We start from the raw sequence: 50,827 nt of genomic DNA on the forward strand, positions 1-50,827 counted from the left end.
TAACAGTAACAACAATAATAACAACAATAATAACAATAACAGTAATAGCAACGCAGGAGCTGGCTTGTCGAAAACAGAGAACGGTGACAACACAGGTGATGAGGAGGGCTGGGAAAAACCTCAAGCTGCGGGTTCTGAGAGAAGACCAAAAGAAAACAAGAAAGAAATAAAGAAAGAAAACAGTGTCACGGCAGCCTTACCGGCAAACAAAAACTCAGAGAATAAGAAAACGAATATAAATGCAGACAACAGTGCCAATGGAACTGAGTCTAAAAGCAATACTACAAAAAACACTCCCCGTGTAAAGAAGGATAGCTCAAAAAGCAAAGAAGAAAAGTCAGAAGATACCGCAGCAGATGAAAATATAAGTGAAAGCAGGATTACTGCCAGAGAAACAAAGAATACTTATCGGAAAAAAGAGAATAGGGTCAAAGCAAAAATTACGGAAAGTTCCAAAAAAGAAAATACCAGTGAGTACTTGAAGCTCACGGGGGCCGGCACGGTTTTTACAGCAGTAGGAATGGCAAAGACATCTCATGGACTTGGATTCTATAACAGAAATGATGAAAATAGAGAAAAAAATGAAAACATAAATAAAAACAATAACATAAATGATAATGAAAATGGCACAATACGTTTTGTACACGAAGAAACAGTCCCTGTAAATGAATATCCTGAAATACAAGTTATAAGAACTACCGGTGAGCAGGATGTTACAATTCTGTCTTTGAACTTAAATGGTGATGAGATTTTCTGGCACCAGAAGGGGGATACCCTTATATTTGACCAGCCGATTACAGCGAAGGAAAATACTGTGAAGGTGATTGCGGTAATAGATGGGAGAAGAATTGTGCATATGCCTATATGGGAGTTTTGAAAGTGTGCATCAATTGTTACTGGTCATGGAGTGAATGGTAACCATCAACTAAGATTTTGCCATCTGGACGTTATAAAGAAATGATGTTATAATTAACACTCATATAGCGAAAGACCTGAAAAATCAACGACAAAAATTACATGACGGTACAGGAGGCAAAACACAGATGTACAAAGCTATTTTATTTGATCTGGACGGAACTCTCACCGATTCCGGGGAGGGAATCACCAAATCCGTACAATATGCTCTGGAGAAGGTGGGAAAACCAGAATCAGATCTTCAGAAGCTGCGCATTTTTGTGGGACCGCCCCTTTTGGAGCAGTTTCAGGAATATGCGGGAATTGACGAAGAAACGGCAAGAAAGGCAGTTGGGATTTACAGAGAACGATATGCACCAGTGGGGATTTATGAGAATGAACTGTATCCTGGCATTCCGGAAATGTTATCCGGACTGAAACAAAGAGGATACAAACTTGCCATTGCATCTTCCAAACCAGAGAATTTTGTGAAGATTGTTGCGGAATATTTCCATATTGATTCTTATTTTGACGAGATGGTTGGAAGTGAGCCTGAGGGTAGACGAACCAATAAGACAGAGGTGATCGAGGAAACTCTGAAGCTGCTGGGATTTTCTGAACACCGTGACCAGGTGATCATGGTGGGGGATAAAGAGCATGATGTATTTGGGGCAAGACGCGCCGGATTGGAATGCATTGCAGTTTCCTATGGTTACGGAACCGAAGAAGAACTGAAAAATGCCCATCCCTTTAAAATTGTGAATTCGGCAGAGGAAATACTGGATTTTTTCGCCTGAGCCCCAGAAGAAAACAGAAAATGCCGGTTTTGGCATGGAAGTGTCTGTATCCGGTGGGAATCCATTTTGTGCTTTCCCAGCTTGTCTCCTATCTGGGACTGTATTTTCTGGTGCAGCGGACTGGCGCAGATATGAGTGCATATTACCAGCATGTGCTTATGCTGACTGGTCTGACAGGGATTCTGGCTGCAGTTCCCTGCATATTGTTGTATCGGGGCGATTTTTCAAGAAGAAAAGAAACCGGGATATTATATCCTGCAGCTGATCGTCACCTTCCTGTTCCTGAAATCCTGGGGTTTCTTGTAATTGGCGCATTTCTTGGTCAATATGGAAACATTCTGGTAGGGCTTTTTCAGCAATATTTGAATCCGGAAGCTTATCAGGAAACTCAGTCCTTGATTTCCGAGGGGAAAAGTATCTGGAGTCTGATTTTCTGGATGGGGATTGCAGCACCTTTTGCAGAAGAGGTTATTTTCCGCTGGCTGGTATTTCTTCGTATGAGAGATAATATGCGCGTGATCACAGCTGCACTGTTTTCAGGACTGACATTTGGAATTTACCATATGAATCTGCTCCAGGGAGTGTATGCAACTATTATGGGATTGCTTTTCGCATTGATCCTGGAATGGAGAGGAAATCTGTTTGCCAGTGTATTTCTTCATATGGGGGCAAATATCTGGAGCCTGCTGGTCAGTGATGTGATGCTGTACATGCTGGATCATACAGGAGCCACATCCGTAATTGCACTGAATCTGTTTCTTGTTTTTGCAGGAACTTATGGTATCTGGAGATGCTATAAGAATTATCAGAAACGAGGATGTACGAGGCTGATATAAAGCATAATCAGAAATATATTAAGAAAAATAGAAGACCTTCTTACAAAATCCTGGAAAAACAGGGGAGATTGTGAGAAGGTTTTTTGTTGGCGCATTCCACTTTATAAACATTTAAGAATTTCCCGTCTTGAATTTAAAGTACACATATGCTATCTTAAGTGTATTAAATGTATTAATACACTTAGAAAGGAGGAAGCATGTCTATGATCGTTTTGGATTATCAGGACAGAAGGCCACTGTACGAGCAGGTGGAGGAGAAATTTCGGAATCTGATCCTGATGGGAGTACTGGAGCCAGGCTCCAGAATGCCCTCTGTGCGGCAGCTGGCCATGGAATTATCGATCAACCCCAACACCATCCAGCGTGCTTACATGCAGCTGGAACAGGAGGGACTGATCTACCCGGTTAAAGGAACAGGAAACTTTATCGCAGACAGTGAAGAAGTGCGTAAACTTAGCAAAGCTTCCTATATAAAAGAACTGAAAACCCTGATCCGGAAGGGAAAGGCTATGGGAATGGAAGCGGAAGAGCTGATCTACATTATTAGGGAGTGTTACAAGGAGGAGAAGCCATGATAGAAGTCAAAGAATGCAGTAAGGCGTTTGACACTGTCAAAGCGGTCAATAAAGCAACTCTGGATGTTGGAGTGCGGGAAGTGTTTGGTCTTGTGGGCAGTAACGGCGCCGGGAAAAGCACCCTGCTTCGGATGATGGCTGGAATTATAAAGCCAGATGAAGGGGAAATCCAGATTGACGGTATGTCAGTGTACGAAAATGAAGAAGCAAAAAAACTGTTTTTCTATATCTCAGATGACAGTTATTTTCCGGCAAATTATACAGCAATGGATCTGGTGCGCTTTTACCGGAACTTTTACCCTCAGTTTCGAACCAGGTTTTTTCATGAACTGATGGAACAATTCCATCTGGAAGAAAATCGCAGAATTGCAACTTTTTCCAAAGGTATGAAAAAACAGGTTCTGGTAATCATCGGTGTGTGCGCGGCAACGAAATATCTGTTTTGCGATGAGACCTTTGATGGACTTGATCCAGTAATGCGTCAGGCAGTAAAGAGTCTGTTTGCGGCGGAGATTATGAACCGGGAATTTACTCCTGTGATCGCGTCTCACAATCTGCGCGAACTGGAGGATATCTGCGACCATGTCGGGCTTTTGCATAAAGGGGGGATTCTTCTTTCCAAAGATCTGGAAGACATGAAATTTCACATTCACAAGATACAGTGTGTGCTCAGTGGAAGACAGCAGGAAAAAGAACTGGAAAAGGAACTTCAGGTTTTGAAGGTGCAGCATCAGGGTTCTCTTCTTATGATAACAGCCCGGGGAACCAGAAGTGAGATCATAGAGAAGATCCAGGCCAAAAATCCTCTCTTTATGGAGGTGCTTCCTCTGACCCTGGAGGAAATTTTTATCAGTGAAACGGAGGTGGCAGGCTATGAAATCAAAAATTTATTCTAGCCGATACATGAAGGTGTCATCAAAAGGCATGATGTGGATCCCGGCTTTTGTGACCATTGGATTTCTTCTGGCATTTCCAGTGGCAGAGCTGATCATGCTGGGAAACTGGTTTGGAATGGGATATACCACCAGGGAGATCAATGCACTTTATGCAAATCTGTGGCAGGATGGATTTATGATCACCGGACTTGCAGTTGCAGCAGTTGCAGCATTGTTTAACGGAATCAGCCAGTTCTGGTATCTCTATTCACCGCGGAAAATTGATTTCTATCACAGTCTTCCGGTGAAACGAAGCAGAATGTTCTGGCATAAGACTTTGCAGTCCCTTTTGTATTATTTGCTTCCATATCTGGCAATGGAATTTTTCTCCGTCTGCATCGGGGCAATGAGGGGATTTTTCAGCCTTCATCTTATGAAACTGGCATTTTTGATGATGGTATTTCATTTGCTTTTATATCTGCTTTTGTATTTTTCGGTTGTGTTGGTAATCTGCATTACCGGTCATCTGCTTATGGGAGCTCTTCTGCTTATTGCAGTGGCTGCTTATGGACCGGTGCTTTCTGTTACTCTGCAGTTTTACGAATATGCCTTTTATTATACCAGCAGTGCAGGTGTCTATGGCTATATAAAAGGCTTGAGAGAAATGGCGTCACCAGTCATCCTTGCCTACACCTTTGTGGGAAAATATGCAGAAGGAAATTATGGTGGCATTCTGGGAATTGTGCTTCTGGTGACAATCGCTTTTGGCGTTCTTGGATATTATGCATTTGTAAACAGAAAATCCGAAAGAACCGGTATGGCCTTTGTTTTTCCATGGGTTGGCACAATCATAAGATTTATGATTGTGGTTCCCGGAGGACTTGGAATCGGACTTATTTTCTATATGCTTCCAAGTGACAATTCCAGAATTGTATGGTGGATTTTCGGATTGATTTTTGGAACCCTTCTTTCAGGAGGGATAATGGGAATTATTTATTACAGGGATTTCCGAAAATTTTTCTCCAATAAAATACAGTTTGTGGTAAGCGGGGCCTGTGTAGCATTTGTGGCCTGTATGTTCTTATTTGACCTGACTGGATACGACAACTATATCCCTTCTTATGATAAAATCGAAAATATTGCAGCTGAATTTACGGATGGCGGTGGATGGGAGAATACTTATAGCGTTGAAATAAATGAAGATGGCAAGATTTCCACACAGGATTCCGGATATTATAGGAATGGAGATCTTCTGGGCAATAATCTGGGCATTAGTCCTGATATTTATGCATGTGTGGAGCAGATTGTGAAGGAAAACAAGGTTATATGCCGATCCCTTTCAGAAGATAGTGACAACAGAGCGCTGTGGAACGGCGATATATGGGATCCTTCTAACGATACATCAAGACTTCAGATGCGTTATGACCTGAAATCCGGAAAAACTGTTTATCGCTCTTATATGGTCAGCACAGAGAATCAGAAGAACTTGTATAAAGAGGGATATGCGGAGGGAACCTTAAAGTCTGAGCGCTATTCCATTTTAAAGCTGGATGATAAATATGTGGATGAGGTGCGCTGTGATTTTATTACAGGAGAATCTATTTCCCTTTTCCAGGACAATAAGGCAAAGAGACAGCTGTTGGTGGATGCATTTCGTCAGGATGTAGAGGAGGCGGATCCGGAAGTGCTGACCGGAGAGCCATGTGCAAGCCTGAACATTGAGTATTCCGGAGTACCATCTGCAGAATCAGTTGATGCCATGGTGCCTGGCAGAACCGGAGACTATTATTTTTTCGCATGCTTTTATGTATTCCCGCAGTTCAAAAGGACAGTTGAAATTTTGAAGGAAACAGGGTATCCTGTCTCTATGGAGGATGTGAAGCTGAGCGCTGTGGAAGTGGAATATTATATGAATGAGGAGCACAATGAATATTCTTCTCCTGTAGTTTACGATCAACCGGAACAGCTGGAAGAACTGAAAAAGGTTCTGAGATGTTACCAGATGGTGCCATTCTGGGAAAAAAGGGAAGCTGATAAATGGGCCAGCCTGAAGGTTGTGATTGACGGAGTGGAATCAGAGGCAGCGTGGTCCATAATGGCGAAGGATGTTCCGGAATTTATGAAAGAGGATTCACAGCGGGCATTATCCTTTGAGGTTTTTGAAAAGGAATAAAGAAGGAGAGCTACTATAAAGAATGGGAAAAGCAGTGAGACTGGACAGATTTCTGGCGGATTCAGGAGCAGGTACGAGAACGGAAGTGAAGAAGCTGATCCAGAAAGGAATGGTTCAGGTAAATGATGAGAAAGCGAAAAAGCCGGAACTGAAAATAGATCCGGAGACGGACGTGGTAGAATTTGGCGGAGAGCATGTTGGAGCAAGGGCAGAGTTTGTGTACTATCTTTTGCACAAGCCTGCCGGATATGTAAGTGCCACAGAAGATACCAGGGAAAAGACAGTTCTGGATCTGGTGCCAAAGGATGGCAGACGGAATCTTTTTCCGGTAGGACGCCTTGATAAGGATACGGAAGGCTTGCTTTTTATTACAGATGATGGGCAGCTTGCCCACAGACTGCTTTCCCCGAAGAAACATGTGGATAAGACGTATTTCGCGGTGACGGAAGGAAAAGTGGTGCCGGAGGATATAGAGAAGATCCGGTTAGGTGTGGATATTGGAGATGAGAAGCCAACCTTGCCGGGGAAGCTGGAGATTCTCAGAACATGGGAAGAGAATGTTGAACGTAAAAATGTCGAAGGTGAATCAGGAGCAGTGATAGCCAATTCAAATGCTGCAGGACATAAGGCAGATCCGGAGGGCAGCATCTGGTGTTCTGAAATTCTTCTGACAATCCACGAGGGCCGTTTTCATCAGGTGAAGCGAATGATGGAAGCTGTTGGAAAGAAAGTAATTTATCTGAAACGGATTTCTATGGGGGCGCTGACTTTGCCAGATGACCTGCCGAAAGGAAAGGCCAGGGAACTGACGCCTGATGAACTGGCGGCGCTGAAATGCGAAAACTCCTAAAAGGGTATGTCTGCTTACGCAAATATTGTTGAATATGAAAGTCAGCTGCTTTGCAGCTGTTGACTGTATTTGTAATTCGGGCTATCGCCCTACTTACTCATACGGTATAGCCCGCCCGATATCCATGAATTCGCTCATGCAAGCCTGGCTCATTCATGGCTGCCGTCTGGGACTTTCATTGTAAAATAGCGGAAAAATTAGCGGAAAAATTTGCAAAAACCCTCTTTACACGGAGGGTTTTGTCATGTTATAATACAAAAGTTGCAAACTATCAAACACGCATGGAGATTCCCAGGATGGTGCCCTGCGGTGTGAGGCTGGGTCCGAGAGGAAAAGGATTCATGCGGAAGAATTTAACCAAAAGGAGAAAAAGACATGAGCGTTATTTCAATGAAACAGCTTTTAGAGGCAGGTGTTCATTTCGGACATCAGACAAGAAGATGGAACCCTAAAATGGCTCCATACATCTACACAGAGAGAAATGGTATCTATATCATCGACTTACAGCAGTCTGTAGGAATGGTTGACGATGCTTATAATGCAATCGCTGATATCGTAGCTAACGGCGGAAATATCCTTTTCGTTGGTACTAAGAAACAGGCTCAGGACGCTATCAAGACAGAGGCTGAGCGTTGCGGACAGTTCTATGTAAATGAGAGATGGTTAGGCGGTATGCTTACCAACTTCAAGACTATCCAGAGCCGTATTGCGAAACTGAAAGAAATTGAGACCATGGAGTCTGATGGAACATTCGATGTTCTGCCTAAGAAAGAAGTTATCGCTTTAAGAAAAGAATTAGATAAACTTCAGAAGAACCTTGGCGGTATCAAAGAAATGAAGAGACTTCCAGATGCTATCTTCGTAGTAGATCCTAAGAAGGAAAAGATCTGTATTCAGGAAGCTCATACACTGGGAATTCCGCTTATCGGAATCTGCGATACTAACTGTGACCCAGAAGAACTGGATTACGTAATCCCGGGTAACGATGACGCTATCCGTGCTGTAAAACTGATCGTTTCCAAGATGGCTGACGCAGTTATCGAAGCAAACCAGGGACAGACAGACGCTGAGGGAGAAATCCAGGCTGAGTCTGAAGAGTTCGCTACAGAGGAATAATTTGTGAAAATTCTGGACATCAGCTGTGAATGAGCTATGCCTGCATAGGCATATCCACAGCTGACGGACAGGTCCTTACAACACACTATCATCAGGAGGAAATGAAAATGGCTATTACAGCAGCACAGGTAAAAGAGTTAAGAGAGATGACCGGCGCTGGTATGATGGACTGTAAGAAAGCTCTTACAGCTACAGAAGGCGATATGGATAAAGCAGTAGAGTTCCTTCGCGAGAAAGGTCTTGCTACCGCTCAGAAGAAAGCAAACCGTGTTGCAGCAGAGGGTCTTTGCAAGACGCTTGTTGCTGACGACGCTAAGAACGCAGTTGTTGTTGAGGTTAACTCCGAGACAGACTTCGTTGCTAAGAACGAGAAATTCCAGCAGTATGTTGCAGATGTTGCAGCTCAGGCTCTGACAACTACAGCAGCTGATATCGATGCTTTCCTTGCAGAGGCATGGGCACTTGATACCACTAAGACTGTAAAAGAAGCTCTTGCAGCTCAGATCGCAGTTATCGGCGAGAACATGAACATCCGTAGATTCGCACAGATGAAAGAGGAGAACGGTTTCGTTGCTTCCTACACACATATGGGTGGAAAGATCGGCGTTCTTGTTGACGTTGAGACAGATGTTGTAAACGACGCTGTTAAAGAGATGGCTAAGAACGTTGCAATGCAGGTTGCAGCTCTGAAACCTCTTTACACAAGCGACAGCGAAGTAAGCGCTGAGTATATCGAGCATGAGAAAGAAATCCTTATGGCTCAGATTCAGAACGATCCTAAGGAATCCCAGAAACCGGAGAAGGTTATCCAGGGAATGATCGCAGGACGTATCAAGAAAGAGCTTAAAGAGATCTGCCTTCTTGATCAGGTTTATGTTAAAGCTGAAGATGGAAAACAGTCTGTTGGAAACTATGTAGCACAGGTTGCTAAAGAGAACGGCGCTAAGATCACAATCAAAGGCTTCGTTCGTTACGAGACCGGAGACGGAATCGAGAAGAAAGAAGAGAACTTTGCTGAGGAAGTTGCAAAGCAGATGGGTAAATAATCCATTAACTTAAGTTTTCTTTCTATTATTTTAATAAGTCTGAATTTAAGTATTTAAAGGCCCTGAAAGCCTTATAAACACTACGTTTCACAGTGATTATAAGGTTTTCGGGGCTTTTTTTAAAAGGTCTAAAGTCTAAAGTATCGCCAGGGGATTGGATGAATTATATGGATACAGCATCAAGACTATACCGTTATTCTTTTTCTGATCAGCTTCTGATCCATGCACAGCGTCTAAATGCAACAGCTTGTGCATCATTGGAACTGTGGAATGAGAAGATGCTACGCTGGGTAAATCGTGGCGCAAAGGGAATTGTCTTACTTGATGAAAATGGACAAAATACCAGATTACGTTATGTGTTTGATATTTCCGATACTCATATGGTAGCTGGAGGTAGATTTTCGTATCTTTGGCAGATGCAGGAACATCAGAGAGAAGAGATTCTTTTTCACTTGACAAAAGTCTATGGTCTGGAAGAAAAAGAGATGGAGAACTTGCAGGATGCGTTAATGGCGGTTGCAAGAGAAATGGTTGATTCAGAATGCCGATGAATGGATATAAGCTGGATTTAGTTGTAAAATTTCTGGAAGTTCACATAAATAAGAATTTACACCGACTCATAATTATGATACAATTATAGCACAAGAAAGAGAGGTGTTCATTATGCCAACAATTATGCCGATTAGAGATTTAAGAAAAACCAGTGAAATATCGGAACTGGCACATAAAAAGCAGGAACCAATATTTATTACGAAAAATGGATATAGTGACTTAGTTGTAATGAGTTCAGAGCTGTATGAACGTTTTGCCCAGACAAACAAGATCGATCAGGCAATTTATGAAGCAGAACAGGAAGTCACAGAAGGAGCAGAGCCGATTTCATTAGAAAGTGCAATGGAACAGCTCAACAAGAAATATTATGGATAAATATGAGATAATGCTGTATCCAAGAGCGTACCGGGATATTCATGATATTTATGCTTATATTGCACTTGAAAAATTGTCACCTGAAACTGCAAAAGAACAGACGGATCGGATTTGGCAGGCAATAAAAAAGCTGGAACTGTTTCCAAAATCGCACCAGGACCGTCTGGTAGGCCGCTATGCCGGAAAAGAATATAAACAGCTGATCATTGACAATTATATTGCTATTTTTAAAGTTGATGAAAACAAGAAAAAAGTATTTGTATTGACAGTGCAATATCAGGGAAGGCAGATGTAAACGAAAGGGTTGAACTGCTGTACAAAATAACATTTAAGAATGATAGTCAGATATAAAAAGGACACAGACAGTCAAGTTTCGATTGCCTGTGTCTTGTTTTGTAAAAATAAAAAATTTTTGAAAGCAAATTCCCATATTTTAAGTCTAATAGTTATAAAAACAAAAAGGGGGAATAAAATGGAGGCTTTGGTAACAGCTGCTAAAAATGGAGATAAAGAAGCGTTCGTTCAGCTGATCCGGATAAATAAGCAGAGCATGTATAAAGCTGCCTGGGTTTATCTTCGGAACGAACAGGACATTGCAGATGCACTGCAAAATACGATCCTGTCCTGTTATGAAAAGATACAGGGATTAAGGGAAGTGAAATATTTTAAAACCTGGCTGATGCGGATTCTGATAAATGAATGCAAAGACATTCTCCGTCAAAAGAACCATGACACGGAACTGGATAATTTCTCAGAAGGTGTACATTGTGAAGATCTGGACCTTTGCGAATGGAAACAATTGCTTTTATGTCTGGATGAAGAAAGCCGGAAAATCGTGGAACTCTATTATTTTGATGAATTTTCTGTAAAGGAAATTGGTAATCTTCTTGAAATGAACAGCAACACCGTATCAACCAAACTTTCCCGGGCAAGAGCAAAATTAAAAAAGGTGATCAGGAGGTGAAGACTATGGATGAAAAAGAAATCAGAAAAATTTTAAAAGAAGAAACTGTGATACCGGACAATATTGATAAAGCTATGGAAGATGTTCTGAAGGGAATTTTGGATTCTCCAGATGAGAGAATGAGCAGCACGAAGAATCTAATTGTAAAATCAGATAAAGGAAGATCAAAAAATTCAGGGAATAAGAAAAAAATAATCCGGATTCTTCTTCCTGTGGCTGCTGTATTAGGCGTCAGCACCGGCGTACTTGCAACAAAACTTGGATGGCTTCACAAAGAACTGGAGCAGCAGGGGGGTTACAGAACAGGAAGCTGTTCAAATGGTTGTCACAGAACCTGATTCAACTGCAGAAAATGTGGAAGATGTGACTTCTTATCATATAACGCCAAAGGAGAGGGATTGGAACCAGTCTATGCTGTCTGTTACAGAAGCGTATTTTGATGGCAGCGGTTTCAGCTTTCTTGGAGATCCTTCCGGGGCGGTGGAGAATTATACGCTCAGCTGCCGTGACCATGCGACAGTGAATGGAGAAGATGCACTTGCAACTTTGAATAAGATAGACGGGGAAGCTCTCTATTATGGACATATTACCCTGTATGATGATGCTTTGACAGAGAAAATATTAAATGAAGATTCCCAGGTAGAGGTTTCCATGACCATTCAGGCATATCCGGATTATAACGGCAGGATCTATTACACCTGGAAAGATGATGAAGCTTTCAGAAAGATTTTTAAAACTGGTTCTTTTACAGATTCAGAAGGAATGCTGGCTTATGCACTGCCTGCGGAGGATGCTTACAGAGGATATACGCCGCAGCCCCTTACAGTAACCCTTCCGTTAAATGATGAAGTACGGGATATTATAGAAAAATACAGAAAAGAAGGAAAGATGCAGGCGGAAGATACTGGTGTAGAACCCATTTCGGATTCTACGGAAGAGAGTACACAGGAAACAACAGACTCAGAAAATCCTTCAGATGCTACGGGAGCGAATGAGAAATATGATCCGGAAACAGCAGTATGTAAGAAAATCAATCAGCAACATGACGGAGGGATATGATTATTACGATACAGAGATTCTGTTGAATGGGATCCCGGTGGGCGGGCTTTCTCAGCATGGTTATCTGGGAAATGCAGGCTTTGGCCCTGCGCCTGAAGACTGTTATTTCAACATACCGATTCCGCTTCAGTTGAAAGTGGAAGAAACAGTTACTATGCTTCCAATGGAAGAAATTATGAAGTCAGTGGAACAATATGTAAAAGAAGGCAAAATTGGTCTCTTCACGGAACAGGACACTGCGGAGGAAACAGAATCCACCACGATTCCAGTTACAAAAATATGTTTGGAATACTATATTGATGAAACCGCAGACGGAATCACATACAGACCTGTCTGGAGCTTTCGCTGCCCTTACCAGTGGAAAGATTCCCCGGACGAACAGGAACTGTTTTACATAGACGGGGAAACGGGGGCACTGATTCGTGATGCGTTTGGCTGGTAGGTATGAAAAAAAGAGCCGGATCCATTCCGAATTAGAATAAGTTCAGAACCCCCAGTTTATTCAGTAAGTTGCGTCAAATTTGCGTAAGCTTTATGAGCAGAACCGCGCAAATCCATATAAATAAAGCCTGTTCACAAATACTTCGCAAAGCAGATGGGTAAATAATCCATTAACTTAAGTTTTTATTATATTATTTTAATAAGTCTGAATTTAAGTATTTAAAGGCCCTGAAAGCCTTATAAACACTACGTTTCACAGTGATTATAAGGTTTTCGGGGCTTTTTTTGTATTTTTCTAAAAATCTGCCTGTTGAGGAAAATATATTGCATTTTCATCCATATTCTCTTACAATTACAAGTAGAATAAATAACGAAAACAGAATTGGAAAATGGATTTAAAATGCAGAACACTTTTGAAAAAAACTGTCTGGCCCGGAGAGGGAATGCAGCTGCTGAAAAATATGGGGTTTAAAACAGCTGCCATGGCATTGCGTGATGACTCTGTGGGAATTGACAACCAGACACTTCAAGCAGAAGAGAAGCTGGCTATTGTTCTCGGAACAGAGGGAGACGGGCTTTCCTCACAGACGATTGCAGATTGCGATTATACAGTGAAAATTCCCATGTCTCACGGTGTGGATTCCTTAAATGTGGCTGCCGCAAGTGCAGTGGCATTCTGGGAACTTGGGTATATTAACAGACGGAAATAATTGTGTATATAGAAATCGCTTTCAGGATAGAGTTAAAACAGAGATGCAGGATAGAGTTAAAGCGGGGACGCAAGACAAATGAAAGATAATAACTATAAGCAAAAAGGAGGCTGCAGGTTATGAGTGATCAGATATTTCGGAAAAAAAGTCTGGACCGGATTTCCTCCCCGGAGCAGCTGAACGATTATATCCGGGTGGCAAACCCGGGCATATGGATGATTCTGGCGGCTGTCATCATACTGCTGGCCGGGGTGTGCGTGTGGGGGATATTCGGTCATCTTGATACAAAAACAGAGACTGTAGGAACTGCAAAAGCAGGAAAAATCACATGTTATATAAAAGAAACAGATATCCGGAATGTCAAAAAAGGAACTCCAGTGTATATAGATGGGAAAGAATATGAAATTGCGGAGATATCCGAAATCCCTGTGAAGCTAAAAGAGGAACAGTTGGAAAGTGCTGCTTTTGCAGTGGATGAAAGCGTATACACAGCAATCATCCATACAGGGCTGGCAGACGGAATCTACAAGGTAGAGCTTGTTACGAACCGGGTGTCACCTATGTCATTTGTAATAAATTGAGGTGACCATAATGAGTGCTGAGAAAAAAGTAAAACAGCCGATCACAAAAGGGGTGGCGAAGGTTCCTGTAGTCATGCAGATGGAGGCTCTGGAATGCGGTGCAGCAAGTCTTGCCATGATACTTGCCTACTATGGGAAGTGGATTCCATTGGAGCAGGTTCGCTTCGATTGCGGCGTATCCCGTGACGGTTCCAGTGCAAAAAATGTACTGAAAGCTGCAAGAAGCTATGGGCTTACAGCCAAAGGATACCGCTATGAACCGGAAGATCTGAAGAAAACAGGTCGTTTTCCCTGTATCATCCACTGGAATTTTAATCATTTCGTGGTACTGGATGGCTTTCGAGGAAATAAAGCTGTTATAAATGATCCTGCCAAAGGAACCTATGCAGTTTCAATGGAGGCTTTTGACGAAGCTTTTACCGGAATCAGTCTGCAGTTTGAGCCTTCTGAGAATTTTGAGCCAGGGGGAAAGCCAGTCTCGGTACTTCGTTATGCGAAAAAACGCTTAAAAGGCACAGGCACAGCGATTGCGTTTGTTGTCCTTACTACATTGATCTCTTCCTTGATCGGCATTATAAATCCTGCTTTTTCCCGTATTTTTATGGATCGGCTGCTGACCGGAGAGAATCCGGACTGGGTATTTCCTTTTCTCATAGGAATGATTCTCATGGGAGTGGTACAGTTGACTGTTATGTGGATTCAGCAGGTATATTCCCTGAAGATCAATGGAAAGCTGGATATGGTTGGAAATGCCACCTTCATGTGGAAAATACTGAGAATGCCTGTAGAATTTTTTTCACAGCGCATGGCAGGGGATATTCAGGTACGCAAGAATACCAATGCTTCTGTTGCAGAAGGGCTGGTGAATACGTTTGCGCCGCTGGTTTTGAATTCGCTGATGATGATTTTTTATCTGGTGGTTATGATAAGGTACAGTCCTGTTCTTACGCTGATGGGTGTAACCTCTGTATTTCTGAATCTGCTTCTTTCTAACATAATATCGAAAAAAAGGGTAAACATTGCCCGTGTCCAGCTGAAAAATGCAGGCAAACTTGCAGGTGCAGCCGTGGCTGGTATTGAGATGATCGAAACCATTAAGGCTACCGGCGCAGAAAATGGCTTTTTTGAAAAATGGGCAGGTTATCAGGCCGGAGCCAATACAGGAGCAGTAAAATTCCGGAAACTGAACAGTGTGCTGGGACTTCTTCCAGGGCTTATCAGTACTCTGTGCAACACAGCAGTTCTGATGACAGGAGTGTTTTTTGCAATGCAGGGAAGGTTTACTGTGGGTATGATCCTGGCATTTCAAGGCTTTCTGAATTCGTTTATGGCTCCGGCAGCCAGTCTCATCGCAGCAGGTCAGACTTTACAGGAAATGCGTACGGATATGGAGCGTGTCGAGGATGTTATGAATTATCCGGAAGACGTTATATGGGGAAAAGCAGATGGGAAAGAGCCTGAAGCCTGTTTGAAAAATCATTCGGAAAGCCTGTTGCAAACAGAATCCAGTCCGGAAGAGGAGTACAGAAAATTATCCGGTCACATTGAACTGAAAAATGTCACATTCGGCTACTCCAGGCTTGCCCAGCCGCTGATAAGGGATTTCAATTTGTCCCTGAAGCCGGGCAGCAGAGTCGCTTTTGTTGGACCTTCCGGCTGCGGCAAATCCACTTTGTCCAAACTGATATCAGGTCTGTATGCCCCATGGAGCGGCGAAATCCTTTTTGACGGTAAAAAGATATCAGAGATAGACCGGAATGTGTTTACCGGTTCCCTGGCTGTGGTAGATCAGGACATTATCTTGTTTGAGGACACTATAGCGAACAATATTAAAATGTGGGACAATTCCATCGAAGATTTTGAAATGATCCTGGCTGCACGGGATGCACAGCTTCACGATGATATTATGATGCGTGAGGGAGGTTATCAGTACAGGCTGACAGAAGGTGGAAAGGATTTTTCAGGCGGACAGCGCCAGAGAATGGAAATTGCCAGAGTTCTGGCACAGGATCCTACCATTGTTATTCTGGATGAAGCCACCAGTGCACTTGACGCAAAAACAGAATACAATGTGGTGAAATCTATAAAGGACAGAGGTGTTGCCTGTATTGTGGTCGCACACAGACTTTCTACCATCCGGGACTGCGATGAGATCATTGTGCTGGATGAAGGCAGAGTCGTGGAGCGTGGAACACATGAAGAACTTATGAGAGCCGGCGGAATGTACACTATGCTGGTATCAAATGAATAGGAGGCGGAAGCATTGGGCTGGTTTGACGAACAGATAAAACTTAGAAAGCAGAGCGATGACGATGCTTTCGCAGATTCTTTTGTGAAAATGGCAGGTGCCGTTATGGGGGAGAAGGTGCTTGCCTCGCTGAATGACGACCGTATTGTTGCCAAGAATGAAATCGATGAGATCCTGAAATTTTACCATGTAAAAAGCAGGGAGGTTCCGGATTCCATTGAGGATATGAATGAACAGCTGGAATACCTTATGCGCCCCTATGGAATCATGCGCCGCACGGTTTATCTGGAAAAAGGCTGGTATAAGGATGCAATTAGTGCCATGCTGGGCGTTATGAAAGAAACCGGAAAGATCGTAGCTCTTCTTCCCGGAAAAGTGTCTGGTTACAGCTATTATGACATTGAAGCTGGAAAAAGAAGAAAGATAACCCATGGAAATGAAGATTTGTTTGAAAAAGAGGCCCTTGCATTTTATAAACCTTTTCCCATGAAAAAGATGGGAATCCTTTCTCTGGCGAAATACATAATGGAGACACTTTCCGGGGCTGATTACGGGATGATGGTTCTTGCCGCACTTGCAGTGACTTTTGTGGGGATGCTGACACCGAAGATCAACCAGCTTATTTTTTCGGAGGTTCTGCCTTCTGGAAGCATGCAGCTGTTTTTTGCAATTTCGGTTTTTATGGTGTGCACTGCAATAAGCAGCTTGCTTTTTGAGGCAGTAAGTGCGATGGTAACTGCCAGGGTGGAAACGAAGCTGAGCTTGTCTGTAGAGGCTGCAACCATGATGAGGGTAATGTCCCTTCCGGCAGGTTTTTTCAGAAAGTACAGCGCAGGTGAGTTGTCCAGCCGTGCCAGCCAGATCAACTCACTTTGCAATATGCTGGTATCTACCGTATTTACAACAGGGATTACTTCCGTTTTTTCCCTTATCTATATCTCACAGATTTTTGCGTTTGCTCCGGCACTTGTGGCACCGGCGCTGACTATTGTAGCGGTGACGGTTGCGTTTTCTGTTATTTCTTCCCTGGTACAGATGGGAATTTCCAGAAGACAGATGGAGCTTGCAGGAAAAGAAAATGGAATGACATACGCTATGATCACTGGTGTCCAGAAAATAAAGCTTTCAGGGGCTGAGAAAAGGGCTTTTGCAAGATGGGGAGATTTATATGCCAAAGAAGCAAAACTTAAATATAATCCTCCTGTATTTATTAAAATAAATGCTGTGATCAGTACAGGGATTTCTCTTGCGGGTACTATTGTGATGTATTACGCAGCAATCCGGTCTGGCGTTTCCGTAGCGGATTACTATGCTTTTAATACTGCATACGGCATGGTATCCGGAGCTTTTCTGTCATTGGCAGGAATTGCTCTTACAGTAGCAAGGATAAGGCCTACACTGGAAATGGTAAAGCCGCTTTTTGAGACAGTGCCCGAGGTTTCCAGCGGAAAACAGGTGATTACAGGGATTTCAGGCGGGATCGAGCTGAATCATATATCGTTCCGGTACAACGAAAACATGCCTCTTGTACTGGATGACCTGTCTTTGAAAATCCACCCGGGACAGTATGTGGCGATTGTAGGCCAGACTGGCTGCGGGAAGTCCACCCTTATGCGTCTGCTCCTTGGATTTGAGAAACCTATGAAGGGAGCCGTTTATTATGACGGAAAAGATCTTGATAAAATTGATCTGAAATCGCTCAGGCAGAAGATTGGCGTAGTCATGCAGAATGGTAAGCTTTTTCAGGGGGATATTTATTCCAATATTGTGATCTCGGCGCCATGGCTGACACAGAAGGATGCCTGGGAGGCAGCAGAACTGGCGGGTATTGCAGAGGATATCCGGAAAATGCCTATGGGAATGAATACAATGATTTCTGAAGGCTCCGGCGGAATTTCCGGAGGACAGAAGCAGAGACTGATGATCGCCCGGGCTATTGCACAAAAACCCAGGCTGCTTATGCTTGATGAAGCCACCAGTGCCCTTGACAATCTGACCCAGAAAAAAGTGTCAGAAGCCCTGGATGGTCTGAAGTGTACCAGAATTGTAATCGCCCATCGGCTTTCTACTATTAAACAGTGTGACAGAATTCTTGTGCTGGATAAAGGGAAAATCATTGAAGATGGAAAATATGAAGAACTGTTAGAGAAAAACGGCTTTTTTGCAGAACTGGTAAAACGGCAGCGTCTGGATGCGCTGTAATAAAAAGAGATAAGGGGATATTTTATGCGATATATACTTGATTCCCGGATTGCCTTACGCTCCTGGCAGCAGGTTCCCTATGCATATTACCGGAAGGGAAGTCCATATGCCAAAGGGCTGAAAAAAGAAGAATTTGAGCTTTTGCGTTCCTGTGACGGAAAAAGGGAGCAGGAGGCGGATGATTTATTGGAAACTATGGCAGCCAGAGGCTTTATTCATCCCTGCAGAGGGGAAGAGAATCTGACAGACTGGCAGAAATACAGACATTGCGAGAACCGGTATTTTCCAAAAGTAAACTGGATGATAACCGGGAAGTGTAACTATAATTGTCTTCACTGCTTTAATGCAGCTGACAATGCCCCATCCATGAGCGAGTGGTTCCTGAAGGAAGCAGAAAAATTTCTGGATGAGGCGAGGGAATGTGGGGTAAATGCATTTACCATCACAGGCGGGGAGCCGATGCTTCACAGGAATTTTATGGACATCCTGACGGGAATTTATGAAAGAGGAATGTATGTAGAAGAGATCAATACCAACGGCTATTTTCTCAGGCAGGGAGTGTTGGACCAGATGAAGGAAAGAGGAATCCGTCCTTTAATGAAGATCTCTTTTGACGGAATCGGACATCATGACTGGCTTCGTGGACGAAAAGGAGCTGAGGAGGATGCAATCCGGGCCATCCGTTTGTGCAGGGCAAATGATTTTCCAGTAATGATCCAGACAAATGTGCACAGACACAATCTGGATACGCTTCTGGAAACAGCGAAGCTTATGGACAGCCTTGGGGTGTGGAAAATGCGCATCATCCGCACATCGGAGGCCCCAAGGTGGAAGGAAAATGCAGGTGATGCTGCTCTGGGACTGACGGAATATTATGACAGAATGCTGGAATTTGCCAGTGCATATATGAAAACGGGCTGCAGAATGGATGTGATCATCTGGCAGTTTTTGCGTCTGTATCCTGTATCTGGCAGTTATGGGATGATTCCTGTTTTGTACCGGGAAAAGGAATACAGGGATTCGCTTCCAGTATGCAAGGGGGTCAGAGGCATGGTGGCAGTTGCCGCCAATGGAAATATATTTCCCTGTCATCAGCTGTCTGGCACCTACGAACTGAATGGGGATATCCCTGGCAATGTGAAAAAGGAATCTCTGAAGCATCTGCTAAGTGACAGCCAGTATTTGTGTGAGGTATGTACGACTGTGGACAAAATCCGGGAGCACGACAGAAAATGCAGAAATTGTAAGTATTTCAAATACTGTGCGGGAGGATGCCGGGCACTGGCAATTGTGCTGACCGGGGACAAACTGGGGGCAGATCCCTCCAAATGTGTGTTTTTCGGACAGAGATATTATGAGAAAACTGTCAGTGCATTGCAGGAATATGAGAATTATACGGAAATTGCTTATAATCCGGGTACTGATATTTAATGGAAATTTAGAGCACATTTTTTCAGGCATGATGCAGACCGCAGATACATATGGAGTGGACCTGCCGGGGAAAAGGTGGCTGTAAATCTAATATAATTTTAAGGAGGATTTGACTATGGCAGAGAACAAAATGACAAAGGAAGTTTTAAAAGCTGCAAAGGGAACCGGATCTGTGGAAGAACTTCAGAAACTGGCGAAGGAAAACGGCATGGAGCTTGATGCTGCACAGGCAGAAGAAATGTATGCCAGATTACACCCGGTAACCCAGGAACTTTCAGATGATGAGCTGGACAATGTAACAGGCGGTGATTCCTGCGACGTAGGATACAGCTGCCCGAAATGCGGAAGTACGGAGGCTTCTTCCAGAGAGCCGCTTTATGGCTGCACCTATGTAACCTGCGCCTGCTGCGGTGCAACCTACTGGGATCCTACTTCCACCAAAACACAGAATTAATTGATTTTGGATGGAGGGATATTTTTGATGGAAGACGAAATAACAAAAAGAGAGCTTTCAGATGATGAGTTGGACAATGTGTCCGGTGGAGGATGCGAGGAGAATGCGCGAAACTGCTGTCCACAATGTGGGAGTACAGAAGCGAAAACAATTTTCAGTAGAGAAGACGGTTCTCTGGTTGAATGCGCTGTTTGTGGTACGGGGTACTGGAAAATTTAAAGCGCATTCCCAAAGTCCCTGGCTCGTAGCCTTTTAGTGGAAAATCCCGCAGTCCGTATTGATGATAACGGATTGCGGGATTTTTTATAAAAAAGATACTTTAATATTGCTCTTTACAATAGGTATAATTATTTTAAATATGTTTAACATTGGCAATACACAGAATTTAACATAGACAGCTATAATATCTTTCAGAAAAGGAAAAAAGAATGATATTTTTGAGTTGCTGCGAAGTAACCGAACAGTAACGCTTTTTAAGGCAAGGAGGCTTCTTTTATGAGAAAGATATTACAGAGAAATGAGAAAGTGGAGCTTAACAGTTTTATAGATGAATTTGTAAAGGCAAGACAGAAATACTTTACACCAGGTCAGGAATGGCTGGAAGCAGAGCTGGCGGAGGAAAAGATTAGCGTGTATATGGATAAAGCACAGCTGGAAAAAGATCTGGATGAGCTTGTAAAGACCAGTTTGATGTATGGCAAGGTACGGAATCTGGAAATGAAGATTCAGGTGAAAAAGACTGCAGATGGTGCTGGAATCTGTTTCTCGGATAATGGTGTTGGAAACTGGAGAAATAAGAGCATCTGTGTAACAGGAAAGCCTGGCAGAGGCCTGGAAACAAAGAAAATCTGGGGCGTGCAGGTTGCCTGAGTGTCAGTTTATTAATGGTTTGAAAAAGGTTCTTTGCAAGACAAGTCAATATGGAAATCAGATCGCAGAGGATTATGAAAATACAGGATTTCTGAGGTCTGTTTTTATAGTATGTGGCAAAAAAAACGGCAGCCCGGTACTTTCCGGGCTGCCGTAAATTTTTCAGACACGCTTTAGAGCCTGTTTGAAAGATCAGATGTTCAGAAGATCGCTGAATACCTTAAGAGCACCGTCTGTATTGTGTGCAAGTACACGTTTCGCAAGAACTTTACCAAGCTGAACGCCTTCCTGGTCGAAGCTGTTCAGATTCCATACGAAGCCCTGGAACATGATCTTGTTCTCAAAGTGAGCAAGCAATGCACCAAGGGAAGCAGGGGTAAGCTGCTGACCGATGATAATGCTGGACGGACGTTTACCCTTGAAGTTCTTGTTCAGGTTCTCATCCTCTTTACCGCAGGCAAATGCAACAATCTGAGCTGCCACGTTAGCGCAGAGCTTCTGCTGGCTGGTGCTGTTCTCAATGTCAACATCTACGCCAAGCTGGCTGTTCTTAAAGCCGATGAACTGAAGCGGGACAATGTCAGAGCCCTGATGCAATAACTGATAGAAGGAATGCTGACCGTTGGTTCCTGGCTCTCCGAAGATAACCGGACCTGTTACGTAGTTAACCGGCTCGCCGAAACGGTTTACGGTTTTACCATTGGACTCCATGTCACACTGCTGAAGGTGTGCCGGGAAGCGGCTTAATGCCTGTGAATATGGAAGAACAGCTGTGGAAGGATATCCCTGCACATTTCTCTCATAGATACCGATAAGGGCATCCAGCATATCTGGGTTCTTCATAAGGTCACGGTTTGTTGCAAGCTGATCCTCAGCTGCAGCACCTTCAAGGAGCTGAGCAAATACTTCCGGTCCGAATGCCAGGGAAAGGATTGCTCCGCCTACGCCGGAAACAGAAGAGTAACGGCCTCCGATGTAGTCATCCATGAAGATGGCGGTAAGATAATCTTCACTCTTTGCAAGAGGGGAAGTCTCACTTGTAACGGCAAGCATGTGTTTGGAAGGATTCAGACCTGCTTTTGTCAGGGCATCCTTTACAAATGCTTCGTTGGTCAGTGTCTCAAGGGTTGTACCGGATTTGGATACAACGATGAATAAGGAGTGTGCAAGGTCTACAGAAGCAAGTACTGCAGCTGCATCATCCGGGTCAACGTTGCTGATGAACTTCGCTTCCATCTTGAATGTGTTATTGGCCTTCGCCCAGTTCTCCAGTGCGATGTAAAGAGCACGGGGACCAAGGTCACTTCCGCCGATACCAATCTGAACGACTGTGGTGAATTTCTCACCAGCTTCGTTGGTGATCTCACCAGCATGAACCTTATTTGCAAAATCAGCAGCTTTTTTCTGCTGAGCAACGTAGAATTCACGTTTGTCTACACCATCTACAACAACCGGGTTACCAAGCTGCTTACGTGCAAGGTGATGAAGAACCATACGGTTCTCTCCGGTGTTGATCACTGCACCATTATATAATTCCTGAAATTTGTCGATCAGCTGTGCCTCGTCAGCCAGTTTCGCAAGTGCGGATAAAACGGTTTCGTCTACTTCTTTGGCTGCATAGTTGTAAGAAAGACCAGCTGCCATTGGTGTACTATAATCAGCTACACGCTTGCCACCTTCTTCACCAGACAGAGCTGCCGCAATGTCTACGTGATTCTTAAGCTCTTTCAGTTTGCCAAAAGAATCAAGTGTGTCAAGATTTTTCCATGTTGCCATAATATAATTCCTCCTTTAAATGGTTGAGACTATAGTTGCTGTTCAAAGCTTGTTCAGCAACGGATTATGCTCTCAAAGGAGTCTCACTGTGAGACCCGTATCGAAATCATTATACTGAAAAATTTATAGAATTTCAATGCAAGGATGAAGATTCTTGAAAAATTAACATTAATATAAGAAAGAATGGGGCTGATATGAAAAAAAGAACATAAAAGCTGGAGAAAAAGAGTGGATAGAAGTAAAAAAACAGCCGACAGAAGCTGAAAAATGTTTCTGTCGGCTGTTTGAACGGACCTTTGCAATAGGTTTCTGCATTGGTCAAGTTGAATGTGAGGGATGGATTACTCCTGTGTAATTCCGGTTACTTCATAGCCAGCGTCTTTGATTACCTGGCGGATTTTGTCCTCGTCCACTTTCTCTGGTGCTGAGAAAATAGTAGTTCCGGCATCATGGGAGGATACAACATCCTGTACCCCAAATGCTTCCTGGATTGCTTTGTTTACGTGTGCTTCGCAATGTCCGCACATCATTCCTGTTACATTAACTGTCACTTTTACCATGGTATTATTCTCCTTTTTGTTAGTATTGTTATTAATATCGCTGCATTCGTTCAAAAGCTTGCAGCTGTTATTAATCGTTTGTTCTGCATCTGAAGTTTTATCTGCATTGAATGATTTTGAGAAAACAGCAGATGATGCTTCAGAGAAATCAGCAATATTTCCAGAATTGGATTCTATGGAAACCGGATTCTTGACTTTTTTATCTTTAACTGCGTCATGAATTTTAAACAGGTTTAGCCTCAATGCGTTGGTAACTACACAGAAGCTGGAAAGGCTCATGGCAGCAGCGCCGAACATCGGGTTCAAGGTCCATCCGAAAATTGGAATCCATACGCCGGCAGCCAGCGGAATACCAATTACATTGTAGAAGAACGCCCAGAAGAGATTCTCGTGGATGTTGCGAAGAGTAGCGCGGCTCATACGGATAGCAGCTGGCACGTCGGAAAGCTGGCTTTTCATAAGGACAATATCTGCTGCGTCGATGGCTATATCCGTTCCGGCACCGATGGCAATACCAATATCTGCTCTGGTAAGGGCTGGTGCGTCGTTGATTCCGTCGCCAACCATGGCAACCTTGCCTTTTTCCTTCAGGGAGCGGATGACGCTCTCTTTTCCATCTGGAAGGACGCCTGCAATAACCTGGTCAACACCTGCCTGTGCGCCGATGGCTCTGGCCGTGCGCTTGTTGTCTCCGGTAAGCATAACTACGTGGATACCCATATTCTGAAGCTCTTTGACCGCCTGTGCACTGTCCGGTTTGATTACATCAGCAACTGCAATGATTCCAAGAAGTTTTCCATCTTTTGCGAAAAGAAGAGGAGTTTTTCCTGCTTCGGCAAGCTTCTCGGCCTGGTTCATAAGAGACGGAGAGACAGCTGCCAGAGTGTTGATGTATTTCATGCTTCCGCCGATAAGCGTGGAAGCGCCAAGCTTCGCAGAGAGTCCATTGCCGGGAAGAGCCTGGAATTCTGTGACTTCCTGGGCTGTAAGACCAAGGCTTGCAGCTTTTTCCAGAATGGCTTTCGCAAGAGGGTGCTCGCTCTTTTTTTCAAGGGCGTAGGCAAGGGTGAGAAGATCGTTCTCAGATACGTCGTCTGCAGGGAGAATGTCAGTAACCTCCGGCTGACCGTTTGTGATGGTTCCGGTTTTGTCAAGGGCTACGATCTGAACCTTTCCGGCTTCCTCAAGGGAGACGGCTGTTTTGAAAAGGATACCGTTTTTGGCACCCATTCCGTTTCCAACCATAATGGCAACCGGAGTGGCAAGACCAAGGGCGCATGGGCAGCTGATGACCAGAACGGAAATTCCTCTTGCCAGGGCGTAGCCAGCCTCATGACCGGTAAGCAGCCAGACAATAGTTGTTATAATTGCAATGGTGATAACAGCAGGTACGAAAACACTGGAAACACGGTCTGCGATTTTTGCAATAGGAGCTTTGGTGGCTGCAGCATCACTGACCATTTTGATGATCTGGGAGAGGGTGGTGTCTTCGCCAACGCGGGTAGCTTCACATTTGATGAAACCAGACTGGTTGACTGTGGCTGCGGAGACAAGATCTCCGGCAGCTTTGTCAACAGGGATACTCTCACCTGTAAGGGCAGATTCGTTGACTGCACTGGAGCCTTCGATAATCACACCATCCACCGGGATGTTTTCACCAGGGCGAACAACAAAGGTGTCACTTTTTACAACCTGGTCAATGGGAACGGTGGCTTCCTGGCCGTTTCGGATGACAACGGCAGTCTTGGGAGCAAGCTTCATAAGACCTTTTAAGGCATCCGTGGTCTTGCCCTTGGAACGGGCTTCCAGCATTTTTCCAACGGTGATCAGGGTCAGGATCATAGCGGCAGATTCGAAATAGAATTCCATCATGTAGTGCATGACAAGTTCGGAATTGCCGTCAACCTGGGCTCTGGTCATGGCGAACAGGGCGTAGACACTCCATACAAAGGAGGCCATGGAGCCGAGAGCTACCAGGGTATCCATGTTCGGAGAGCGGTGCCACAGACTCCTGAAGCCACTGATGAAAAATTTCTGATTGATGACCATGACGATTCCTGCAAGAAGCAGCTGTACAAGTCCCATGGCGATATGGTTGCCATCAAACCAGGCTGGCAGCGGCCATCCCCACATCATGTGTCCCATGGAAAAGTACATCAGCACCAGAAGAAAACCTACTGAGGCAATAAGCCGTTTCCTGAGGAGTGGCGTTTCGTGATCTTCCAAGGCTTTCTCAGCATCGGAAACGGATTCCGTCTGACCGGAAGCACCCTTCAGGCTGCAGCCGTATCCGGCTTCTTCTACAGCTGAGACAATGGCAGAGGCTGAGGCAGTTCCTTCCACTCCCATGGAATTGGTAAGCAGGCTTACGGAGCAGGAAGTAACTCCCGGAACCTTGTTTACCGCTTTTTCCACACGGGCGCTGCAGGCTGCACAGCTCATGCCGGTGACGTTGTATTGTTCCATAATAAATTCCTCCTTCGAATACAGTGTTTCGATACCAACGGACTGCTCTGCGCATTCGTACCTCCGCAGGCAGGTACACATTCGGAATGCGCTGGTATCTCACTTCATTAGCTTCTGCAAAGTTGCAACCAGCTCATCAATGGTTTCGTCTTTACCATCACGGATATCTCTTGCCACACAGGTTCGGATATGATTGGCGAGAAGTTCCTTATTAAATGCATTCACAGCAGCATTTACAGCTGCTGACTGAATAAGAATATCGTTGCAGTAAGCGTCATTCTCCAGCATTCCTATAATCCCCCTTATCTGGCCTTCAATACGTTTCAGACGGTTTACCAGCTTCCTGCGCTCTGCTTCGGAACGATCGGTGTGCTTGGTACAACAGCAGGAACAGACCTTCTTGGTAGGTTCCTGGCTGGAAAGAGTTTCTGGATTGGCTGCGGTGTGGCTGCAGCAGGATTCGGATTTATAATCAGCTGTCATAGGCGGACTCCTTTCCTTATATACCCCTTAGGGGTATGTATTTGATGAAACTAATATATACCCTGGCGGGGTATTTGTCAATAAGTAATTCACAGAAAAACTGAGAATTGCGGCGCGAAACCATGCGAAAGCATGATTCCTGTGTATCGCGAAGCGTGTTGCTATGAACGGAGTGAATAGTAATCTGTTTGAAAAATTATTCCCGCAATCTGCACGCCCCACTTTGCGGTATATTTCTTCCGAATTTGTTTGCGTAGTCAGCTACGGCGTCTTCATGCTACGGTGCCCTCATCCGGACGAAATCTCCCACAAATTGTGCCGCACATCTTGCGGAACGCATTTTTTAAATACACTATAGTTCATAGAAAATACATAAAAAGTTCATAAAAAATATATAATAATATGGTACATATTAAATATCCGAGTCGAATATGTATAATGGTTATAGCGCAAAGGTTGCATCATAAACATGATGCGCAAAAGAGAATCCGGTGAGAGTCCGGAACGATGCCGTCACTGTGTAAGGGAGCTGCTTCAGAGCCCACTGGGAAACCGGGAAGGGGGAGCAGTGTTGACCGAAGTCAGGAGAACTGCCTTTGCGTGGAATCTTAGGTCTGCGGTACACAGAACTTGTATTCTCATAACGATACATGAATATTTCCTGAATGTTTTTTGGAAGAAAAGTGTGTATATGAGAATGTGTGCAGTCGCAGAAAATGCGGCTGTTTTTATGCAATGGGAGATTGGTGATAGATTTCCCATAGGATTCTTTATACGTGATTCTATCCGGAAATACAAAAAAAGAGGAAAAAGAAATGAAAAGAAAATCTTTATTAGCAATCCTTCTTGCAGCTTCTATGGCAGCAAGCATGACAGCAGCAACAGCAACTGTTGCATTTGCAGAGACAGAGGAAGCAGCAGAGGAGACAACAGACGATGCAGAGGCAGCTGACGATGGGGAAGAAGCTGATGATGCTGAGACAACAGACGATGCAGAAGAAGCTGATGATGTTGAGACAACAAGCGATGTTGAAGTAGCTGACGATGCAGAAGAAGCTGATGATGCTGGGACAACAGACGATGCAGAAGCAGCTGATGACACTGCAGATGCAGATAAGGAAGCGGCTGATAAAGTAGCAGCACTTATCGATGCTATTTATGTTCAGGAGAGAACAGATGATACAGATAAGCAGTGCAAGGAAGCTAAAGAAGCATGGGATGCCCTTACAGATGCTCAGAAAGAGCTTGTAGAGGGAGAAGAGGCCAGCCCAGAGTATTTCGGACGTGATACAGGTGATGCTTCCAAGGATGATCCTCGTAATCAGGACGAGATCGGTGAGAATGAGCTTCTTGTAGTAAGCTTTGGTACATCCTTTAACGACAGCCGTGCAGAGGATATTAAGGGAATCGAGGATGCTCTTGCAGAAGCATTCCCGGATTGGTCTGTAAGAAGAGCATTTACCGCTCAGATCATTATCAACCATGTACAGGCAAGAGATGATGAGAAGATTGATAACATGCAGCAGGCACTTGACCGTGCAGTAGCAAACGGTGTTAAGAATCTTGTAGTTCAGCCTACACATCTTATGCATGGTGCTGAGTACGATGAGATGGTAGAAGCTATTGATGCTTACAAAGATAAATTTGAATCTGTAGCAATCGCTGAACCAATGCTTGGTGAGGTTGGCGATGACGCTACCGTTATCAACGATGACAAAGCTGCTGTTGCTCAGGCAATCACAGATGAAGCTGTAAAAGAAGCTGGATATGACAGCATGGAAGCAGCTGCAGAAGATGGAACCGCATTTGTATTCATGGGACATGGTACTTCCCATACAGCAAACGTTACATATGATCAGATGCAGACCCAGATGGAGAAACTTGAATTCACAAACGCATTCATCGGTACTGTAGAAGGTGAGCCAGAGGATACAGCTTGTGATGAAGTTATCAATAAAGTAAAAGATGCCGGATTCAAGAAAGTAATCCTTCGTCCGCTTATGGTTGTTGCTGGTGACCATGCAAACAATGATATGGCTGGTGATGATGATGACTCCTGGAAGAGCATGTTCGAGGCTTCTGGAGATTTCGATGAGATTGACTGCCAGATCGAAGGTCTTGGAAGAATTGACGCTGTTGAGCAGCTTTATGTAGCTCATACTCAGGCAGCTATTGATTCCATCGCGAAATAATTATCCTGGTATAAATTGTTATTGCAACAGAACAAAAGCAGCTGCTCCTACACTGTGGGGCAGCTGTTTGAGTAATAAAACAAATACGGCACACACAAGTGTACCGTAAATAAAGAAAAAGCAAGGAGAGTTATTATGAAACGTTCATTAGTCATTTTATTAACAGCTGTAAGTATTTCCGCTATGACAGCAGGAACTGCATTCCCGGCATTTGCAGAAGCCACAGAGGCTGAGGCAGAGGAAACCACAGATGGTGCAGAGAATGCCGCAGACAGCGAACTTGAAGACGGTGTTTATGGTGTAGAGTTTGACACAGACAGCAGTATGTTCCATGTAAATGAGGCTTGCAACGGAAGAGCTACCCTCACTGTAAAGGATGGTAAAATGACCGTTCATATTACTCTCGTTTCCAAGAATATTGAGAATGTTTTCCTTGGAACAGCAGAGGATGCACAGAAAGACGGTGCCGAACTGATTCAGCCTACTATTGATAAGGTAACTTACAGCGATGGCATGACAGAGGAGGTTTATGGATTCAATGTTCCAGTAGAGAAGCTGGATGAAGAATTTGACCTGGCAATCATTGGTAAAAAGGGCAAATGGTATGACCATAAGGTAAGCGTTACGGATGTGCAGGAGCAGACTGAGGAAGAAAAAAATGCAGTTGAGATCGGTGAGGAAGAGAAAAGTGAAGATGCTGATACAACTACAGATGCAGCTGCCGAGGAAGAGAATAAGGATTGATCAATAATCTGAAAGGGACATCACATGAGCGAAAACGGTTCATGTGATGTCCCTTTTTATATTTATTTTGTTTTGCCCTCTCCGGCAAAATATTCTTTTGTCAGCTTCACAACTGTACCGGAAAGCAGGAACAAAGCAATCAGGTTGGGAATTGCCATAAGACCGTTAAATGTCTCTGCAATGCTCCACATCAGTCCAAGGTTGGCAGTTGCGCCAAGGATGGCAACCAGGGAATAAATAACCATAAATGGTTTGATCACTTTTTCAGAGAACAGGAACTCGATGCAGCGGGCACCGTAAAGTCCCCATCCGACTGCTGTGGAAAAAGCGAAGCAGCACATGGCAACTGCTGTAAAAATGGATACCCAGCTTCCATATGTAGAAGTAAATCCAAGGATCGTAAGCTCTGCGCCAGCTGCTTTTCCATAATCAACAGCAACGCCGCTGCAAAGGATAACCAGTGCAGTCAGTGTACAGATCACGATGGTATCTGTAAAGACTTCGAAAATACCGAACATACCCTGTTTTACAGGCTTTTTGGTATCTGCACACGCATGGGCAATGGATCCGGTACCAAGACCAGCCTCGTTAGAGAAGATACCACGGGAAACACCTTTTTTTAAACTGGTGAACATACTTAAAACAATGCCGCCTGTTACAGCTCTGGGCTGAAATGCCCCTCTGAAAATAGAAGCGAATACAGCTGGTACATTCTGAATGTTCAGAAGGATAACTCCCAGTCCGAGAAGAATGTAAAGCAGAGCCATAAATGGGACCAGCTTTTCGGTGACATGGCCAATTCGTTTGATTCCTCCAAGAAGGATCATGGCGATCAGAATGGCAATTATGATTCCGATGATCAGGTTGGAAGTGGAAACGGCGCTTTCGCTGATCACGTTATAATTCAGCAATGCAGAATTGATCGCAGTGGTGATAGTGTTGACCTGTGTGGCGTTGCCGGTACCAAATACAGTGAGCACGCCGAATGCTGCGAACAGATAAGCCAGCCAATGCCATTTTTTGCTAAGCCCGTTCTTGATGTAATACATGGGACCGCCTACCAGTTCGCCGTTGGCATTGATCTCACGGTAGTGTACCGCCAGGGTGACCTCAGCATATTTGGTACACATGCCAAACAGTGCAGAAACCCACATCCAGAATATGGTTCCGGGACCGCCGATCGCGATAGCGCCTGCTACACCGGCAATATTGCCAGTACCAACCGTGGCTGCAAGTGCTGTACACACTGCCTGGAAAGGCGTGATAGCACCGTCAGATGCGTCGCGTTTGCGGAAAATACGTCCAAGGGTTGTTTTGATTGCGTAGGGGAATTTGCGGATCTGAAGAAAATTGGTGCGGATACTAAGATAAAGACCAACTCCGAAAATACAGACCATTGCAGGAACGCCCCAGATAAAATTATTTACAGCGGTGTTGATGGTTTCGATTATTTGCAGCATAAAATACCTCTCTGGAAGTTTTTTTTGATGTATGCGAACGGAACTTCTTCCATGTCACACACATTATTAAACTGGTGCAGCCAGAGCCTGTTTGAAAAATCATTCTTGCAATCTGCACGCCCCATCTTGTGGGAAATATTGCAGAAAGCTTTTTTCAAACACGCTCTGGAGCTTCATTTATGTGAAGACATGACAACTACTGCACCATATTTAGCGGATAAAATTTGTCTTGATCTTATCTTCCGCCTGAGGAACTGCAATACCTGCCGCTTTCCCTGCTTCCAGGGATTTCAGAAGCCATGCCATATTGTTTCCAAGTGAGCGCATGATCTGAAGTCCTTCTTCATCCTGTGCAACTTCTGCAGGAGTATTTCCGTGAACCATGTTCCAGTAGTTAGCAGATACAACAGGCATTTCATGATAGCTGAAATATTTCTGAAGAACGTCTAAAGTAGCTGTGGTGCCGGCTCTTCTTGCAGAAGCAACTGCTGCAGCTGGTTTGTGGAGCATGTCTTTGCCTGCCATGGAGCAAAGCTTATCCATAAATTCAATGATCTGTCCGGATGGGGAAGCCCAGTATACCGGAGAACCAACGATAAGCGCATCTGCTTCCTTTAATTTTGCCGCGGCGGCTTTTACATTATCTGTATCCGGATTCCCAGCCTGGAAAATCTCAGTATCAATTCCATTATGATTCAGTGTTTTTGCCACTTCACTAAGTGCAGTAAAAGTACAGCCTTCCTTGCGCGGGCTGCCATTTAAGAGTAAAACCTTCATGTTTTTCATCCTTTCTGAAGTAAGTTATATCAGACTGCGATAGCCGCAATCTGTATGCATCATCTCTCTAAAGCGGTAATGTATCTTCTTATTATACGATAGAAATAGTTGGATTTCAAGAGAATGGTTTTATTTTAAAAACACAATATGTTCACAATTTAAGATTATAATAAAAACATTTGAACTATTCAGCAAATATTATTCCGCAAGGTATTTTATGTGAATCTGGCTCACATAAAAATCGAAATCTTCGGCGTCCCACTTTGCGGTATATTTTGCCTGAATTGGTGAATGGTTATAAACAGTTATTATGCGACAGAAAGGAAGTAGTAAGTGCTTCAGATCAAAGACATACACAAAGAATATAGAACAGGAAATTTGGTACAGCGTGCCCTGGATGGAGTGAGCCTTAGTCTTCGGGACAATGAATTTGTGGCAATTCTTGGTCCCAGCGGTTCGGGAAAAACCACTCTTCTGAATATTATTGGTGGTCTTGACCGGTACGATAGAGGCGATCTGATCATCAATGGGATTTCTACGAAAAAATATAAAGACAGGGACTGGGACTCTTATCGAAATCATACCATAGGATTTGTGTTTCAGAGTTATAATCTGATCCCACACCAGACAGTTCTTGCAAACGTGGAGCTTGCCCTTACCATTTCCGGTGTATCAAAAAGTGAGCGGAGACGCCGTGCAAAAGAAGCTCTGGAAAAAGTAGGCCTTGGTGCCCAGATCCACAAAAAGCCAAGTCAGATGTCAGGCGGTCAGATGCAGCGAGTGGCAATTGCCAGAGCACTTGTAAATGACCCGGAAATTCTTTTGGCGGATGAGCCAACAGGAGCCCTGGATTCAGATACCAGTGTACAGGTTATGGATCTTTTGCAAGGGGTCGCAAAGGAACGATTGGTAGTAATGGTCACCCATAATCCGGAGCTTGCCCAGCTTTATGCCACCAGAATCGTGACGGTAAAAGATGGGCGGATCCTTTCTGATACAGATCCGTTTGTGATAGACAGCGAGAGCATGGCACCTCCTGTTCACAAGAATATGGGAAAATCCTCCATGTCCTTTTTTACTGCACTTTCCCTTAGCTTTCAGAATCTGAAGACTAAGAAAGCCCGGACCTTACTTACTTCTTTTGCAGGCTCCATCGGTATTATCGGAATTGCGCTGATCCTTTCCATATCAAATGGTGTAGACAAATACATTACAAATATGGAAGAAGAAACACTTTCAGAATATCCGTTGCAGATACAAAGCACAGGAGTGGATCTTACCTCTATGATGATGGGAGCAGCCACAGCGCAGAGTGGGAAAAAGGATGGGGAAGTAGGAGTTGCCCAGATGGTGACTAATATGTTCTCCAAAATGAATTCCAATGATCTGGAGTCTCTGAAGGTTTACCTGGACAGTAATGAAAGCAGCATTTCCCAGTATGCAAATTCGGTGGAGTATACGTATTCTGTTTCTCCCCAGATTTTTCTGGAAAATGGAAAAAATATCCGACAGGTAAATCCGGACAAATCTTTTTCGGCTATGGGTTTGGGCTCTGGTTCCTCCAACAGCATTATGTCTTCTACCATGAGCACTGATGTTTTTCATGAAATGCCGGAAGATGCTGATCTTTATAAGGATCAATATGACGTGAAAGCGGGAAGATGGCCTGAAAATTATAAAGAATGTGTACTGGTGCTTACTTCACAGGGCGATATCAGTGATTTTCTCCAGTACACTCTTGGGCTTCGGGACGGTAAGGAACTGGATGATATGGTTCAGAAATTTATGGCAGAAGAGGCAGTGGAAACGCCAGAAAACGAGGGCCCATACACCTATGATGAAATCCTGGGGAAGAAATTTAAGCTGGTAAACAGTACCGATTATTATGAATATGATGAAGAATATAAGGTCTGGAAGGATAAATCAGACAACAGCTCTTATATGAAAAAACTGGTGAAAAACGGAGAAGATCTGACAATTGTGGGAATTGTCCAGCCTGTGGAAGGTGCCACTGCTTCCATGCTCACTGCAGGAATCTGTTATACCCCGGAGCTTACCAAACATGTGATCGAGAAGGCTGCTTCCAGTGAAATTGTGAAGCAGCAGCTGGCGGATGAAAAGATAAATGTTTTTACCGGAGAGGAATTTGGAAAAGAAGACAATGAGAACAGTAAGTTTGACATGGAATCCCTTTTTTCCATTAACGCGGATGCCCTGCAGGAGGCCTTTCAGGTAGATCTCAGTGGATTTAATATGGACCTGTCCAGTCTTTCGGGGCTGTCCTCCGGATTGAATGTGGAAATGCCGGATATGCCTGACATGTCAGCTCTGGCTGGAAATATAAATCTGGATGAGAGCAGTATGCCGGATCTTTCCAAGCTTATCAAGCTGGATGACCTTGATCTGGATCTTTCCCATATGATTGATCCGGAAGAAATTCTGAAAAATCTTCCGGCAGACCAGGTTCCGGATATGAGTCAGGCGCTGAAGTCAGTGAAGTTTGATTTTACAGAAGAGAAGGTAACTGCTTTGCTGAAAGAGGTTCTTACTGGTTATCAGGAAAGCATTAAAGATAAACCGGAAGCAGATATGGATAAAATGCAGGCAGCATTGAAGCAGTATCTGACATCAAAAGAGATGAACGAACGTCTGTGCAAGGATCTGCAGGAGCTGGTGAAAAATAACGTGAACGTGGATATGTCTTCAGAAAAACTGATCGCAGTGGCTGTGGGGCTGATGAACCAGTATCAGGAGTATGCCAAGGCAAATGGTATCACCCAGACAGATGTGGCTAGCATTCTTGCCTTTTTAAGTCAGGGGGAAATCCAGCAGCAGATCAAAGAGGAAGCAGAGAATCTGGTTAAAAACAGCGTGACAGTGAATATTACCACAAAACAGATACGGGATCTTCTTATGCAGGACGTTGTAGCTGCTTATCCGGAGTATGCCAGGAATAATTCCCTTCCGGACCCGGCTAATCTGGGAACCTATTTTCTGGAATATATGCAGACAGAGGATGGGCAGAATCGTCTCATGAATGGACTTATGACTCTTGTGGATACCAGCGAGGTGCAGACGCAGTTTTCCCAGGCAATGGAAACTTACATGAAATCCATGATGACTTCTTTCACAGATGCGATCGCAAAGGGGATTGAGTCAAAATTCACAGAGATAATGGAACAGGTGGAAAAACAGCTTACGAAGGGAATCCAGACTGCTATGGAGCAGATGATTGGAAATATCAGCTCCGGTATGCAGGAGGCAATGCAGTCTGTGATGACCAGTGTATCATCGAGTCTTACTTCTGCCATGAGCCAGGCTATGAGCGGACTTGGCGGATTGGGAAGCGGCATGGGAAATATGGAAGATGCGCTTTCCATTAATCCGGAGGCTTTTGCAAAAGCAATTCAGATGAACATGAATGAGGACGACCTCTCAGAGCTCATGATGTCCCTGCTGTCATCTGAAAATTCTTCTTATGACGGAAATCTGAAAAAGCTTGGATATGCAGATCTAAATGTTCCTGGCGGAATTAATATCTATCCAAAGGATTTTGAAAGTAAATCAGAAATTGTAGGTATTCTGGATCAGTATAACGCGGATATGGAAGCGGCAGGAGAGGATGAGAAGGTGATCACTTATACGGATCTTGTGGGAACGCTGATGTCGTCAGTTACGAATATTGTAAATATTATCAGTTATGTTCTGGTGGCTTTTGTAGCGATTTCCCTTGTGGTTTCTTCCATTATGATCGGTATTATCACGTATATCAGTGTTCTGGAGAGGAAAAAAGAAATTGGTATTCTAAGAGCGATTGGTGCTTCCAGGCACAACGTGTCACAGGTGTTCAATGCGGAGACGTTTATTATCGGATTTTGCGCAGGTGCTATGGGGATTGGAATTACATTGCTTCTTCTCATTCCTGCGAACAGCATTATCCGGTCACTGGCTGACGGAGTGAATGTGAAGGCGGCTCTTCCTCCTGTAGCAGCAGTAGTTCTGATCGGACTGAGCGTGGTTCTGACTCTTCTTGGCGGACTGATCCCATCAAGAAAAGCTGCTAAAAGTGATCCGGTGACAGCGCTTCGAACTGATTAAAATAACAGAATTTGATGACTGATTTTGACCATCATTATAAAATACAGAAAAATGCAGGGTTCAGGTTGGGGCACAGCCTGATATCTGCATTTTTTTGTGATTTATGGATATTACTATTCGTACAGCCAATAGTAAATAACCGCTATATTGACCTGTCTGATCTGTCATATACTGCGCCAATGTGGCTGATACTTAATTTTCACTGTACTGGAGCGCGTCTGAAAAATCATTCCAGCAATCTGTACGCCCCACTTTGCGGTATGTTTCGCCCGAATTCGGTTGCCGTAGCCTGCTACGACGCCCTCATCCGGACAAAATCTCCCACAAATTGTGACGTACATCTTGCAGAAAGCTTTTTTGAACATGCTCTGGCACATCGTTGCATATAAAAAATCAAAAACAGTCAAAATAATTCATATTTGTGCAATTGTAATAAATCATAAGTGAAAATCTTGTGAAAAAGATTGATTGACTTTGACTGTATATGAAAGTATAATAAGCACAACAAATCAAAAACAAGCAAAAATAAGCAGGAGGCAGAAATGATTTACACTGTGACTTTTAATCCGTCACTGGATTACATCGTGTCGGTAGAGAACTTCCAGCTTGGTCTTACCAATCGAACCAGTTCGGAGATGCTTTTGCCGGGAGGCAAGGGAATTAATGTTTCTACAGTTCTTATGAATCTGGGAATTGAGAGTACAGCCCTTGGATTTACAGCCGGATTTACCGGAGATGAGATTATCAGACGTCTTGAGGAGATGGGTGTGAGGAATGGTTTCATCCAGGTAGGGGAAGGCTTTTCCAGAATCAATCTGAAGCTGAAGAGTATAGACGGTACAGAAATCAATGGACAGGGACCGAAGATCGGAACTGATAAGGTGGATCTGCTGATGAAGCAGTTAGGAGAGCTTGGACAAGGCGATGTACTTTTCCTTTCCGGAAGCATTCCATCATCCATGCCGGATGATGCCTACCAGAAGATCATGGCTATGCTGGACGGCAGAGGCGTAAGAATCGCAGTGGACGCGACGAGAGATCTTCTGATGAAGGTTCTCCCCTATCATCCATTTCTTATTAAGCCAAATAACCATGAACTTGGTGAGATCTTCGGCGTAGAACTGAAAGACCGCCAGTCCGTGATCCCATATGGTAAGAAACTCCAGGAGATGGGAGCTGTGAATGTACTGATTTCCATGGCAGGAGAGGGCGCGGTCCTTATTGCTGAGAATGGAGACGTTTATGAGGAGCCTGCACCGAAAGGCAAGCTGATCAATGGTGTTGGAGCCGGAGACTCCATGGTTGCCGGATTTATGGCAGGATATATGGAGAAGCAGGATTATGAATATGCGTTCCACATGGGAATCGCAGCTGGAAGTGCCAGTGCGTTTTCTGAGAATCTTGCTACCAGAGAAGAGATTGAAGCTGTATATCAGCAGATCACAGGAAAGGATCAGGAGGAAAGGAAGAAATGAGGATCACAGATTTACTGGACGTAAGAAGTATTTCGTTAAATGCTGCCCCAGCAGATAAGTCTCAGACTCTGGATGCAGCGGTTTCCCTTATGACCAGAAGTGGCAAGATTAATGATGAGGAAGCGTACCGTAAGCAGGTCTATGCCAGAGAGGAAGAAAGTACTACAGGAATCGGGGAGGGAATCGCCATTCCTCATGGTAAATGTGATGCAGTAGAGAAACCAGGACTTGCCGCTATGGTGATCCCGGGAGGGGTTGACTTTGACTCTCTTGACGGAGAGCCGGTTACCTTGCTGTTTCTTATTGCTGCGCCAAATACAGAGGATAATGTTCATCTGGATGTGCTCAGCAAGCTTTCCATGATGCTGATGGATGAGGACTTTACCAAGAGCCTTCGTGCAGCGAAGACACCAGAGGAATTTCTTGCGATCATTGATCAGGCAGATGAGGAGAAGAAGAGCGTAGATGAGCGTCTGGCCGATATGGGAGAGGCTGAAGCGGATCAGTTTAAGATTCTGGCTGTTACTTCCTGTCCTACAGGAATTGCCCACACCTACATGGCAGCAGAAGGAATTGAGAAGGCTGCCAAGGCGAAGAACTGTTTTGTGAAAATTGAGACAAGAGGCTCTGGCGGAGCCAAGAATGTGCTTACAGAGCAGGAGATTCAGGATGCAGACTGCATTATCGTTGCGGCCGATGCCCAGGTTCCCATGGATCGTTTCGATGGCAAGAAAGTGATTCAGCGTCAGGTTTCTGATGGAATCAATAAGGCTGATGAGCTTGTAGAGCTTGCCATGTCTGGAAACGTACCGGTTTATCACAGCGGAAATGCATCAGCCTCATCACAGAGTCAGAATAAGGCCGGCGGCAGTGTGGGACACAAGATTTACACCCAGCTGATGAATGGTGTTTCCCATATGCTTCCGTTTGTAGTTGGCGGTGGTATTCTGATCGCCATTGCCTTTTTGATCGATGGTCTTATGGTAGATATGAATGCCCTGGATGTAACCGAGCGCTCTAATTTTGGGTCTATTACTCCGGCGGCAGCTATGTTCAAACAAATCGGTGATGTGGCATTTGGTTTTATGCTTCCGGTTCTGGCGGGATTTATTGCCATGGCAATCGGTGACAGACCGGCACTTGCACTTGGCTTTGTGGGTGGAATGATGGCACACAGCGGAACTTCAGGTTTTCTTGGTGCTCTGGTAGCTGGTTTTGCAGCAGGATATATTATTCTGGGAATTCGTAAGGTATGTGAGAAGCTTCCGGAAGCCCTTGAGAAGATTGCGCCGGTTCTGATTTATCCGGTTGTTGGTATTCTGATCATGGGACTTCTGATGCTGTTTGTTGTAGAGCCCATCATGGGGGGGATCAATACAGCACTGAATAACGGACTTACCTCCATGGGAAGCTCCAGTAAGATCATTCTTGGACTGATCCTTGGCGGAATGATGGCAATCGATATGGGTGGCCCGTTTAACAAGGCAGCATATGTATTTGGTACTGCAGCGATTGCAGCTGGTAACTATGATATTATGGCAGCCGTTATGGTTGGTGGTATGGTTCCGCCATGCGCCATCGCACTTGCTACACTTCTTTTTAAAGACAGATTTACGAAAGAAGAAAGGGAGTCTGGTCCTACCAACTTTATTATGGGACTTGCCTTTATCACAGAGGGAGCCATTCCTTTTGCAGCAGCCGACCCGCTTCATGTGCTTCCGGCATGTATTGTGGGATCTGGTCTTGCAGGTGCAATGTCCATGGCATTTGGCTGTACCCTGATGGCACCTCACGGTGGAATCTTCGTAGTTCCGGTTATGGGAAATGCAGTGCAGTATGTGAGTGCACTGGTAGTGGGAACTGTTGTTTCCGCAGTGCTCCTGGGAGTTCTGAAAAAGAAAAATGCCTGACAATGGATGTTCAAACAGGCTCTAATATTGGCTGCGGAATGAATGGTAACTCATGTCTGGAAAAGATATGCAGGTATAATCGTGTTATTGTGAAGGTCATGAACAGTAACATAATCGTGAATAGTGATTGACACAGAATGTGAAATCAGATATAAAGAAATCAAATAATAAGAAAATCAATAGAGACCAAAGATAAAAAGAAAAATGGAGGAATGAATCATGAGAGAATTTAAATATGTTGTAACAGACCCGGAAGGAATCCACGCACGTCCAGCAGGAGAGCTTGTAAAAGCAGTAAAGGCTTTTTCTTCTGATATCAAGATCGCAAAGGGCGGCAAGGCTATGAATTGTAAGGCAATCTTCGGAATTATGGGACTTGCAGTGAAGAAAGGTGACGAGGTTACTCTTACATTTGAAGGTGCAGATGAAGACGCTGCATATGAGGCAGTGAGCAAATTCATGCAGGAAACTCTGTAAGACAGGAAGGGGACATACCTGCGGGTATGTCCCTGTTTGTTTGTAAACAGCTTGTCAAAGTGATATTTGCGTGAGATTTTGGTGAGTATCACGAGAACGGGATAGGATGGCAGGAGCGTTTGGTCTCCTGTCAGCAGATCAAATAAGTGGGAGAGAAAAAATGCAGATATATAATGGAAAAAGTGTTTTCGGTGGTATTGCCATCGGTAAGATCAGCGTATATCAGAAAAAAGAGCAGCAGGTTAAGCGTGTGAAGATTGATGATCCGGAACAGGAGATGGCGCGCTATGAGAAAGCTAAAGCAGAAGGGATTAAACAGCTTCAGGGACTTTACGATAAGGCCTTGAGAGAAGTCGGGGAAGCCAATGCAGCAATCTTCGAAGTTCATCAGATGATGATGGAGGACGATGGATATAATGAATCTGTAGAGAATATCATTCGCAGCCAGGGCGTAAATGCAGAGTATGCAGTGGCAACTACAGGTGACAATTATGCGCAGATGTTTTCGGCAATGGACGACGATTATATGAGAGAGCGTGCAACTGATGTTCGTGATATTTCTGAGCGGCTTCTCACCATTTTAAATGGAGAAGAGACAGGGGCTGTAGATGCAGACGAGCCGAAGATCATTGTGGCAGAGGATCTGGCGCCATCAGAGACTGTACAGCTGGATAAGGATAAAGTTCTCTCTTTTGTTACAGTGAAAGGCTCCTTGAATTCCCATACAGCGATTCTTGCAAGGACCATGGCGATTCCTGCACTTGTAAATACTTCCGTGTCTCTTGAGAGTGAGATGGATGGCAGACTTGGAATTGTAGACGGGGCAGACGGTACATTTTATGTAGATCCGGATGAGGAGACTCTGGCAGAGATGAAGAAGCGCCAGGAAGAAGATCTTTCCAGAAAGCAGCTTCTTTTGACCCTTAAAGGAAAAGAGAACGTTACACTTGACGGACAGAAAGTAATGCTGTACGCTAATATTGGCAACATCAAGGATCTGGCAACAGTCATTCAGAATGATGCTGGTGGAATCGGTCTTTTCAGAAGTGAGTTTATTTATCTGGAGAAGGAAGATTTCCCAACAGAGGAAGAACAGTTCCAGATTTACAGACAGGTTGCACAGACTATGGCAGGCAAGAGAGTGATCATCCGTACATTGGACATTGGTGCAGACAAGCAATGCGATTATTTCCACATGGAGCATGAAGAGAATCCGGCACTGGGATGCAGGGCAATCCGTATCTGTCTGACAAGACCGGAGATTTTCAAGACACAGCTTCGTGCTTTATTCCGTGCCAGTGCATTTGGCAAGATCGCAATTATGTATCCTATGATCACCAGCGTACAGGAAGTGCGTAAGATCAAGGAAATCGTAGAGGAAGTGAAAGCGGAGCTTACCTCTCAGGGCGTAGAGTTTGGTAATCCGGAACAGGGAATTATGATTGAGACTCCGGCAGCAGCAATCATCAGTGATGATCTTGCGAAAGAGGTTGATTTCTTCAGCATCGGAACCAACGATCTCAGCCAGTATACTATGGCAATCGATCGTCAGAATCCTCAGCTTGACCTGTTTTTTGATCCTCATCATCCGGCAGTGCTGCGCATGATTTCCCTGGTTGTGGAGAATGCTCATAAGGCTGGTATCTGGGCTGGAATCTGTGGAGAACTTGGTGCTGACCAGTCACTTACAAAAGAGTTTCTGGCAATGGGAGTGGACGAGCTTTCTGTTTCACCGGGAAGTATTCTTCCACTGCGTAAGATCATTCTGGAAACCAATGTTACAGATTATAAGGCGGGAAAAGAATGTTAACACAGCAGCGACATGAGATCATTTTGGAGCTTCTGAGAGAGAAAGGAAGTATTACTGTCACAGAAGTGAAGGATCTTTTAGATACATCAGAGTCAACAGTGAGAAGAGATATCACTGCACTGGATAAGGAAGGCAAGCTGGAGAAAGTTTTCGGTGGTGCCGTGGAACTGAAGGAGCGGGTAACTGCATATGAATATTCAGTTGCCGAGAAAATGGGACTGAAGCTGGAGGAGAAGGACCGGATCGCAAAATATGCAGCAGGTCTTATCCAGGATGAGGATTTTGTCTATATTGATGCAGGTACTACTACTGGGGATATCCTGAAGTTTCTTAAGGTTACAAGGGCAGTATTTGTTACCAATGCAGTGGTACATGCCCAGACACTGGCAGGAAGAGGCTTTAAGGTTCTTCTTGTAGGTGGAGAGCTGAAGAGCACTACAGAAGCAGTAATTGGTAATCAGGCTATGAATACGATTCGTGGTTATCATTTTACCAAAGGCTTTTTTGGAACCAATGGACTTACCAGAAAGAGTGGCTGTACTACCCCGGATGCCAATGAAGCGGCAGTTAAAGCAGCTGCCATGGAGCAGTGCAGGGAGTGCTATGTGCTCTGCGATAGTTCCAAGTTTGACAATATCAGTTCTGTGACCTTTGCAGATTTTTACAGATCTACGATAATTACAGACAGGATTCCGTCTGGCTATGAAGATTGTGCTAATATTATAGAAGTACAGAAGGAACAGTAACTGTCTTGTTACTGTTCACTGGTAACGTTCCGCGAGGTGTTTTTTGTGAACAAAGTTCACAGAAAACCCGAGAATTAAGTTTGCGCAGCAAACGCTACTTCTTGTGCTTGTCACAAGAAGGTTCGTCTTTCTGTGCATCGCGAAGCGTGTTACTGTGAACGGAGTGAACAGTAACACTGTCTTTGGAATTGCAGGAATGATTTTTTTAATATACTCTGGATAAAGTGTTCCTTTCATAGTATAATAGTCCACAGGATTTCTGACAGATAAAGGTTGGGAGTTCTGTGGATTTTTATGGAATAGAAAATATGTTGGAATCCCCTGTTATGTACTAGCAGAATACATGAGGTAGAGCTATGATAAAACTGATCGCATCAGATCTGGATGGTACACTTCTGAAAGAAGGCACCATGGATATTAATCCGGAAATTTATGACATTATCCGAAAGCTGAAGGCTAAGGGAATTGTATTTGCGGCTGTCAGCGGCAGAGAATATGACAGTATTGAAAGAGTGTTTGCACCTGTGAAAGATGATATTTATTTTATTGCAGGAAACGGTGGAATCATTTCCTATCAGAGAGAGATTATTGAGAAAATGGCAATTCCTGCAGATATACTCAAAGAGGTTGTGGAGTATGTGAGAGCCCAGGAGGGAGCTTCTTTCATGACAGCAGGCAGTGCCCAGGCATACGTGGAGCGGGCAGACCAGGCTTTTGTGAAGAAACTTCGGGAAGGGTACAAGCTTCATGTAAATGAAGTGGACGATGTACTGAATGCTCCAGAAACTATGACAAAAGTTGCCATGTACAATGAAGAAGTGGATGCAGCTGTAGGAGCAGAGGAAGCGAAGCGGCGTTTTGGAGATAAGATTCAGATCATGGCTTCCGGTGATTACTGGGTGGATTTCGTGGATGTACATTCCGGAAAAGGAAATGCTCTTCAGAAACTTTGTAACCGTCTTGGAATTACGAAGAGAGAAGAGGTTGTTGCTTTCGGAGATAACTGCAATGATGTGAGCATGCTGCTGGAAGCTGGAAAGAGCTATGCAGTTACTACTGCCCGCGAGGAAGCCAAGCAGGCCGCCAGATACGTACTGGAGAAACCAGGTCCGGACAGCGTACTGAATGTGTTAAAGATGATTTTGGAGTTATAAGAGAAAAGAAGAATAAAGAAATGGGAGTACATTCAATTTTGTAATTCCATTGGAGAAATCTTTGATATTGTAGTGGAAGATATGATTCATCAATCAAAGGGATTACAGGGATAAAAAATCCGGGCTGTGTGGAGCAGTCCGGATTTTTGTGGGGCAAAATCAGGCAAGAATCCTTCCATCTGTGGAGATGGTGTACACCTGCCATGGAAGAAATTTTCCGCTGGCTTTCATGGCATTTATGGCTGCATTCTGGATTCCGCCGCAGCATGGAACTTCCATACGCACGATGGTAACACTCTTGATATTGTTCTGACGGATGATTTCGGTGAGCTTTTCGCTGTAATCTACAGAGTCCAGTTTCGGACAGCCGATAAGAGTAATCTTACCTTTGATAAAATCCTGATGGAAGTTAGCGTAAGCATAGGCTGTGCAGTCTGCAGCAATAAGAAGGTCAGCATCGTCAAAATATGGAGCATTGATAGGAACTAACTTAATCTGTACCGGCCACTGTTGAAGCTGGGAGTGTGCTTCCAGCTTTTTCTTATTTTCCAGAACTGCGGCTTCGTCGTAAGCAGCTGCCTCCTTTTCTACAAAAGAAATGGCATTTGTTGGACAGGCAGGGAGGCAGTCGCCCAGACCGTCGCAGTAATCTTCACGAAGCAGTTTTGCTTTACCATCTATAATTCCAATTGCACTTTCGTGGCAAGCGCGGGCACAGAGCCCGCAGCCGTTACATTTTTCTTCATCTATATGAATGATTTTTCTGATCATGAGAGTATCCTCCTTATCCCAACAACGTTTTCAAGTCTTCCTCTGGCGTAGTAATCGCAGCGATCCCAAAGTTTTCTACCAGATAATTCAGCACATTCTGTGATAAAAATGCCGGAAGGGTCGGGCCAAGACGGATGTTTTTGATTCCAAGGTGAAGCAAGGTAAGCAGAATGGAAACTGCTTTCTGCTCATACCAGGAGAGCACCATGGAAAGAGGAAGCTCATTTACCCCACATCCAAATGCTTCTGCAAGAGCGCCCGCAACCTTGATCGCGCCGTAAGCATCGTTGCACTGTCCCATATCCATCAGTCTTGGAAGCCCACCGATGGTTCCAAGGTCCAGATCGTTAAATCTGTATTTTCCACATGCAAGTGTAAGAATTACGGAATCAGAAGGAGACTGCTTTACAAAATCGGTATAGTAATTGCGTCCGCTTCTTGCGCCGTCGCAGCCTGCTACCAGGAAAAAGTGACGGATAGCACCTGCTTTTACAGCATCAATTACCTGATCTGCAACGCCAAGAATGGTTCCATGGGAGAAGCCGGTTGTAACGGAAGTTCCGCCGTTGATTCCGGTAAAATGCTGGTCTTCCTGATATCCGCCAAGCTCCAGGGCACGCTGGATAACTGGTGTGAAATCTTTTTCTTCATTAATGTGAACAGTTCCAGGGAAAGTGACAGTTCCTGTAGTAAATACCCGGTCCATGTAGCTTGGTTTCGGCGGCATCAGGCAGTTTGTGGTAAAAAGAACAGGAGCTGGGAGCTCTGCAAATTCTTTTTGCTGGTTCTGCCATGCAGTACCGAAGTTTCCTTTCAGGTGACTGTACTTTTTCAGTTCCGGATAAGCATGACAGGGAAGCATTTCACCGTGGGTGTAAATATTAATGCCTTTTCCTTCTGTTTGTTCCAGAAGAAGTTTCAGGTCATGCAGGTCGTGACCGGTAATGACGATGAATGGGCCTTTTTCCACAGTAAGAGGTACTGTAACAGGAGCTGGTGTGCCGTAAGTGGCAGTGTTAGCGCGGTCAAGAAGCTCCATGCAGGAAAGATTGTATTTACCTGTTTCCATTACAATAGGAAGAAGCAGGTCCATATCCCAGTCCTCGCCCAGTGCAAAAAGTGCTTTTGCGAAAAATTCGTTTACTTCTGTGTCAGTATATCCAAGTGTCATTGCATGGTAGGCATAAGCCGCCATTCCGCGGATTCCAAAGAGAATCAGAGATTTCAGGGAGCGGATGTCTTCCTGGGCGTTCCAGAGAAGCTTCATATCGTAGTCGTCGTTATGTCCGCAAGGGGAAGCGCAGCCGCCACAGTCTGGGCGAAGCCGGGCTTTTTCCTGGTGGATGCGGTCTGTGATTTCTGCGATGGCTTTGTCATCGAAGCTTACGTTGGTAAGGGTAGCAAACAGACCTTCCACCATCAGTTTCCATGTGGTTTCTGCAAGTGGTGTATTCTCATCTGCTGCATGGGAGAGTCCGATGAGAGCTCCGGTAAGTTCATCCTGAAGTCTGGCTGTATCAGCGGTTTTTCCACAGACTCCTTTGGCACCTGTACAGCCGGTACATCCGGCAGTTTGTTCACACTGAAAACAAAACATGTTCTGTTCCATAAATAGTTTCCTCCTGAATTTGATCATATTGTTCTATAAGGTATAAGCATTTCGTGAAAATAAGTTGATTGGTTTCTGATTGTTTTGTAATTGCAAAAGGAAAAGTAACAGGAAATTCTTTTCGCTTCGCATGAGAAAGTCAGAGATGGATAATTTATTTCTGCCACCGTCCTTGACTTTGTACGCATACTATAATATAATCCAACCAACAAGTATGTTGTTATAACAACAAAAGGAGAAAAATGAATTATGAATTTCTTTCCAGGACTTTTCTCTTTCAGGGAACAAGTCCAGAAGAAACAAAGCACATGCTTTCCTGTCTGAAAGCCACTCCGCAAAGCTTTGCCAAGGGCAGCACGATCTGGCAGGTGGGAGACCAGGTGAAGATGATGGGACTTGTGCTTAACGGCAGTGTTCATATTGAGAGCATTGACATGATGGGAAACAAGAGTATTCTGAACCGGATTGCGCCAGGCCAGGTTTTCGGAGAGACATATGCCTGCATTCCAGGGGAAAAGCTGCTCATAGGGGTGACGGCTGCAGAGGATTGCCAGATCCTTTTTCTGGAGGTGGGAAAGATTTTTCACACCTGTCCGGATACCTGTCCCTGCCATGAGAAACTGATCCGTAACATGCTGATGGTCATGGCGAAGAAGAACCTGGAACTTTCCAGAAGAAGCCTTCATACGGCACCGAAATCCATCCGGGGGAGGCTGCTTTCCTATTTTTCCCAGGAGATGGTGCAGCAGGGCAGCAGCCGGTTTACGATCCCCTTTAACCGGCAGGAACTGGCTGATTATCTTGGCGTAGACAGAAGTGCGCTTTCCAATGAGCTTGGAAAAATGCGAAAAGAGGGAATTATTGAAGTAAACAGAAACCAGATCCACTATCTGGAGTGTGTTTGAAAAAGGCTCTAAAGCAGGAGGGAGAAATATAAAATGAATCTGACACCATATTTTAAGAGTATTATCGATCAGGATGTTGCATCCGTTGTTATCTGCAACCTGAAGCATGAAATTATCTACATGAATCCGAAGGCCGTGGAGAGTTATCATAAATGGGGTGGTGAGGCACTGCTTGGAAAAAGTCTTATGAACTGTCACAATCCGAAGTCAAAGGAAATAATTGAAAAAGTGGTTGCCTGGTTTGAAGAAGATAAGGAGCACAACCGGATCCATACTTTTTATAATGAGAAACAGGCGAAGGACGTATATATGGTAGCCCTGCGTGATGAGGACGGAACTTTGATAGGCTATTATGAGAAGCATGAGTACCGGGCACGGGATGAGGAACCGTATTACAATTTCTGAAGCTAAAAACATGTTGCTGTCTATGATCTGACCGGCAGCACGCTTCGTGATGTATAGAAATCATGCATTCGCATGATTTTGCGCCGCAATTTTCGGGTTTTCTGTGAACAGGGACAAAAACATTAATTAAAAAATGAGTGGGAAAAGAAACTAGAGCGTGTTTGAAAAAGGCTTTCTGCAAGATGTGCGTCACAATTTGTGGGAGATTTTGCCCGGATGAGGGCGTCGTAGCGGGCTACGACAACCGAATTCGGGTGAAATATACCGCAAAGTGGGGCGTGCAGATTGCAGGAATGATTTTTCAAACAGGCTCTAAGACGAGCGAAAACGACAGAGGCTTGTTTTAGTTTCTTTTAAGGCATAAAAAAGTATATGAGTTTATTCGTAATCAGATAAACTTCATATACTTTTTGTTTGTAATTCTGTCAACTGAATACTGCAAATAATGCCCCAAAAAGTCCTGCACTTGCAGCTCCCATGATAAGACCAGCCAGAATGACACCAAGCATTACAGCCAGAACACTGGACTTAAAGTCCATGTCCAGAAGGCTGGCAGCCAGGGTTCCGGTCCAGGCACCTGTGCCGGGAAGAGGAATTCCTACGAAGAGCAGAAGCGCTACGAATAATCCGCGGCCGGCCTTTGCCTGAAGGGCCTTTCCTCCTTTTTCCCCTTTTTCAAGACAGAAGGTAAAGAAGCGCCCGATCACCGGTTTATCCTTGCCCCACTCCAGAACCTTGCGGGCGAAGAAATAGATAAAAGGTACTGGAAGCATGTTTCCGATAATGGCGATAATGTACGCCGGAACCAGCGGAATTCCGAAGCCTACAGCATATGGGATCGCGCCTCGCAGCTCAATCAGCGGTACCATAGAAATAAGAAAAACGATTAGATAACTTTTCATGTTTAAAATCTCCTCTAATTTCAATCCAATAATATTCGACTTATTATACACGAAAAAAAATGAATTGAACAGGGCAAAAAAAAGAAATTACTATATTAATACAGGAAAAAGAAAGCATTTATGCTAAATCATAGAAAAAGAAAGATTTTATGCCAAACCTATTGACAGAAGTTATTTAAATGCTATAATAAAAACAAACATATGAATAATTGTTCATATGAAAAAAGAGAACATTTTCAAAAGGAGACCACTATCATGAAAAAAACTTACAAGATCGATGTTGACTGCGCAAACTGTGCAAACAAGATGGAGGAAGCTGCTAAGAACACTGCTGGTGTTAAGGATGCGACTGTAAACTTCATGACTCTGAAAATGATCGTTGAGTTTGAAGATGGACAGGAGCCGAAGGCTGTTATGCAGGAAGTCCTGAAGAACTGTAAGAAAGTAGAAGACGACTGCGAGATCTTCTTATAAAAACAATGAGGAAAAGTAGTTACTAGAGCGTGTTTGAAAAATGCTTTCTGCAAGATGTACGTCACAATTTGTGGGAGATTGCGGGAATGATTTTTCAAACACGCTCTAGGCACAGAATGAACAGTAGGACAGTGACCGGACTGGATGTACTCTGTTCAGTCACGCAAATGAATTAAGCGAATATGTCGCGTGCCAGCGACATCATTATAATGGAGGCCGTGCCCTCAAGGCATGTGAAAGAATATGAACAAGAAGCAGAAAAAAGTATTGACCAGAATTATTATTGCTTTTGTCCTTTTGGTTTTGCTGCGCTTTCTTCCGGTAGATGGCTATCTTCGAATGGCACTTTACATGGTCCCGTATCTGGTGATCGGTTATGATATTCTGAAAAAAGCGTTTAAGGGAATTAGGAACCGTCAGGTATTTGATGAAAATTTTCTGATGGCAGTTGCCACAATTGGTGCCATTGCTCTCGGCGATTATCAGGAAGGCACTGCGGTTATGCTGTTCTACCAGATCGGAGAACTTTTCCAGAGTTATGCCGTTGGAAAGAGCAGAAGAAATATCAGCGAGCTGATGGATATCCGTCCGGATTATGCAAATATCGAGCAGGACGGCAAGCTGGAAAAGGTAGACCCGGACGAGGTAGAGGTTGGAACTATCATTGTGGTTCAGCCAGGAGAGAAGATTCCAATTGACGGAACGATTGAAGACGGAAATTCCACATTAAATACAAGCGCATTGACAGGAGAAAGCCTTCCGCGAGATGCGAAAGTGGGAGATGAGATCATCAGCGGCTGCATTAACATGACAGGTGTATTGAAAATCCGCACCACGAAGGAATTTGGTGAATCTACGGTTTCCAAGATCCTGGACCTTGTTGAGAACTCCAGCTCCAAGAAATCCAGATCTGAAAACTTTATTTCAAAATTTGCAAGATATTATACCCCGGCAGTCTGCTACAGTGCTCTGGTACTTGCAGTTATTCCGCCTCTTTGCAGAATGCTGTTTATGGGACTTTCTCCGGAATGGGGAGACTGGATCTACCGTGCCCTGACGTTCCTTGTAATCAGCTGTCCATGTGCACTGGTGATCAGCATTCCCCTCAGTTTCTTTGCTGGAATCGGTGGTGCCAGCAATCAGGGCGTTCTGGTAAAGGGCTCCAACTATCTGGAGACACTTTCCCAGACGAAGATTGTTGTTTTTGATAAAACAGGTACTATGACAAAGGGCGTATTCGAGGTCAGCGGAATCCACCATAATGAGATGGAGGATGCAAAGCTTCTGGAATATGCAGCATATGCAGAGTGCTCTTCCTCACACCCCATCAGCAAGAGCCTTCAGAAAGCATATGGCAAGCCAATTGACCGCAGCCGTGTCACAGACATTGAGGAAATCGGTGGAAACGGTGTTATTGCAAAGGTGGACGGTGTGTCTGTAGCTGCCGGCAACGCGAAGCTGATGAACCGTCTTGGTATTGCGTACAAAGAGTGCCATCATGTAGGAACGGTTGTCCATATGGCTGTGGATGGAAAATATGCAGGTCATATCCTGATTTCTGACATTATCAAACCTCATGCCAAAGAGGCAATTGAGAACCTAAAAAAAGCAGGCATTACAAGAACGGTTATGCTCACTGGTGACGGAAAAAAAGTGGCAGAGTCTGTAGCAGCTGACCTTGGAATCGGAGAGGTTCACAGCGAGCTTCTTCCGGCGGATAAGGTTTCCAAGGTGGAAGAACTTCTGGCAAATAAGTCTGAAAAAGAGAAGCTTGCCTTTGTTGGAGACGGAATCAATGATGCACCGGTTCTTTCAAGAGCGGATATTGGTATTGCAATGGGTGCGCTTGGTTCTGATGCTGCAATCGAGGCGGCTGACGTTGTGCTGATGGATGACGACCCGTTAAAGATTGGGAAAGCCATTCGCATTGCCAAGAAGTGTATGCGAATTGTATATGAAAATATTTATTTTGCAATTGGCGTGAAACTGATCTGCCTGGTACTTGGTGCCCTCGGCATTGCAAACATGTGGATAGCCATTTTTGCAGATGTAGGCGTTATGGTACTGGCAGTGCTCAATGCAATCCGTACTTTGTTTGTGAAAAATCTTTGATGATGATATCGAGGTATTCAGAATGAAAAAAGACATAGATAAAGAAGTGGAAATCTGTGATTGCTGTGAGGTCCATGAAAATCTTCTGCAAATTGTAAACGAGACCATCCCAGAGGAAAACGAGCTGTACGATCTGGCAGAGCTGTTCAAGGTGTTTGGAGATTCTACCAGGATCCGGATCCTGTTTGTACTTTTTGAAGCAGAGGTGTGCGTGTGTGACCTTGCAAAGGCATTGAACATGACTCAGTCAGCTATTTCCCACCAGCTTCGTATCCTGAAACAGAATAAACTGGTAAAAAGCCGCAGGGATGGAAAATCTATATTCTATTCTCTGGCAGATGAGCATGTTCGGACGATCATTGACCAGGGAAGAGAGCATATAGAGGAAGATTAGAGGTGTCAAGCGTTTTTGAAAATGTCCTAAAATAATTGAAGTATTAGCCCCGGCTTTTTGCTGGGGCTTGTTATATTG

General features: G+C 44.3%; 49 protein-coding genes, 3 pseudogenes and 1 riboswitch (1 of these 53 only partly in view). Of the genes and pseudogenes, 40 read left to right on the forward strand and 12 right to left on the reverse strand.

The genetic code is table 11. The features are described 5' to 3' along the window. The 24 genes and pseudogenes from ACESTK_RS06185 to ACESTK_RS06300 all read left to right on the forward strand — a co-directional run. Positions 1-877: the 3' portion of a hypothetical protein gene (locus ACESTK_RS06185; RefSeq protein WP_204454288.1), read on the forward strand. It extends 416 nt beyond the left edge of the window; 877 of the gene's 1,293 nt are visible here — the last part of the coding sequence; the start codon falls outside the window, past its left edge; its stop codon occupies positions 875-877. A gap of 166 nt (positions 878-1,043) precedes the next feature. Further along, positions 1,044-1,691 carry an HAD-IA family hydrolase gene (locus ACESTK_RS06190; RefSeq protein WP_373119165.1) on the forward strand — a complete coding sequence of 216 codons (648 nt, stop codon included), beginning with the start codon at positions 1,044-1,046 and terminating at the stop codon, positions 1,689-1,691. A 20-nt stretch (positions 1,692-1,711) separates the two neighbouring features. Then, positions 1,712-2,527, forward strand: a complete 816-nt coding sequence (locus ACESTK_RS06195) for a CPBP family intramembrane glutamic endopeptidase (protein WP_195699984.1) — start codon at positions 1,712-1,714, stop codon at positions 2,525-2,527. Positions 2,528-2,724: 197 nt separating this feature from the next. After that, a complete protein-coding gene (locus tag ACESTK_RS06200; RefSeq protein ID WP_330382706.1) occupies positions 2,725-3,102 on the forward strand; it encodes a GntR family transcriptional regulator in 378 nt (125 codons plus the stop codon). Beyond that, complete coding sequence (locus tag ACESTK_RS06205) at positions 3,099-3,998, forward strand: ABC transporter ATP-binding protein (protein ID WP_373119168.1); 900 nt, start codon at positions 3,099-3,101, stop codon at positions 3,996-3,998. The genes ACESTK_RS06200 and ACESTK_RS06205 overlap by 4 nt, the downstream gene beginning before the upstream one ends. Continuing rightward, positions 3,976-6,150, forward strand: coding sequence for a DUF6449 domain-containing protein (locus tag ACESTK_RS06210; RefSeq protein WP_373119169.1), 2,175 nt, complete (start codon positions 3,976-3,978; stop codon positions 6,148-6,150). The genes ACESTK_RS06205 and ACESTK_RS06210 overlap by 23 nt, the downstream gene beginning before the upstream one ends. A gap of 22 nt (positions 6,151-6,172) precedes the next feature. After that, positions 6,173-7,000 (forward strand): pseudouridine synthase, encoded by an 828-nt coding sequence (locus ACESTK_RS06215; RefSeq protein ID WP_373119171.1) that lies wholly within the window; start codon positions 6,173-6,175, stop codon positions 6,998-7,000. A 375-nt stretch (positions 7,001-7,375) separates the two neighbouring features. Beyond that, on the forward strand, positions 7,376-8,116 hold the full coding sequence (gene rpsB, locus ACESTK_RS06220; RefSeq protein WP_118579468.1) for a 30S ribosomal protein S2: 741 nt from the start codon (positions 7,376-7,378) through the stop codon (positions 8,114-8,116). A gap of 107 nt (positions 8,117-8,223) precedes the next feature. Next, positions 8,224-9,162, forward strand: a complete 939-nt coding sequence (gene tsf / locus ACESTK_RS06225) for a translation elongation factor Ts (RefSeq protein WP_195409702.1) — start codon at positions 8,224-8,226, stop codon at positions 9,160-9,162. 167 nt (positions 9,163-9,329) lie between these two features. Further along, entirely contained in the window at positions 9,330-9,713 is a 384-nt protein-coding gene (locus tag ACESTK_RS06230; RefSeq protein ID WP_347160992.1) for a hypothetical protein, read from the forward strand. A gap of 112 nt (positions 9,714-9,825) precedes the next feature. After that, positions 9,826-10,089, forward strand: a complete 264-nt coding sequence (locus tag ACESTK_RS06235) for a type II toxin-antitoxin system prevent-host-death family antitoxin (RefSeq protein ID WP_118579486.1) — start codon at positions 9,826-9,828, stop codon at positions 10,087-10,089. Then, the gene (locus ACESTK_RS06240; protein ID WP_173715914.1) at positions 10,082-10,384 is read left to right on the forward strand and encodes a type II toxin-antitoxin system RelE/ParE family toxin; all 303 of its coding nucleotides are present in this window, start codon (positions 10,082-10,084) and stop codon (positions 10,382-10,384) included. The genes ACESTK_RS06235 and ACESTK_RS06240 overlap by 8 nt, the downstream gene beginning before the upstream one ends. 177 nt (positions 10,385-10,561) lie before the next feature. Beyond that, positions 10,562-11,053, forward strand: coding sequence for an RNA polymerase sigma factor (locus tag ACESTK_RS06245; protein ID WP_148461893.1), 492 nt, complete (start codon positions 10,562-10,564; stop codon positions 11,051-11,053). 5 nt (positions 11,054-11,058) lie between these two features. After that, the gene (locus tag ACESTK_RS06250; protein ID WP_347160991.1) at positions 11,059-11,391 is read left to right on the forward strand and encodes a hypothetical protein; all 333 of its coding nucleotides are present in this window, start codon (positions 11,059-11,061) and stop codon (positions 11,389-11,391) included. Further along, a complete protein-coding gene (locus ACESTK_RS06255; protein WP_373119174.1) occupies positions 11,372-12,112 on the forward strand; it encodes a hypothetical protein in 741 nt (246 codons plus the stop codon). The genes ACESTK_RS06250 and ACESTK_RS06255 overlap by 20 nt, the downstream gene beginning before the upstream one ends. Then, positions 12,054-12,554, forward strand: a complete 501-nt coding sequence (locus ACESTK_RS06260) for a hypothetical protein (RefSeq protein WP_347160989.1) — start codon at positions 12,054-12,056, stop codon at positions 12,552-12,554. The genes ACESTK_RS06255 and ACESTK_RS06260 overlap by 59 nt, the downstream gene beginning before the upstream one ends. A gap of 427 nt (positions 12,555-12,981) precedes the next feature. Beyond that, positions 12,982-13,263 (forward strand): annotated as a pseudogene (locus ACESTK_RS06265) (TrmH family RNA methyltransferase); the annotation flags it as partial. A 119-nt stretch (positions 13,264-13,382) separates the two neighbouring features. Then, positions 13,383-13,844 (forward strand): hypothetical protein, encoded by a 462-nt coding sequence (locus ACESTK_RS06270; protein ID WP_347160988.1) that lies wholly within the window; start codon positions 13,383-13,385, stop codon positions 13,842-13,844. Between the two features lie 10 nt (positions 13,845-13,854). Beyond that, positions 13,855-16,095: an NHLP family bacteriocin export ABC transporter peptidase/permease/ATPase subunit gene (locus ACESTK_RS06275; RefSeq protein WP_237963401.1), complete on the forward strand. Its 2,241-nt coding sequence runs from the start codon at positions 13,855-13,857 to the stop codon at positions 16,093-16,095. A 12-nt stretch (positions 16,096-16,107) separates the two neighbouring features. Beyond that, on the forward strand, positions 16,108-18,294 hold the full coding sequence (locus ACESTK_RS06280) for an NHLP bacteriocin export ABC transporter permease/ATPase subunit (RefSeq protein ID WP_373119176.1): 2,187 nt from the start codon (positions 16,108-16,110) through the stop codon (positions 18,292-18,294). A gap of 24 nt (positions 18,295-18,318) precedes the next feature. Next, positions 18,319-19,725 carry a radical SAM/SPASM domain-containing protein gene (locus ACESTK_RS06285; RefSeq protein ID WP_347160985.1) on the forward strand — a complete coding sequence of 469 codons (1,407 nt, stop codon included), beginning with the start codon at positions 18,319-18,321 and terminating at the stop codon, positions 19,723-19,725. 115 nt (positions 19,726-19,840) lie between these two features. Continuing rightward, complete coding sequence (locus tag ACESTK_RS06290; protein WP_118579495.1) at positions 19,841-20,179, forward strand: hypothetical protein; 339 nt, start codon at positions 19,841-19,843, stop codon at positions 20,177-20,179. 27 nt (positions 20,180-20,206) lie between these two features. Continuing rightward, positions 20,207-20,398 (forward strand): bacteriocin, encoded by a 192-nt coding sequence (locus ACESTK_RS06295; RefSeq protein ID WP_118579498.1) that lies wholly within the window; start codon positions 20,207-20,209, stop codon positions 20,396-20,398. Between the two features lie 276 nt (positions 20,399-20,674). Then, positions 20,675-21,049 (forward strand): hypothetical protein, encoded by a 375-nt coding sequence (locus ACESTK_RS06300; protein WP_148461890.1) that lies wholly within the window; start codon positions 20,675-20,677, stop codon positions 21,047-21,049. 192 nt (positions 21,050-21,241) lie between these two features. Here ACESTK_RS06300 and ACESTK_RS06305 read toward each other — a convergent pair whose 3' ends face one another. From ACESTK_RS06305 to ACESTK_RS06320, 4 genes and pseudogenes are all read right to left on the reverse strand, one after another. Continuing rightward, positions 21,242-22,825: a glucose-6-phosphate isomerase gene (locus tag ACESTK_RS06305; protein ID WP_118579504.1), complete on the reverse strand. Its 1,584-nt coding sequence runs from the start codon at positions 22,823-22,825 to the stop codon at positions 21,242-21,244. 341 nt (positions 22,826-23,166) lie between these two features. Then, the gene (locus tag ACESTK_RS06310) at positions 23,167-25,851 is read right to left on the reverse strand and encodes a heavy metal translocating P-type ATPase (protein WP_237963837.1); all 2,685 of its coding nucleotides are present in this window, start codon (positions 25,849-25,851) and stop codon (positions 23,167-23,169) included. A 99-nt stretch (positions 25,852-25,950) separates the two neighbouring features. After that, entirely contained in the window at positions 25,951-26,334 is a 384-nt protein-coding gene (locus tag ACESTK_RS06315) for a metal-sensing transcriptional repressor (RefSeq protein ID WP_373119179.1), read from the reverse strand. A gap of 161 nt (positions 26,335-26,495) precedes the next feature. Further along, a pseudogene (locus ACESTK_RS06320) lies at positions 26,496-26,660 on the reverse strand (DUF6783 domain-containing protein). Between the two features lie 110 nt (positions 26,661-26,770). Then, a riboswitch (cobalamin riboswitch) is annotated at positions 26,771-26,947 on the forward strand. Positions 26,948-27,149: 202 nt separating this feature from the next. Between ACESTK_RS06320 and ACESTK_RS06325 the strand changes: the two are divergent. Both ACESTK_RS06325 and ACESTK_RS06330 read left to right on the forward strand, forming a co-directional pair. Further along, positions 27,150-28,526 (forward strand): sirohydrochlorin cobaltochelatase, encoded by a 1,377-nt coding sequence (locus tag ACESTK_RS06325; RefSeq protein ID WP_204453532.1) that lies wholly within the window; start codon positions 27,150-27,152, stop codon positions 28,524-28,526. A gap of 135 nt (positions 28,527-28,661) precedes the next feature. Continuing rightward, entirely contained in the window at positions 28,662-29,270 is a 609-nt protein-coding gene (locus ACESTK_RS06330; RefSeq protein ID WP_226838095.1) for a hypothetical protein, read from the forward strand. A 62-nt stretch (positions 29,271-29,332) separates the two neighbouring features. Here the strand turns inward: ACESTK_RS06330 and ACESTK_RS06335 are convergent, their stop codons facing one another. From ACESTK_RS06335 to ACESTK_RS06345, 3 genes are all read right to left on the reverse strand, one after another. Then, the gene (locus ACESTK_RS06335; RefSeq protein WP_373119181.1) at positions 29,333-30,730 is read right to left on the reverse strand and encodes an alanine/glycine:cation symporter family protein; all 1,398 of its coding nucleotides are present in this window, start codon (positions 30,728-30,730) and stop codon (positions 29,333-29,335) included. Next, positions 30,690-30,869, reverse strand: coding sequence for a DUF6783 domain-containing protein (locus ACESTK_RS06340; protein WP_368072545.1), 180 nt, complete (start codon positions 30,867-30,869; stop codon positions 30,690-30,692). The genes ACESTK_RS06335 and ACESTK_RS06340 overlap by 41 nt, the downstream gene beginning before the upstream one ends. A 71-nt stretch (positions 30,870-30,940) precedes the next feature. Then, positions 30,941-31,507 carry a flavodoxin family protein gene (locus ACESTK_RS06345; protein ID WP_118579516.1) on the reverse strand — a complete coding sequence of 189 codons (567 nt, stop codon included), beginning with the start codon at positions 31,505-31,507 and terminating at the stop codon, positions 30,941-30,943. 333 nt (positions 31,508-31,840) lie between these two features. On the opposite strand from ACESTK_RS06345, the gene ACESTK_RS06350 reads away from it, so the two are divergent. The 8 genes from ACESTK_RS06350 to ACESTK_RS06385 all read left to right on the forward strand — a co-directional run bounded on the left by ACESTK_RS06350 (position 31,841) and on the right by ACESTK_RS06385 (position 43,177). Next, positions 31,841-35,605, forward strand: coding sequence for an ATP-binding cassette domain-containing protein (locus tag ACESTK_RS06350; RefSeq protein ID WP_373119183.1), 3,765 nt, complete (start codon positions 31,841-31,843; stop codon positions 35,603-35,605). A 260-nt stretch (positions 35,606-35,865) separates the two neighbouring features. After that, on the forward strand, positions 35,866-35,994 hold the full coding sequence (locus tag ACESTK_RS06355; RefSeq protein ID WP_313721186.1) for a DUF6783 domain-containing protein: 129 nt from the start codon (positions 35,866-35,868) through the stop codon (positions 35,992-35,994). A 153-nt stretch (positions 35,995-36,147) separates the two neighbouring features. Continuing rightward, positions 36,148-37,080, forward strand: a complete 933-nt coding sequence (pfkB, locus tag ACESTK_RS06360; RefSeq protein ID WP_148461884.1) for a 1-phosphofructokinase — start codon at positions 36,148-36,150, stop codon at positions 37,078-37,080. Beyond that, positions 37,077-38,990, forward strand: a complete 1,914-nt coding sequence (locus ACESTK_RS06365) for a fructose-specific PTS transporter subunit EIIC (protein WP_373119185.1) — start codon at positions 37,077-37,079, stop codon at positions 38,988-38,990. The genes pfkB and ACESTK_RS06365 overlap by 4 nt, the downstream gene beginning before the upstream one ends. Before the next feature lie 219 nt (positions 38,991-39,209). Continuing rightward, the gene (locus ACESTK_RS06370) at positions 39,210-39,467 is read left to right on the forward strand and encodes an HPr family phosphocarrier protein (protein WP_118579528.1); all 258 of its coding nucleotides are present in this window, start codon (positions 39,210-39,212) and stop codon (positions 39,465-39,467) included. A 160-nt stretch (positions 39,468-39,627) separates the two neighbouring features. Next, the gene (ptsP, locus tag ACESTK_RS06375) at positions 39,628-41,277 is read left to right on the forward strand and encodes a phosphoenolpyruvate--protein phosphotransferase (protein WP_187566072.1); all 1,650 of its coding nucleotides are present in this window, start codon (positions 39,628-39,630) and stop codon (positions 41,275-41,277) included. Beyond that, the gene (locus tag ACESTK_RS06380; RefSeq protein ID WP_118579534.1) at positions 41,271-42,023 is read left to right on the forward strand and encodes a DeoR/GlpR family DNA-binding transcription regulator; all 753 of its coding nucleotides are present in this window, start codon (positions 41,271-41,273) and stop codon (positions 42,021-42,023) included. The genes ptsP and ACESTK_RS06380 overlap by 7 nt, the downstream gene beginning before the upstream one ends. A gap of 356 nt (positions 42,024-42,379) precedes the next feature. Then, entirely contained in the window at positions 42,380-43,177 is a 798-nt protein-coding gene (locus ACESTK_RS06385; protein ID WP_118579537.1) for an HAD family hydrolase, read from the forward strand. A 159-nt stretch (positions 43,178-43,336) separates the two neighbouring features. Here ACESTK_RS06385 and ACESTK_RS06390 read toward each other — a convergent pair whose 3' ends face one another. Together ACESTK_RS06390 and hcp are read right to left on the reverse strand one after the other, a co-directional pair. Continuing rightward, entirely contained in the window at positions 43,337-43,948 is a 612-nt protein-coding gene (locus tag ACESTK_RS06390; RefSeq protein WP_118579540.1) for an ATP-binding protein, read from the reverse strand. A gap of 13 nt (positions 43,949-43,961) precedes the next feature. Beyond that, positions 43,962-45,557, reverse strand: coding sequence for a hydroxylamine reductase (gene hcp / locus ACESTK_RS06395; protein ID WP_226838092.1), 1,596 nt, complete (start codon positions 45,555-45,557; stop codon positions 43,962-43,964). 242 nt (positions 45,558-45,799) lie between these two features. Here hcp and ACESTK_RS06400 point away from each other — a divergent pair, with 242 nt between their 5' ends. Further along, positions 45,800-46,462, forward strand: a complete 663-nt coding sequence (locus tag ACESTK_RS06400; protein ID WP_187566073.1) for a Crp/Fnr family transcriptional regulator — start codon at positions 45,800-45,802, stop codon at positions 46,460-46,462. Between the two features lie 33 nt (positions 46,463-46,495). Further along, on the forward strand, positions 46,496-46,867 hold the full coding sequence (locus ACESTK_RS06405) for a PAS domain-containing protein (protein WP_173719399.1): 372 nt from the start codon (positions 46,496-46,498) through the stop codon (positions 46,865-46,867). Between the two features lie 122 nt (positions 46,868-46,989). Here the strand turns inward: ACESTK_RS06405 and ACESTK_RS06410 are convergent, their stop codons facing one another. After that, positions 46,990-47,130 carry a DUF6783 domain-containing protein gene (locus ACESTK_RS06410; protein ID WP_308768423.1) on the reverse strand — a complete coding sequence of 47 codons (141 nt, stop codon included), beginning with the start codon at positions 47,128-47,130 and terminating at the stop codon, positions 46,990-46,992. Between ACESTK_RS06410 and ACESTK_RS06415 the strand changes: the two are divergent. After that, positions 47,089-47,214: pseudogene (locus ACESTK_RS06415) on the forward strand (DUF6783 domain-containing protein); the annotation flags it as partial. The gene ACESTK_RS06410 and the pseudogene ACESTK_RS06415 overlap by 42 nt on opposite strands. A gap of 78 nt (positions 47,215-47,292) precedes the next feature. Here the strand turns inward: ACESTK_RS06415 and ACESTK_RS06420 are convergent. After that, positions 47,293-47,769 (reverse strand): small multi-drug export protein, encoded by a 477-nt coding sequence (locus ACESTK_RS06420; RefSeq protein WP_118579636.1) that lies wholly within the window; start codon positions 47,767-47,769, stop codon positions 47,293-47,295. Positions 47,770-48,024: 255 nt separating this feature from the next. Between ACESTK_RS06420 and ACESTK_RS06425 the strand changes: the two genes are divergently transcribed. Further along, positions 48,025-48,243 (forward strand): cation transporter, encoded by a 219-nt coding sequence (locus tag ACESTK_RS06425; protein ID WP_118579549.1) that lies wholly within the window; start codon positions 48,025-48,027, stop codon positions 48,241-48,243. Here the strand turns inward: ACESTK_RS06425 and ACESTK_RS06430 are convergent. Beyond that, positions 48,238-48,345 (reverse strand): DUF6783 domain-containing protein, encoded by a 108-nt coding sequence (locus ACESTK_RS06430; protein ID WP_373119189.1) that lies wholly within the window; start codon positions 48,343-48,345, stop codon positions 48,238-48,240. The two genes, ACESTK_RS06425 and ACESTK_RS06430, sit on opposite strands and share 6 nt — an antisense overlap. A 141-nt stretch (positions 48,346-48,486) precedes the next feature. Between ACESTK_RS06430 and ACESTK_RS06435 the strand changes: the two genes are divergently transcribed. Together ACESTK_RS06435 and ACESTK_RS06440 are read left to right on the forward strand one after the other, a co-directional pair. After that, positions 48,487-50,355 carry a heavy metal translocating P-type ATPase gene (locus ACESTK_RS06435; protein ID WP_187566074.1) on the forward strand — a complete coding sequence of 623 codons (1,869 nt, stop codon included), beginning with the start codon at positions 48,487-48,489 and terminating at the stop codon, positions 50,353-50,355. Positions 50,356-50,377: 22 nt separating this feature from the next. Beyond that, a complete protein-coding gene (locus tag ACESTK_RS06440) occupies positions 50,378-50,749 on the forward strand; it encodes a helix-turn-helix transcriptional regulator (RefSeq protein WP_148461875.1) in 372 nt (123 codons plus the stop codon). Positions 50,750-50,827 lie beyond the last annotated feature (78 nt).

The sequence above is a fragment of the Ruminococcus sp. Marseille-P328 genome, from assembly GCF_964249465.1.
In the GTDB taxonomy this organism is placed as follows: domain Bacteria; phylum Bacillota; class Clostridia; order Lachnospirales; family Lachnospiraceae; genus Blautia_A; species Blautia_A faecis.

What these genes read in the sequence shown, in the direction of transcription:
- ACESTK_RS06190 (WP_373119165.1), top strand. Translation starts at nt 1,044, where the DNA reads ATGTACAAAGCTATTTTATTTGATCTGGACGGAACTCTCACCGATTCC.
- ACESTK_RS06195 (WP_195699984.1), top strand. Translation starts at nt 1,712, where the DNA reads ATGCCGGTTTTGGCATGGAAGTGTCTGTATCCGGTGGGAATCCATTTT.
- ACESTK_RS06200 (WP_330382706.1), top strand. Translation starts at nt 2,725, where the DNA reads ATGTCTATGATCGTTTTGGATTATCAGGACAGAAGGCCACTGTACGAG.
- ACESTK_RS06205 (WP_373119168.1), top strand. Translation starts at nt 3,099, where the DNA reads ATGATAGAAGTCAAAGAATGCAGTAAGGCGTTTGACACTGTCAAAGCG.
- ACESTK_RS06210 (WP_373119169.1), top strand. Translation starts at nt 3,976, where the DNA reads ATGAAATCAAAAATTTATTCTAGCCGATACATGAAGGTGTCATCAAAA.
- ACESTK_RS06215 (WP_373119171.1), top strand. Translation starts at nt 6,173, where the DNA reads ATGGGAAAAGCAGTGAGACTGGACAGATTTCTGGCGGATTCAGGAGCA.
- rpsB (WP_118579468.1), top strand. Translation starts at nt 7,376, where the DNA reads ATGAGCGTTATTTCAATGAAACAGCTTTTAGAGGCAGGTGTTCATTTC.
- tsf (WP_195409702.1), top strand. Translation starts at nt 8,224, where the DNA reads ATGGCTATTACAGCAGCACAGGTAAAAGAGTTAAGAGAGATGACCGGC.
- ACESTK_RS06230 (WP_347160992.1), top strand. Translation starts at nt 9,330, where the DNA reads ATGGATACAGCATCAAGACTATACCGTTATTCTTTTTCTGATCAGCTT.
- ACESTK_RS06235 (WP_118579486.1), top strand. Translation starts at nt 9,826, where the DNA reads ATGCCAACAATTATGCCGATTAGAGATTTAAGAAAAACCAGTGAAATA.
- ACESTK_RS06240 (WP_173715914.1), top strand. Translation starts at nt 10,082, where the DNA reads ATGGATAAATATGAGATAATGCTGTATCCAAGAGCGTACCGGGATATT.
- ACESTK_RS06245 (WP_148461893.1), top strand. Translation starts at nt 10,562, where the DNA reads ATGGAGGCTTTGGTAACAGCTGCTAAAAATGGAGATAAAGAAGCGTTC.
- ACESTK_RS06250 (WP_347160991.1), top strand. Translation starts at nt 11,059, where the DNA reads ATGGATGAAAAAGAAATCAGAAAAATTTTAAAAGAAGAAACTGTGATA.
- ACESTK_RS06255 (WP_373119174.1), top strand. Translation starts at nt 11,372, where the DNA reads ATGGTTGTCACAGAACCTGATTCAACTGCAGAAAATGTGGAAGATGTG.
- ACESTK_RS06260 (WP_347160989.1), top strand. Translation starts at nt 12,054, where the DNA reads ATGATCCGGAAACAGCAGTATGTAAGAAAATCAATCAGCAACATGACG.
- ACESTK_RS06270 (WP_347160988.1), top strand. Translation starts at nt 13,383, where the DNA reads ATGAGTGATCAGATATTTCGGAAAAAAAGTCTGGACCGGATTTCCTCC.
- ACESTK_RS06275 (WP_237963401.1), top strand. Translation starts at nt 13,855, where the DNA reads ATGAGTGCTGAGAAAAAAGTAAAACAGCCGATCACAAAAGGGGTGGCG.
- ACESTK_RS06285 (WP_347160985.1), top strand. Translation starts at nt 18,319, where the DNA reads ATGCGATATATACTTGATTCCCGGATTGCCTTACGCTCCTGGCAGCAG.
- ACESTK_RS06290 (WP_118579495.1), top strand. Translation starts at nt 19,841, where the DNA reads ATGGCAGAGAACAAAATGACAAAGGAAGTTTTAAAAGCTGCAAAGGGA.
- ACESTK_RS06295 (WP_118579498.1), top strand. Translation starts at nt 20,207, where the DNA reads ATGGAAGACGAAATAACAAAAAGAGAGCTTTCAGATGATGAGTTGGAC.
- ACESTK_RS06300 (WP_148461890.1), top strand. Translation starts at nt 20,675, where the DNA reads ATGAGAAAGATATTACAGAGAAATGAGAAAGTGGAGCTTAACAGTTTT.
- ACESTK_RS06305 (WP_118579504.1), bottom strand. Translation starts at nt 22,825, where the DNA reads ATGGCAACATGGAAAAATCTTGACACACTTGATTCTTTTGGCAAACTG.
- ACESTK_RS06310 (WP_237963837.1), bottom strand. Translation starts at nt 25,851, where the DNA reads ATGGAACAATACAACGTCACCGGCATGAGCTGTGCAGCCTGCAGCGCC.
- ACESTK_RS06315 (WP_373119179.1), bottom strand. Translation starts at nt 26,334, where the DNA reads ATGACAGCTGATTATAAATCCGAATCCTGCTGCAGCCACACCGCAGCC.
- ACESTK_RS06325 (WP_204453532.1), top strand. Translation starts at nt 27,150, where the DNA reads ATGAAAAGAAAATCTTTATTAGCAATCCTTCTTGCAGCTTCTATGGCA.
- ACESTK_RS06330 (WP_226838095.1), top strand. Translation starts at nt 28,662, where the DNA reads ATGAAACGTTCATTAGTCATTTTATTAACAGCTGTAAGTATTTCCGCT.
- ACESTK_RS06335 (WP_373119181.1), bottom strand. Translation starts at nt 30,730, where the DNA reads ATGCTGCAAATAATCGAAACCATCAACACCGCTGTAAATAATTTTATC.
- ACESTK_RS06345 (WP_118579516.1), bottom strand. Translation starts at nt 31,507, where the DNA reads ATGAAGGTTTTACTCTTAAATGGCAGCCCGCGCAAGGAAGGCTGTACT.
- ACESTK_RS06355 (WP_313721186.1), top strand. Translation starts at nt 35,866, where the DNA reads ATGTTTCGCCCGAATTCGGTTGCCGTAGCCTGCTACGACGCCCTCATC.
- pfkB (WP_148461884.1), top strand. Translation starts at nt 36,148, where the DNA reads ATGATTTACACTGTGACTTTTAATCCGTCACTGGATTACATCGTGTCG.
- ACESTK_RS06365 (WP_373119185.1), top strand. Translation starts at nt 37,077, where the DNA reads ATGAGGATCACAGATTTACTGGACGTAAGAAGTATTTCGTTAAATGCT.
- ACESTK_RS06370 (WP_118579528.1), top strand. Translation starts at nt 39,210, where the DNA reads ATGAGAGAATTTAAATATGTTGTAACAGACCCGGAAGGAATCCACGCA.
- ptsP (WP_187566072.1), top strand. Translation starts at nt 39,628, where the DNA reads ATGCAGATATATAATGGAAAAAGTGTTTTCGGTGGTATTGCCATCGGT.
- ACESTK_RS06380 (WP_118579534.1), top strand. Translation starts at nt 41,271, where the DNA reads ATGTTAACACAGCAGCGACATGAGATCATTTTGGAGCTTCTGAGAGAG.
- ACESTK_RS06385 (WP_118579537.1), top strand. Translation starts at nt 42,380, where the DNA reads ATGATAAAACTGATCGCATCAGATCTGGATGGTACACTTCTGAAAGAA.
- ACESTK_RS06390 (WP_118579540.1), bottom strand. Translation starts at nt 43,948, where the DNA reads ATGATCAGAAAAATCATTCATATAGATGAAGAAAAATGTAACGGCTGC.
- hcp (WP_226838092.1), bottom strand. Translation starts at nt 45,557, where the DNA reads ATGGAACAGAACATGTTTTGTTTTCAGTGTGAACAAACTGCCGGATGT.
- ACESTK_RS06400 (WP_187566073.1), top strand. Translation starts at nt 45,800, where the DNA reads ATGAATTATGAATTTCTTTCCAGGACTTTTCTCTTTCAGGGAACAAGT.
- ACESTK_RS06405 (WP_173719399.1), top strand. Translation starts at nt 46,496, where the DNA reads ATGAATCTGACACCATATTTTAAGAGTATTATCGATCAGGATGTTGCA.
- ACESTK_RS06420 (WP_118579636.1), bottom strand. Translation starts at nt 47,769, where the DNA reads ATGAAAAGTTATCTAATCGTTTTTCTTATTTCTATGGTACCGCTGATT.
- ACESTK_RS06425 (WP_118579549.1), top strand. Translation starts at nt 48,025, where the DNA reads ATGAAAAAAACTTACAAGATCGATGTTGACTGCGCAAACTGTGCAAAC.
- ACESTK_RS06435 (WP_187566074.1), top strand. Translation starts at nt 48,487, where the DNA reads ATGAACAAGAAGCAGAAAAAAGTATTGACCAGAATTATTATTGCTTTT.
- ACESTK_RS06440 (WP_148461875.1), top strand. Translation starts at nt 50,378, where the DNA reads ATGAAAAAAGACATAGATAAAGAAGTGGAAATCTGTGATTGCTGTGAG.